This window comes from Bradyrhizobium erythrophlei (assembly GCF_042430365.1).
Taxonomy (GTDB): domain Bacteria; phylum Pseudomonadota; class Alphaproteobacteria; order Rhizobiales; family Xanthobacteraceae; genus Bradyrhizobium; species Bradyrhizobium erythrophlei.
Genome location: NZ_JBHMET010000274.1, coordinates 1 through 57,671, shown reverse-complemented (window position 1 = coordinate 57,671; position 57,671 = coordinate 1). Strand labels below are relative to the sequence as shown.

The following is a 57,671-nucleotide window of genomic DNA, read 5'->3' as shown; positions in this document are numbered from 1 at the left end:
GGTAACGCGTCCTTAATCGCATTAACATTAGGGTTTTGCCGCGTGGTCCGCCCTGGATCGCGGGCCGTCCAGGACAGGCGGGTGTTGCGTACGCGTTGGAGTCTCCCATGGATATCATGACAGGCGTTGGGCTCATTGCCGGCATCATCGTCATCTCGGTGATGATGCTGTTGGGCGGCGACCTGCACATGTTCATCTCCGAACACGCCATGATCATCATCTTCGGCGGTTCGATCGCGGCGACCATGATCCGCTTTCCGCTCGGCGTGATGCTGCACGGCCTGCCGCTCGGCGCGAAATTCGCCTTCACCATGAGCCGGCTGTCGGCGCGCGACCTCGTCGACGAACTCGCCCGCATCGCCGAGATCGCCCGCAAGCAGGGCCCGGTCGGGCTCGAAAAGGTCGAAACCGACGAGCCGTTCCTCGCCAAGGGCATCCGCTACGTCGCCGACGGCTATGACCTCGAATTCATCCGCGACAACATGGAGCGCGACCGCGACAATTTCCTGATGCACCTCGACGAGGGCAGCAAGATCTACCGCGCGATCGGCGACTGCGCGCCGGCGTTCGGCATGATCGGCACGCTGATCGGCATGGTGCAGATGTTCGCCAACATGACCGACCCCTCCAAGCTCGGCCCGTTCATGGCGACCGCGCTGCTCGCGACGCTCTACGGCGCGCTGGTCGCGAACCTGTTCTGCCTGCCGATCGCTGACAAGCTGCACGGCAAGCTGCTCGACGAGGAAACCAACCGCACGCTGATCATCGACGGCATCCTGATGATCCGCGACTCCAAGAGCCCGGCGCTGGTGCGCGAAATGCTGCTGGCCTATCTGCCGGAGAAGCATCGCCAAGAGGAAGGCGAGCCGGTTCCGGCCTGACGGTCAGGGCAGGCGGGCTCGGAGCTTTAGCGGATGGCCAAGAAAAAGCGCGGCGACGCACATACCGGAGGCCACGGCTGGTTCGTGACCTTCGCCGACCTGATGGGCCTGATGATGAGCTTCTTCGTGATGCTCGTCGCGTTCTCCACCATGGACAACAACAAGCTGAAGATCGTCGCCGGCTCGATGCGCGACGCCTTCGGCGTGCAGACCAATGTGCGCTATTCCGGCATCATCGAATCCGACGGCCTGCCGACGCGGCCGAAGCTGAAGAATGTCGAGCACATCTCGCCGGAGGAATCCTCCGCCAATCCGACGCCGGACGAGCAGGAGCGCAGCCAGGTCAACGGTGCACGGCTGAAGATCGACCGCGAATTCGCGCTGGCCTCCGCGTCGCTCCGGCAGGCGCTCCAGGACATGCCGGAACTGACCGAGATGTCCAAGCACATCATGTTCGAGGAGACCAAGGAAGGTCTCAACCTCGAGATCGTCGACCAGGACGGCCGTTCGATGTTCGCCGATGGCTCCAGGGAGCCGTATGAGCGCACCCGCCGGCTGATCCAGAAGCTCGCAGCTCCCTTGAAGGCGACGCCGTTGCGGGTTGCGATCGTCGGACATACTGCCGCAGGCTTCGTGCCGGCGCGCAGCGACTACGGCGCCTTCGACCTGTCGGCGGACCGCGCCAATATGGTGCGGCAGATCCTGGAGCGGGAAGGATTGCCGCCCTCCCATGTCTTCGCGGTGTCGGGCAAGGCCGACGGGCAGCCGCTGTTTCCCGACGATCCGACGCTTCCCGCAAACCGGCGTGTGACCATCACGCTGATGCGCGAAAATCCGCCGCTGCCGCCGGACCTGAAGCCGTAGGCATTGAACTACCATGCTACCGCGATCGTGGTAATGTTGCTCGGTTGACAGGCAACGCGGAAGCGTCGATAGCCGCGCGGATCAAATCAAGCGACAGAGCGTTTCAACCTCGTCATGGCGGTCAGCGTCTCATCCACCGAAGCCCAGGAGGGGCAGGCCACCCAGGAGGGCCGGGCCACCTCAGGCTTTTGGGCCCTGACACTCGGCAGCATCGGCGTGGTGTTCGGCGACATCGGAACCTCGCCGCTCTACGCATTCCGCGAGGCGGTCGGCGGTGCCGCGCACGGCCAGCCGGTCACGCGCATCATGGTGCTCGGCGTGCTCAGCCTGATCCTGTGGGCGCTGTTCACCGTCGTCACCGCAAAATATGTCCTGCTGCTGCTGCGCGCCGACAACAACGGCGAGGGCGGCACGCTCTCGCTGATGGCGCTCGGCCAGCGTGCGATCGGGCGACGAAGCTGGCCGCTGCTCGCGCTCGGCGTGCTCGGCGCCTCGATGTTCATCGGCGATTCCATGATCACGCCGGCGATCTCGGTGCTGTCGGCGGTCGAGGGCCTCAAGCTCGCCACGCCACATTTCGAGCACTATGTGGTGCCGCTGACGATCCTGATCCTGGCCGTGTTGTTCTCGGTGCAGAGCAGCGGCACCGCCCGCGTCGCCTCCGCCTTTGGCCCCGTGATGGTGGTGTGGTTCGCCTCGCTCGCCGCGATGGGCGTCGTGCACATCATGGACGATCCGTCGGTGCTGGCTGCGATCAATCCGTACTATGCGATCCAGTTCCTGCTGACCCACGGCACCATCGGCCTGGTGACGCTGGGCGCGGTGTTCCTCGCCGTGACCGGCGGCGAGGCGCTGTACGCCGATCTCGGGCATTTTGGACGCAAGCCGATCCAATCCGGCTGGCTGTTCTTCGTGCTGCCCTCGCTGCTGCTGAATTATTTTCGGGCAAGGCGCGCTGGTGCTGTCCGATCCTTCCGCGATCGAGAACTCGTTCTACCGCATGGTGCCGGAGGTCTTGCTGCTGCCGCTGGTGGCGCTGGCGACCGCCGCAACCGTGATCGCGAGCCAGGCGGTCATCACCGGCGCCTATTCGCTGATCAGGCAGGCGGTGCAGCTCGGGCTGTTGCCCCGCTTCGAGGTCCGCTACACCTCGGAGACCCACGCCGGCCAGATCTATCTGCCGCGCGTCAACCGGCTGCTCCTGATCGGCGTGCTGCTATTGGTGCTCATGTTCCGCACCTCGAGCGGGCTGGCGTCGGCTTACGGCATCGCGGTGTCGACGACCATGGTTGCCGACGGGATCATGGGCTTCATCGTGATCTGGAAATTGTGGAACTGGCGTGCCGCCAGCGCCGCCGCGCTGATCCTGCCGTTCGTCGTCGTCGACATGACGTTCTTCAGCGCCAATCTCCTGAAGCTGTTCGAGGGCGCCTGGGTGCCGCTGCTGTTCGGCGCGACCATGGCGATCATGATCTGGACCTGGCGGCGCGGCGCGGCGATCCTGGTGACCAAGACCCGCCGGATCGAGGTGCCGCTCACGGACCTGATCAAGAGCCTGGAGAAGCGGCCGCCGCATATCGTCAAGGGCACCGCGGTGTTCCTCACCAGCGATCCGAATTTCGTGCCGACGGCGCTGTTGCACAATCTCAAGCACAACAAGGTGCTGCACGAGCACAACGTGATCCTGACCATCGAGACCGCGCCGACGCCGCGGGTCGACCTGGCCGAGCGCGTGCATGTGGAGAAGATCAGCGACAAGTTCTCGACGGTGCGGCTGCGCTTCGGGTTCATGGAATCGCCGAACGTGCCGAAGGCGCTGGCGGTGGCCCGCAAGGTCGGCTGGCAGTTCGACATCATGGCGACGTCATTCTTCGTGTCGCGCCGCGCGCTGAAGCCGTCGGCGCATTCGGGCATGCCGCCGTGGCAGGATCACCTGTTCATCGCGATGAGCCGCTCCGCCAACGATGCCACCGACTATTTTCAGATTCCGACCGGGCGGGTCGTCGAGGTTGGAACTCAGGTAACAATTTGATTTCGCTGCGGGATTCTGGACTTGAAAAATCGTGACCCATGCGTGATATGCATGGCGGAGGCCTGAATCCGTGCTAACCTATGCGTTAGCGCCGGGAGTATAGGCCTGCGACCCCGCGTTGTGCAGTGCGGCAGAAGATAGAGGCGCAATCTTCCATGTCATCCGAGAGTTCGATCACCGCGGCGGAAACGCCCGCGGCCAATGGACATGGCGAGGCGCATTCCACCGAGGGCTTCAAGGCGCTGATGCTCGGCAGCATCGGTGTCGTCTATGGCGATATCGGCACCAGCCCGCTCTATGCGTTCCGCGAAGCCGTCGTGGCCGCCAGCGGCGGCGAGGGCGGCGTGACGGCGCACGCCGTGCTCGGTGTGCTCAGCCTGATCCTGTGGGCGCTGGTCATCGTCGTCACGCTCAAATACGTCGTGATCCTGCTGCGCGCCGACAACCATGGCGAGGGCGGCACGCTGGCGCTGATGGCGCTTGCGGAGCGCGCGGTGACCAAAGGCGCGGCCGCGATCGTGCTGCTCGGGATCATCAGCGGCGCGTTGTTCTATGGCGACGCGGTCATCACGCCAGCGCTGTCGGTGTTGTCGGCGATCGAGGGCATCAAGCTCGTCACCGCGACATTCGATCCCTACGTCGTTCCGATCACCGTGGTCATCCTGGTGCTGCTGTTCTCGGTGCAGTCGCGCGGCACCGCGCGCGTTGCGGCGTTCTTCGGGCCGGTGATGTGCGCATGGTTCGCGATCATCGCGATCGCGGCGTTGCCGCAGATCGTGCGCCATCCCGAGGTGCTGCAGGCGCTCAATCCGTACCACGCGGTGTCGTTCATGATTCATCACGGCGTGATCGGCTTCGTCACCCTCGGCGCGGTCTTCCTTGCGGTGACCGGCGCAGAGGCGCTCTATGCCGACCTCGGCCATTTCGGCAAACGCCCGATCCAGACCGCGTGGCTGTTCATCGTGCTGCCGTCGCTGGCACTGAACTATCTGGGGCAGGGCGCGCTCGTGATCGCCGACCCCAAGGGAGTCGAGAACCCGTTCTTCCTGATGTTCCCGGACTGGGCGCTGATCCCGATGGTCGCGCTCGCGACGGTGGCGACCGTGATCGCGAGCCAGGCCGTCATCACCGGCGCCTATTCGCTGACGCGCCAGGCGATCCAGCTCGGCCTGCTGCCGCGGTTCGAGATCCGCCACACCTCGGAGGCGCATTCCGGCCAGATCTACATCCCCCGCATCAACCGGATGCTGTTCATCGCGGTCATTCTGCTGGTGCTGCTGTTCCGCTCCTCGAGCGCGCTGGCCTCGGCCTACGGCATCTCCGTGACCGGTACGATGGTGGTGACGGCGATGATGGGCTTTGTCGTGATCTGGAAGGTCTGGAGGTGGTCGCCGATCGCCGCCGCCGCGCTGATCGTGCCGTTCCTGTTCCTCGATCTCACCTTCCTCGCCGCCAACCTTCTGAAGGTGTTCGAGGGCGGTTGGGTGCCTCTCGCACTCGGCGCCGGCGTGATGCTGCTGATGTACACCTGGCGTCGCGGCAGCCGGCTCCTGTTCGAGAAGTCGCGCAAGCTGGAATTCCCGCTTGCCGACCTTGTCGCGATGCTGGAGAAGCGGCCGCCGCAACGGGTGTCCGGCACGGCCGTGTTCCTGACCAGCGATCCCATGAGCGCACCGACCGCGCTGATGCACAGCCTGAAGCACTACAAGGTGCTGCACGAGAAAAACGTCATCCTCACCATCGAGACCGCGCCGACGCCGCGCATCGACCCGTCCGAGCGGGTGCGGATGGAGCAGCTGAGCGAGACCTTCTCCAAGGTCACGCTGAAGTTCGGCTTCATGGAATCGCCGAACGTGCCGAAGACGCTGGCGATCGCGCGCAAGCTCGGCTGGCAGTTCGACATCATGTCGACGTCGTTCTTCCTGTCGCGCCGCGCGCTGAAACCGGCGGCGCATTCCGGCATGCCGCGCTGGCAGGATCTCCTGTTCATTGCGCTGAGCCGCAGTTCGAACGACGCCACCGACTATTTCCAGATCCCGACCGGGCGCGTGGTCGAGGTCGGAACGCAGGTGACGATTTAGTGCCGATGCACGCGTAGCGGAGCCGAGTTGAACGTTGGTACGCCAAGATGCATCCCATCTATCGTCCAGCCCGATCCGACGATGCGCTCCGTCTCTTCGAGATAAGACGGACATCGATCCTCGAACTCGCCTCCAAGGGAATGCCCGCCGGCGAAGCAGCCGCCTGGGCCGCGCGGTTGACCTTGGCCGGAATGGAGCGAAAGCTTCGCGAGTTCGAGGTATGGGTCGCTGAGCTGAATGGTGTCGCGGCCGGCTGGGGCGCTATTCGCGACGGACGACTTGAGGGGCTCTATACCGCCCCGGTATTTGCCGGCCGCGGCGTGGGTTCCGGCCTGCTTGCCTGGCTCGAAGACCTGATGCGTGAGCGCGGTATCAGTGAGCTGTGCGCCGAAGCCAGTTCGAACGCGCGGGAATTCTACCTTCGACGGGGCTACCAGTTCACAGGTTCCCAAAGACCGGATGGCGGCTGGCCGATCGCCAGGGAGCTCCGATAGGTGAAGCCGAGAAGGTCCTTGTTGAGGCTTTGGTGTAAGTTTCGGATGGTGCCTTAAGCTGTTTAGGACGCTTGATTTTCTCCGCGCGAGAGGCGACTTTGCGGCCCGGACGGGCAGGGCGTGACGCGGGCCGGTCGAGTGTCGGGAGGATTTTCCGTGGCGGACCACAAGGTGCAAGATTTGTTTCCGGACGAGGTGTCGAAGGGAATAGCCGAAGGCCGCTATCTCCTGGTCGACGTCCGCGAGCCCAATGAGGTCGCCGTCGAGGCCTATCCCGACGGCGTGGTGGTGCCGTTGTCGACCTTCGACCCGGCGGCGATTCCCGATCCGCAGGGCAGGCAGGTGGTGTTCGCCTGCCGGTCCGGCAAGCGCTCGGTGACGGCTTCGCTGGCGGCGCAGGCGGCGGGCCTGCCTTACGACAAGCATCTGGCCGGCGGCATCATCGGTTGGAAGGCTGCGGGATTGCCCACGAAGACCGGCGGCTGATCCCTGCCATGACCTCCATGAACAAGGTCTTCGCGGACCTTCCGGTCACCATCTTCGAGGCGATGTCGCAGGCCGCGCGCGACAACAACGCCATCAATCTCGGCCAGGGCTTTCCCGACGATCCGGGCCCGGAAGACATCCGCAAGGCCGCGGCCGACGCCTCAGTGAACGGGTACAATCAATACCCGTCGATGATGGGCATTCCCGAGCTCCGGCAAGCGACCGCGTCCCATTACGCTCGTTGGCACGGTCTCAAGCTCGATCCGATGACCGAGGTGATGGTCACCTCGGGTGGCACCGAGGCGCTGACATCCTCGATCCTGGCCGTGGTCGAGCCCGGTGACGAGGTCGTGTGCTTCCAGCCGGTCTACGATTCCTACCTGCCGATCATCCGCCAGGCCGGCGGCATTCCGCGGCTGGTTCGGCTCGAGCCGCCGGGCTGGCGGCTAAACGAGGAGATGCTGCGCAGCGTCTTCAACCACAAGACCAAGGCGGTGCTGTTCAACAATCCGCTCAATCCGTCGGCGGTGGTCTATCCGCGCGAGGACCTCGAATTGCTGGCGCGGTTCTGCCAGGAGTTCGACGTGGTCGCGATCTGCGACGAGGTCTGGGAGCACGTCGTCTTCGACAGCCGCGAGCACATCCCGCTGATCACGATCCCGGGGATGCGCGACCGCACCATCAAGATCGGCAGCGCCGGCAAGATCTTTTCGCTGACCGGGTGGAAGGTCGGCTTCGTCTGCGCCGCGCCGCCGCTGCTGCGGGTTGCGGCCAAGGTGCACCAGTTTCTGACCTTCACCACCGCCCCGAACCTGCAGGCGGCGGTCGCCTACGGCCTCGGCAAGCCCGACGACTATTTCCACACCATGCGCACGGATATGGCGCGGAGCCGCGACCGCCTCACCAAAGGGCTGGAAAGCATAGGCTTCCCGGTGCTGAAGTCGCAGGGCACGTACTTCCTGACCGTCGACCTGTCGCCACTCGGTCTCAACGAGACCGATGCGGAGTTCTGCTGGCGCATCGTCCAGGACTACAAGGTCGCGGCGATCCCGGTGTCGGCATTCTACGAACAGGATGCCGTGACGTCGGTCGTGCGATTTTGTTTCGCCAAGAAGGACGCAACGCTCGACACGGCGCTGGAGCGTCTGTCGGACGCCGTCCACCGCCGCAAGAGGTAAGAGAGAATGCGAAGGCAGAACCGTCGTCACGTCGGCTTCATCAGCGCGATTGCCGCCGTTCTGCTGCTCTCTCCCTCCGCTGGCGCGGAGGAACGCACGGTCAATTTCTACAATTGGTCGAACTATATGGCGCCGGGAGTCCTGGAGGACTTCACCAGGGAGACCGGCATCAAGGTCGTCTACGACACCTTCGATGCCAACGAGACGCTGGAGACGCGGCTGCTCGCCGGCAAGTCCGGCTACGACGTCGTGGTGCCGACCGGTTATTTCCTGCAGCGCCAGATCACCGCAAAAGTGTTCTTGAAGTTCGACAAGGCGAGGCTGCCGAACCTTGCCAATGCATGGCCCGTGGTCGCCAAGGAGCTTGCGACGTACGATCCCGGCAACAATTACGGTGCCAATTACATGTGGGGCACCACCGGCATCGGCTACAACGTCAAGATGGCGCAGCAAATCCTTGGTCCCGATGCCAGGATCGACAGCTGGGACATGGTGTTCAAGCCGGAGAACCTCGCCAAGTTCAGGGATTGCGGGATTCACATGCTGGATTCCGCCGACGACATCCTACCGGCGGCGCTGAGCTATCTCGGCCTCGATCCGAACTCGACCAAGCAGGCCGACCTGGAGAAGGCCGCCGATCTCGTCATCAAGATCAGACCCTATGTGCGCAAATTCCACTCGTCCGAATATCTCAGCGCGCTGGCCTCGGGCGAGATCTGCTTCGTGGTCGGCTGGTCGGGCGACATCATGCAGGCCCGCAGCCGTGCGGCGGAGGCCAAGACCGGTGTCGAGATCGGCTACACGATCCCGAAGGAGGGCGCGCAGATGTTCTTCGACAATCTCGCGATCCCCGCGGATGCCAAGAACGTCGCGGAAGCCTACGAGCTGATCAACTACCTCTACCGCCCCGACGTCGCGGCGAAAAACTCGAACTTCCTGTCCTATGCCAACGGCAATCTGGCGAGCCAGAAGCTGATCGACCCGAAGATTCTCAACGACAGGAATATCTATCCCGACGAGGCGATGCAGAAGAAGCTGTTCGTCATCACCGCGCGCGATCCGGCCACGCAGCGGATCATCAACCGTCTCTGGACGCGGGTGAAGACGGGGAAGTGACATTCTTGCCGCGGTCGCCCGCGGTCATTGCGAGGAGCTCGCGACAAAATTGCAAAGCAATTTTGCGCTGAAGCGTCGAAGCAGCCCATCCCGCACATGCTGAAGCATGGATTGCTTCGCTGCGCTCGCAATGACGGCGCAGCCTGCGGAAGATCCTAACGCCAGCGCCGGTGCAGCCAGAGCCACTGGTCCGGATATTCGCGGACCCAGCCCTCGACGACATCCGTGACCGCCTGCATCGTGCCCTGGATGTCGATCTGTCCGGACGCATCGAACACCGGCTTGACTTCCTCGGAGACTTCGCCACGGAAGCGTCCATCGGGCAGGCGGATGATGCGCGTACCGTGGATCGGGCAATCGAACTGCCGGCGCAGGCGCGCCAGCATCGGGTTGGCGGTGGTCTTGCGGCCGAAGAAGGTGACGGGAACGCCGTTGGTCAGATACTGGTCGACCAGCATCGCGACATGCTGGCCGTTCTGAAGGGCGTGCGCGAGCCGGAGCGGCGCGTCGCGGCCGGCCGGGACCAGCGTTCCCATCTTGACCGCACGGATCCGCTCGATGGCGCGGTCGGCGGACTCGATGTTCGGCCGGCGGAACAGGATCGCCGCATCGAGCCCGTGGGCGACCGCGGCGAGTGCGGGCAATTCCCAATTGCCAAGATGCGCCGCAAAGAACAGCGCCGGCTTGCCGTCGTCGCGCAGCCGGTCGAACAGTTCCTTGCTGCGTGGCGAGAATTCGACGCGACTTGGCTTGTCGGGATGCGCGGGATCATGGTCCCAAATGCGGTCGAGATGGGCGAACTCGGCGCCGAGGCGTCCTAGATTGTGCCAGACCCCTGTGAGGATTTGCTCGATCTCCTCCGGCGACTTTTCCGGAAAGGCGGCCTTGAGGTTCTCGCGGCCGATTCGGTCCTCGCGCAACCGGCGGCCGATGAAATGCGCGGCGCGGCCGAAAAAGTCGGCGGACTTGTCCGGATCGAAATAGCGCGCCGTCCGCAACAGGCCGACCGTCAGCGCGCCGACGGCGGCTTCGGCTATGGGCTTGGCGGCGTCGCGAAGGCGCGCCTTGGTGCGAAGGAGCAGGCGGTTCATCGCACGGTGCGGAGACGCAGGATCACGCAGGTTCGCGCGTCAGGATCAGCGAGGCGTTTTGCCCACCGAAGCCGAACGAGTTCGACATCACAGCCGTGACACGGGCGTCCCGCGCCTTGTTGCCGACAACGTCGAACGGGATGGCCGGATCCGGCACCTCGTAGTTGATGGTCGGCGGAATCCGCTGATGCTCGAGCGTGAGTAGCGAGAAGATCGCTTCGACCGCGCCGGCCGCCGAGATGGTGTGGCCGACCATCGACTTGTTCGACGACACCGGGATGTTTTTGGTGTGTTCGCCAAACACGGCCGAGGTCGCGAGATATTCCATCTTGTCGTTTTCCGGCGTCGAGGTCCCGTGCGCGTTGATGTGATCGATTTGCTCGGGCTCCATTCCGGCGTCGGCGAGCGTCTTGCGCACGCAGCCGATCGCCGGTTTGCCGTCCGGGCTCGAGCGGGTGCGATGGAAGGAATCGGTCAGCTCGCCGCAACCGGCGACGACGCCGAGGATGCGCGCACCGCGGGCCATCGCGGCGTCATAGCTCTCGAGCACCAGCGCGCCGGCGCCTTCAGCCATGACGAAGCCGTCGCGGTTCTTCGAGAACGGCTTGGAGGCACCCTGGGGCGGAGCGTTCTGGGTAGACAGGGCTGACAGCAGCGAGAAGCGCACCATGGCTTCCGGATTGACCGAGCCGTCGGTCGCGATGCACAGCGCGGCATCGGATTCGCCGCGGCGGATCGCTTCGACGCCGAGCTGGATCGCGGTCGCGCCGGAGGCGCAGGCCGTCGACAGCGAGATCGGCGACCCCTTGGTGCCGAAGGTCTCGGCGAGGTGGAGCGCGACCGAGCCGAACGTGAAGCGACGGTGATAGGCCGAGAACCTGCCGCCGCCGCAAGCGGCCAGCACGTCCATCGTATTGAAATCCTTCTTCTCGATGGTGCGGCTGATTTCGAGCCGCTGCGGCCATTCGGTCTCGACCGGGGCGACAGCGAGGAACAGCGGGCCCGGAAAGTCGCCCTTGGCGCCGACGCCGGATTGCCCGAGCGCTTCCTCGGTGGCCATGACCGCAAGCCGCTCGGACAGGCTGGTGGAAGAGAAGGGCTCGACGGTGACGAAATCGATCGCGCCGGCCATCGTCGTCTTCAGACCGTCGATCGGAAAGCGTGTCACCGTCTTGATGCCGGATTCGCCGGCGGTCAGCCGGGCCCAATTGTCCGACTTGCCGGCGCCAAGGGAGGTCACGATCCCCATGCCGGTCACGACAACGATCGGCCTGCCGAATTTATCGCGCGGTGCTGCCATGGTTTCCCCGTCGATGCTGCGCCGGAATTACTTTACGGCCTCGACCAAGGCCATGCCTTCGCCCTGCCAGTGACCGGCCCCCAACACAACAATCTGGGTCGGCGCTTCGGCCTTTTCAACCTCGAACCCGGTCGGATCGTTGGCCGGGTAGAGCGCTCCGCGCGAGATCGATAGCGCGGCGAGCGCGAGCCCGAGCGGAAACTGCGCTTCCATCGTGTGGCCGAAGGTCGTGCCGGTGGCGCGCACCGCAAGCCCGGGATGTTCGCTGAGGAACGCGCGCTCCTCCGTGGTGACCGGCTCGGCACCGGTCGCGCCGGTGATCAGGGCGCCGTCGTCGCCGCCGACACCAAGCTTCGGCCACATCGCGCGCAGCGATTTCGTCACCGCGCCCGGCGCCTTGCGCTGCGCGAGGTCGGCGACGATCCTGGTCAGCTTGGCGAACGGCTTTGCGCCGCGCGCCTCCGCGTGCTCGCGCGACTCCATCACCAGAAACGCGCCGGCGGAGCCGAGCGCGAAGCCCGGTCTGTCCTTGCGCGCCCACACCGGCGCATAGTGGTCCTTCAGGTTGAAGTCGCCGAATTCATAGAGCATCAGCAGATCGCCGCGATCGCCATTATGGGCCGCGCCGACCAGTGCGATGTCGCTCTGTCCGGCCTCGATACGGGCAACCGCGATGCGCGCCGCGTCGATGCTCGAAGCCTCCTCGCCCATGAAGGTGCGCGACGTCCCGCACACGCCGTGGACGATCGCGATATTGCCGGCGAGCAGGTTGGAGAGCTGGGCCAGGAACAGCGTCGGCCGCAGCTCGTTCATCAGCTTTTCGTTGAGGAAGCCGGGCTGCGAATTGGCCTGCGCGTTGGCGTTCATGATCGTCAGGTCGACATTGAGGTCGCGCTCGCCGCCACCGGCCGCGATAATCATGTCCATCCGCGACAGGATTTCCTGATTGCCTTTGACGCCGGCGGAATCCAGTGCAAGGCCCGCGGCATAGGTGCCGATGCGCTGCCAGGCTTCCATCTGGCGCTGGTCGCCCTTCTTCGGGATCTGCGCGTCGAAGCTGACGGGCGCGATCGGATGGACGACGTAGGGCGCAAGCCGCTTCTCATCGGCATTGACGCGCTTTTCGCTCAGCGCCTCCCAATGCGCCTCCAGCCCCTCGCCAAGCGAGGAGAGCAGGCCGATTCCGGTAATCCAGACTTCCTTCGGTTCAGCCATGGGGGAGTGCCTGCAGCGGGAAGCCGATCTTGTTTGCCATCGCGTCCGTGTACACGCGGAAGGCGGGATCGGGTGGAAAGGGAGAAAGACGGAAGGTGATTTCAGCGCTGCACTTCAACTCCTTGCCGACGCGGCCCTTGGCCTTGGTGACGGCAAAGCCGGAGCCTTCGTGCTCGAGTTTCGCCTCGATCGTCAGCAACTGACCGGGACTGACGAAGCCCCGCATCTTGGCTTCCTTCACGATTGCGAGGAACGGCATGCGTTCGAACTTCAACAGGCCGAGCAGCAGCCACCCCGAGCTCTGCGCCATGGCTTCGGTCAGCAAGACCCCGGGCATAATCGGAAAGCCCGGGAAATGTCCCTCGAAGATGGTGTGCGTCGTGGGGACCTGAGCCTCGACCGTAATCGTCTTCGCGTCGAGATTGAGGTCGACGATACGGTCGATCAGTTGGAAAGTATCAAGGTGCATGGTGGGCGATTACGAGCCCGAGCCCGTGCCCGCGTTCTTGGCCGCGACCAGCTCGTCGATGCGGTCGGCGAGGTTCTTCAGCACGAAGTACTGCTCGGTGGTTGCCTTGCCGTCGTTGACCTCCTGGGTCCACTTTTCGAGCGGCATCTTGATTCCAAAGGCCTTGTCGATGGCAAAGGCGATGTCCAGGAAGTCGAGGCTGTCGATTCCCAGATCGTCGATGGCATGGCTCTCCGGCTTGATCGTGTCGCGCGGAATATCGCAGGTCTCCGCGATAATGTTGGCGATCTGCTCGAATGTGGAAGACATCATTAAGCCTTTGATATATTGAAGATATTTCCGTGGCGGCTTGGAGGAGGCTGGCGCGTCGCCCCGGAATGCCCTGTTCCCGCTGCCGGAGTCGTGTGCCCGTATATCGGAGCGGGGCCGTTAGTTCAATGGAGCTTGGCCGGCTGGCCGGGGACGGATTTTAGGCAGGGTTCCGGCACGCCTAACCTCGCGGCATCACCGAAATCTTCGCGCAATCGCGCCGGCCCATCAGCACGCAGTCCTGGGTCTTGCGCAGATCGGCGATGCTCATGGCGAGCCAGATCCCGATCGCGGTCAGCGCGACGGTGAAGGCGAAGGCGGCGATATTGGCGAGCATGCGCTGGCGGAAATCGTCCGGCTCCTCGCGCGGCTTCTCGTAGCGGGAGAGGTCGTTGGCGACAGGCAGCGGGCGGGGCGAACGGGTCGGCTCCTCGCGTTTGCCGGGCGGCTCTGCCGAGGTACGCGGCCGGAATTTGAGCACCACGTGCTCGCCATCCGAGGTGATTGGCCGCTGCGTTTTCACTGCTGTCAGTCCGGTCGCGTCGTCACCATTGTTAGCATGTTCGCTGCGCTCCACACCTAAAATCTTGCTGCGCGCAGAGGTGGTATTCATCCTTCGATCGTCTCGTGGAACCTGCTGTAGTCGATCCGCACGCGTCCGTCCTCGGTGGTGTCCAGGATTTCCGCGTAGTGATGTCCGAAGCGGATATCGGAATGGTCGTACGACTTTCGCGCATGCACAGTTTGCGCTGCAACGACGTCATATCCCGACACCACCACGATCAGCGAAACGTCGATGGCAGCGATGCCGTCGGCGTCGAGCCCGTAGAGCGGGCTGTTCCGGTCGATGACGTGGAAGAGCACCCAGCTCAGCGCCAGTGCCGGGCTTTCGCTGCGTTCGAGCGGCAGCTCGTAGAAGCGCCGATAGTCGGTGCCTTCCCGGCTCACGATGTTCTTGAAGAGCCATAGCCTTGCGGTGGCGTTGCCGATGATGTTGTGCCGCTCATTGGCGAGGCGGATCATCAGTGTCTGCTGGCCCTCGTGATCGGAGATCACTGGGTTGTCGGCGAACAGCAACCGGGCGCTTGGCCGCGAGAAGCGGGCGAAGATCAGCCCGGTCATCAGCGACATCGAGAAGATGCCGGTGAACAGTTCAATGGTCGCGATGAAATGTCCGTAATGGGTCTGCGGATGCATGTCGCCGTAGCCGGCAGTCGAAAGCGTCTCGATGCTGAAATAGAGGTAGTCGATGTAGTGGCCGCCGGGCACGTTGGCGATCGGCTGATCGCCAAGCCAGTAGAACAGCGCGAAGACGGCGTTGAAGGCGAGGAAGACCAATCCTGCGCCGCCAATAAAGGCCGGCCACGACGCCGTCATGCAGCGATGGCTGATATCAGCCCAGAAACTGAGCTCCAGTCCTTCGGCGATGACCTCGCGGTCGCCCAGCCGCACTATGCGGGCCTTTACTGCTCGATCGTTCGCTCTCATCGCGCCTATCTCAACCGGGGCTTTCGCTCGTCTGCGACATCATGTCATAATCGAACTCATTCCGGAGTGCCGGTCAAACGGGAGCAGAGGTCATGGCCCACACGCGCGAACCCTACGTCAAACCGGTCCCCATCATGTCGCTGCGGCCGACCCAGATGACGGTCGGCATGCAGGAGGTGATGGAGAAGCGGAAGCGCTGGCGCGAGAACAAGTCGGACAAGAAGCGCGCGGAGCTGCTCGGCAAGCACATGATCCCGGTGGTCCATGGCCCTGACGAACGCTACTACGTGGTCGATCACCACCACATGGCGCGCGCATTGCACGACGAGGGCGTCAAGGACATCCTGGTCACCGTTATCGGCGATCTCACCATGGTCGAGCGCGACGTGTTCTGGGGCGTGATGGACAACAAGCGCTGGGTCTATCCCTACAACGCCAAGGGCGAGCGCTGCCATTTCAAGGACATTCCGAAGTCGATCAAGGATCTCAAGGACGATCCGTTCCGCAGCCTCGCCGGCGAGATGCGCCGCTCCGGCGGCTTCGCCAAGGACACGACGCCGTTCAGTGAATTCCTGTGGGCGGATTTCCTGCGCCGGCACATTCCGCGCAAGCTGGTCGAGAAGAATTTCGCCAAGGCCATGGAGAAGGGGCTTGCGCTCGGGCGCGGCAAGGGCGCGGTCTATCTGCCCGGCTGGTGCGGGCCGGCGTCGGACGACTGATCAGGCCGGCGGTGCCTGGGGCGGCCCGGTGTCGTGCGGATCATCAGTGCCGCCGAGCGCGCGGTGCAGCCAGTGCTCCGCGGATCGTCCAAACGTCAGAAGCAGGAATGCCAGGGCCAACGCCGTGACGACAATCGGCCAATGTCCGGCGCCGCAGGCGATCCCGATGCAGGCGGCAAAGAAGGCGCATGCGGCGCTGGTCAGGCCGCGCACCCGCAATCGGTCACCTTGCCGGACGATCACGCCGGCGCCGAGGAATCCGATGCCCGTCAGCACGCCCTGGATGACACGGCTGGCTGCGTCGGTGAACTGGCCGGGTTCGGCGAACTGCAGGGTGAGCACCACGACCGTCGCGGTGGACAGGCTGACGAGGCCGAGCGTCTTGAGACCGATCGGCTTGCCGCGCAGATCGCGATCAAGCCCGATCGCGCCGCCGGCGAGCATGGCGACGCCGAGACGCAGGATGATGTCGCCCCAGTCCGTCAATTTGGGCCTCTACTTCGGCAGCCGCCCCAGCATGTAGAACTCGTCGTTCGGACGCATCGCCGTGACGTTCGCCATCCGGTTCGAGAGCGCGAAGAATGCGGCGATTGCGGCGATATCCCAGATATCGTCGTCGCTGAAGCCAAGCGCGGCCAACGCCGCGAAATCGGCCTCCGCGACCTCTTCCGCCGCACGGCTGACCTTCATCGCGAAATCGAGCATCGCACGCTGGCGCGGCGTGATATCGGCCTTGCGGTAATTGACCGCGATCTGGTCGGCGATAACAGGGTTCTTGGCGCGGATGCGCAGGATCGCGCCGTGGGCGATCACGCAATACTGGCACTGGTTGGCGGCGCTGGTCGCCACCACGATCATCTCGCGCTCGGCCTTGGAGAGCGCGCTGTCCTTCTCCATCAGCGCGTCGTGATAGGCGAAGAACGCGCGAAATTCATCGGGACGATAGGCCAGCGACAGGAATACGTTCGGCACGAACCCGGACTTCTCCTGCACCGCGAGGATGCGGGCGCGAATGTCCTCTGGGAGCTTGTCGATGGCGGGCGGCTGAAAGCGTTGTGCGGGCGGCTGCGTCATGATGTGGTTCCGGCATGCCGCAGGAATGCGGCGTCACGCGAAACCATAGAGGATGACGGGGACGGCGCAAGGCGCATCGGCGCCTTGCCGCAATGCCTAGCGCAGCGGCTTCTTCAAGAGCGAGAAGCGGTCCGGATCGAGCCCCATCGAAGGCTGCAGCATCGGGGCTTCCGGCGTCGCCATCGTCCGGGGCGGAGACCGGTCGCTGATGCCGGGGTCGCCGCTGGGGGCGTCGCGATGCGAGGTGGCGCCGCGCCAGCGTTCCAGCACCGCGCTGACGAAGTGCATGTCGTGGCCTGCGGTGACCGACGGCACGGTGGCGATGGTGGCTTCACCGCGCGGCAATTGATGCGGCGGCACCTCCTTGAAGCGCAGCCGGGTCGGCAGCGCCACGCCTTCGCCGAACGCCAGCACCTCGCGGGTGCCGAGCGAGGGCACGAAGGACAACAGGTTGGCGGCGGCGTCGGAGACCGCGGAGCGCAGCAGCGCCTGGTCGCGGTCGTTGGCAAGGCGCATCGTGAACAGCGTGTTGCACTGGGAGATGATGGTGGCGTCGAGCTCGGCCGGGCGCTGGGTGATCAGCCCGAGATAGACGCCGTATTTGCGGCCTTCCTTGGCGATGCGCGACACCGCCTTGCGGGTCGGCCCGAAGCCGATGTTGCGGTCGGCCGAGGCGTAGCGGTGCGCTTCCTCGCAGACGAACAGCATCGGCGAGACGCCGTCGCTCCACAGGCCGAAATCGAACGCCATGCGGCACAGCACCGATACCACGGAGTCGACGACTTCGGCCGGGAAGCCGGCGAGCTGCATGATGGTCATCGGCCGGCCGTTGGCGGGCAGGCGGAACAGATGGCTGATCACTTCCGCCATGGTGTCGCCGCCGACATTGGCGTTGTCGAACATGAAGGCGTAGCGCGGGTCGTTGCGCACCGTGTCGATGCGCGAGATCAGCTTGTGATAGATGATGCGCGAGGAACGATTCTCGAGCTTGCCCATGCGCTCGTCGATCTGCGCGATCAGGTCGACGAGGCGATAGGGCACCGGCGTATCGACGGTGTAGCCGACCTGCTTCGGATCGACGCGCTTCAACCCGAGCCCGACCCGGTCGGAGTTCTGGTACTGGGTGTAGATGCCCTTCGCGATCGGGATCACTTCGGCGAGGATGTCGAGCTCTTCGGGCACGCCGGGACGGCCGGCGAACAGCACGTCGACGATTTCCTCGAAGTTGAACAGCCAGAACGGCAGCTTCAGGTTCCGCGGGTTGAGCACCTGGGCGCGCTCGCCGAAGCAGCGGCCGTATTCATTGTGGACATCGAGCAGGAAGATGCGCAGGTTCGGCCGCGACTTCAGGATCTCGTTGAGCAGCAGCGACACGCCGGTTGATTTACCGACGCCGGTCGAGCCCAGCACCGCGAAGTGTTTGGAGAGCATTTCCTCGACGTCGACATAGGCGGTGACCGACTTATCCTGCTGCAGCGTTCCGACGTTGATCTGGTCCGATCCCGTGGGCGCGTAGACCGTGCGCAGCTCCTGATTGGTGATCAGCTCGACGCTGTCGCCGATGGTCGGATAATGCGTGACGCCGCGCTGGAATTTGGGCCGCTCGCCGCCGAGGATCTCGCCGAGCAGGTCGACGGAGGCGGTCGCCATATAGGTGTCCGACGCGGCGAGGTTCTCGCACGACACCTCGGTGATCATGGCAACGATGACCGAGGTCACGCAGCGGATGCTGACGAAACGGCCGACGGTGGCGCGTACTTCCGAGAGCGGCATCTGGCCGCCTGCCAGCAGCCCGACCCGGGCCTGCGAGCCGCGTACAGAGATCACACGTCCGAAGGATGTCACGGTGTTAGCCTGGCATGTTTTGAGAATTTTCCGATCTTAGTATTCCCGGGCGGGGCTGGAAAATCCGTTAAATCTCCCCGGTTCCGGATCAGCTAAATCCTCGCCATCTCGGTGAGGATTCGTTTTGTAGAGCGGCCATCCGGCGCGTTATCGGGCATTTCCGCGGCGAAACCGTCGCTTTCCGGGACCGACGCAGTTTGTCTTACGGCGCACGCGTTAACGCGGCATTCACCATATCAAGGGAGCGCGCCGCCGGACCGGGCACGGCCGGTAGTCAGCACGCATTTTCGGTTGTTGCGTCGTCGTATCGCGTAACCGATTGCTAACTGCAAGTTGTAACGCCCTTTCCATTTGTGCTGCGTAACGATGCCGCGCCGGGAGAGATCGCGTGAGCACCGAGGACCACCATCCGTCGCTGGACAATGCCGCGCAGGCCGCCGAGGCGCGTAGAACGAAGGGGCTTGCCTTCTGTGCAGGCCTTTTGGTCGGCAGCCTGCTTGGCAGCATGACGGCGGACTGGAGCGTGCGCGAAGGCCTGCTGATGGCGGCGGTCGCGATCCTGGCCGTCATCGTCTTCCTGTTGTTGAAACGGCACCAGGCGTCGAACGAACGGCTCGCCGCCGAGCGTCGTCACCTGATGACCGCAGTGAACAACATTCCGCAGGGCCTTGTGCTCTACGATGCGTCGGCACGTATCATCATCTGCAACGAGCCGTATATCGAGATGTTCGGCCTTTCACCCGATGTTGCCAAGCCCGGCTGCACCATGCAGCGGCTGATCGCGCACCGGCAGGAGACCGGCTCGTTCGATGGCGACGTCGACGTGTTCTGCAATGCCATTATCGGCAATGTGAAGCTCGGCCGGGCAACGCGCCAGCTCACCGAGGCGCCGGGCGGGCGTGCGATCGAGATCGTGAACAAGCCGCTCAAATCGGGCGGTTGGGTCGCGACGATCGAGGATGTCACCAAGCGGACCCGCGCCGACGAGAAGATCGCGCATATGGCGCATTACGATGCGCTGACCGATTTGCCCAACCGCGTGCTGTTCCGCGAGCGGCTGGAGCAGGCGCTGAAGGTGATCCGGCCGGGCGAGCAACTGGCCGTTATGTACATCGACATCGACGAGTTCAAGGCTGTCAACGACGCGCTCGGTCATCAGATCGGCGACGAGCTGCTGAAGGCGATTGCCGACCGCCTGCGCTCCTGCCTCAAGGATACCGACGTCGCCGCGCGGCTCGGCGGCGACGAGTTCGCGGTGATCCAGACCGCGATCCGCAGCAACACCGAAACCATGCAGCTCCTGGCCGCGATCTATCAGGCGATCCGCGAGCCGATGGACTGCTTCGGACATCTGATCAGATCAGATGCGAGCGTCGGCATTGCGCTGGCGCCCGGCGACGGGCTCGACCTCGATGAACTCTTGCGCAACGCCGACCTTGCCCTCTACGGGGCCAAGGGCGACGGCCGCCGCACCTACAGGTTCTTCGAGGCCGGCATGGATGCCCGCGCCAAGGCCCGGCGCAGCCTCGAGCTCGAGCTGCGTCAGGCGATCATCGACGGCGGCTTCGAGCTGCATTATCAGCCGCTGCTCCACCTCGAGGAGGGCACCGTCAGTTGCTGCGAGGCGCTGCTGCGCTGGCGTCATCCGCAGCACGGTATGATCTCGCCCGCCGACTTCATCCCGATCGCGGAGGAAACCGGCCTGATCAACGATCTCGGCCATTGGGTGCTCAACGCCGCCTGCGCCGAGGCGGCCAATTGGCCGGATCACGTTCATGTCGCGGTCAATGTTTCGCCGATCCAGTTCAAGAGTCAGACGCTGGCGCTGAACGTTGCCGCTGCGCTTGCGGCTTCGGGCCTCCCGGCGTCGCGCCTCGAGCTCGAGATCACCGAGGCGGTCCTGATCCGCGACGACGACATCGCGCTCGATATCCTGCACCAGCTGCGTGAACTCGGCGTGCGCATTGCGCTGGACGATTTCGGCACCGGCTATTCCTCGCTGAGTTATCTGCAGCGGTTCCCGTTCGACAAGATCAAGATCGACCGCGCCTTCATCAAGGACCTTGCCGGTGCGGGTGCGTCCTCCACCATCGTCCAGGCCGTGGTGAACATCGCGGCCGCCAGCGACATGACCACCACAGCCGAAGGCGTCGAAACCGAGCAGCAGCGCAACCTGCTGCGCATCCTCGGCTGCACGGAGATGCAGGGATACCTGTTCAGCCGGCCGATCTCCGCGGCCGAGATCCGGCAGCTCCTGTCGTCGCACCGCGAGAAGGCCGCTTCGGTCGCCTGATCGGCGGCGCCGGCAGCCGTCCTTCGTCTGTGATATCGACCTCGTTCAGGCCGCATCACGCCCAGCCGCCCGTCGTGATGTCGCGCGGCTGAGCCTCGGTCCCGCAGACATCGTCCTGCACCGGTGAGCCGATCTCTGCTATGGTCGCGCGCCGGCAAACGTGAAATGGCAGGTCGGCGTCGGAGCGCTGATGTCAGGAAAAATCGTGAAGAGCAGGGTTGCCGACGGCATTTACCTGCTCCGGTTCAGGACCCAGTATGAGTTGGCGGCGACCTTCCTGCGGATTCAGGAGCATTACGAATCCCCTCGATTCCACGGTCGGGTTTTTTCCCTCGAAGAGTACATGGACTGGTACGCGGCCCATTCCGGCAACTTCACCTACTATCAGGACTGGAGCGGGTTCAACGTTCCCTCAACGGCCCTTCAGCCGTTCTTTGACGGCAAGTTCGATCCGCTGAGCGAGAAGGAGAAGCGATTGCTCCGGCTGTTTTCGCGGCTACGCGAACCCTTCTACGTCATTGGCGTGTTCGACGACGGGAAGGGAAGCCGCAGCCTGACGCATGAGATCGCGCACGCACTATACTTCACCAATGCGGCGTACCGCGAGGCCGTTCAAGCGGCCATTCGCCGTTATGACACCTCGGTACTGGCCAGGCAGATAGCCCAGGCGGGTTACGCAAGACACGTCATCCCGGACGAGATGCAGGCCTATATCGTCGCGCCATCGGGAGACCTGGGCGCCGCGCTCGGGCCAATTCAGCCGTTGCGCCGCGAACTGCGCGCGCTTTTCAAACGCCACGCCGGGGGGCTGACGATCCCGAAACTCAGATGAGCCACTTTTTCCTGATGTCTGCAATCGTGTCCGGTTGCCGGAAATAGTTGCAATGCCAAATCTTGTCGGATGTGCCGAAATCGCGGGCCGGGGCGGCCAGGCCGAGGAGCGGCACTCCAAAATCGTCCATCGAGCTCGTGTTGACGACGAGATCGTTGTTGCTATCGTCCTTCGGAAAAATGGCGTTGGTCGTCGTATCCGCGAGGTTCTTTGCGCGGAAATACTCCCAGAACTTCCAACCGGGATCCTTTGCCTCAAAGTTTGACTTCACTGCGTAGTACGCCGGACCGACGACGCAAGGACCGAGCCGAAGGCGGTCGATCTCGTGGTTGTTGGAGACTTTGGACTGGCCGGAAAGGCCGGGAACGAGCGCGACGAGGCCGTCGACGAGCGGCGTCCTTGCCAGCAAGCCGGTCGCTGACACCACGACTTCGACGAGCTTTCCGGTAACCCAGAGGAACGGGTTGGCCGCGCCCGTCAGCTTCAATGTCACTTCGGCAAATGTCCCGATATTCGAGAGCAGACTGAGGGCACCCTGTAACCTGTCAGGCGCCGCCAGCGACGTGCCGTTCAACGGCGATCCCACAAGCACGGCCCGCACCGGCGTGTGTGCGTCGACGTCGAGCGTTTTTCCGAACGCCTCCAGCCACCATCGCACGACAAGACCCCCTCGGCTGTGGGCGATCACGTCGATCTGCCCCGATGCGCGGGCGAAGGCTCGCCCGAGTTCCAATGCATTGAGGACCGGACTGACCGCGAGCGTCGCATGATCGAAGAAAAGGACGCGATCGTACTTTTTGTTTCCGCTCATCGCTTCGACCAGGAACGCGTGACCGTCAGGCGTCGCCTCGAATTCCGTGAGCATGTTGACCGCATTCGAGAACGTGCCATGGACCATCAACAACGTTCGACCGGTGAAGCGCCCCATCGCCTCAGCCACGTCCAATGCGAACGTGCCGTCGGAACGTAGTCTCAACGGTCGCAAGCGGGAGCGAAGCGTGTCATTGATCGCGGGGTTGAGGGCCGTGTCGATCCGGCCCACCGCCTTGACGATCTGATTCGGTTCAATCGCCGGGAAGGTCTTGGTCAGGACCAACGACGGCTCCATCTTTGGATCGTCTTTGTCGGGCACGGTTAGTCCGGCACGCCTGCGCCGACGCCGCTGGCTGAGCCCCATTCCGAGGTCTTTCGGCTCATCTGCCGGTATGTCGTCGCACCAATAGAGCACGCCGTCTTTCTGGACGAGCGAGACGGTCTTGATCGTGGCATCCGTTGTGTTGGAGGCGCGCCGGCGAGCCCGGCGCAATCCGGCTGCCGAATCCTTCCTGTCGTCGAACTCCTTGTACAGGTCCTTGAACAGGTCCCTTTTCTCGTCTGCGGCGTCTATGTGGGCCTGAAACCGCTCGACGTCGTCGCTGGTGTCCTGGGCCATGGACCAAACTCATTGTTCACGAACGATCGGAAGTGGCGTCACCTGCGGGCTGGCCGTCCGTGCGACCTGGATATCCAGCAGGCTGTCGAATTCGTCCCGGCTGCGCAGGTTGGCGCGGCCCTCCTGTACGGCGTCCTTGAAGCTTTTCGCCGCGGTGAGATAGGTGGCCTCGATCATCACCAGGTGCCCCGCGGTGACATAGGTCATGATCTCGGCGTGATTGAGCTTGGTCAGGCGCCAGCCGTATTGGTCGACATAGGGCAGTGCCGCTTGCCGTGCGGCGCGGCTGCCAACGCTCGGAACTGTCCGAGGGATGCTGTTGACGACGACAAAATTGTCGTGCGCGGCCTCCGATCGCCAGTACCCGACAAAGGCGTGTCCGGCGAGCAAGACCAGCACGGGATAGACGCCAATATATTCCAGGCATGATGCGAGCAGCAAGGCGAGGTCGATGCAGGTGCCGGAATTCGACGCGAGGATGTCGCTCGGCGTGCGAAGTCGTTGGGTCTGACTGGAGTAGGCAGGAGGAGGGTTGATGTATTGAATGCGATATTCGTTGACGAGCGCGGTCCAGATCGCCTGAATCTGCTTGTCCACCCCCGATGCATTCTCCTGGTAGCCGTCGAAACCTGCCGCGGGGTCGTCGTTGATGCCAACGAGATATCGCCTGGATGAACGGATGATCTCGAGGACCGCAGGGTCCCTCGGCAAGACGAAGGACGGCAGCCATGGATTGTTTACGGTGTCGTCGAGCCATTCGTCGACGGGTATGAGGGTCACCCGTTTGGTGTCCTCAAACACGGTTTGATCTTCGCAGGTGACCTTGACGTATACGGTCGACTGAACACGTTCGCGGAGCGAGCGCTGAAGGTTCGCCGTCAGCGGAATCGTCACCTGCGTCGCCAATGCGAGCTGCACTTCCTCCAGCACGAGATGGGTGTATCGATACGGATGGCTCTCGACGCCGACACAAAGATCCACCTGCACGGCAATGTTCTTGACCGGCTGGTTCGCCAGTCTGGTCAAGGTGAGCTTGTTGAGCAGCTGCCTGTTGTTGTGCAGGAGCGAGTAGTTGATCTCGCTCTCGACTTCGAGCGCGACATGGATGAGATCGCTGGACGGGGGGCTCATGGCTCGTGAGCGGATCATCGGCGGACTCCAGCTCGTCTCCTTGTGGTCGACACGCCGCCGGCGGGCTCGCCAACCATGCTGCGGCCGAGCCAGATCACGATGCCGGTGCCATGCATGCGATCACCGTCCATCTTGGTCCATGCTTCGAGAAATGCCTTGGGGATCGACCTGCGGTCGCGGCACCACGCCCAATAGAAGGCCTGGAAGAATCGCTCGGCAAATTCGTCGTCTATCTCGTCCAGGAATCCTAGGGCCGCGTAAGCGCCCCGCCTGACGAGCTCTCGCGCCGTGCGCGCCCCGGAGTAATACAGGTTGAGAGTGACGATCTGCGGATGTTTCGCGGGGCCGAGCAGGATACCGGCGAGTTCATCGTAACGGACCGGCAACTCGCCTTGATGATCACCCCGAAGGATCATTCCGTCATGCAGGCGGTCGGATTCGTCGATGACGGTCAGCTTGTCCTTGAACGTGTCATAATATCCCGGAATCAGCCATGCCGCCTGGTGCGTATCGATGCCGGTGACGTGGATGGCGTCGCAGCTGCCGCCGAGCTTTTGCTTCAACTCGGAGAGCGGCTCGCTCCGCACGAACTCCAGCTTCGTACTCCCCCGGACATTGACGGCAGCTGCTATACGCGCCTCCTCGTCATCGAATTCGTAAAGCTGCGCAATGCGACCCGGGGCGCTCTCGAAGAACATGATCTTCTTTGCGCCGCCGTTCTTGGCCGTCGAACCATTCGGGATGCACCGCGTGACCAACAGCGGTTGAAGCCGTCCAACGCTTCGTGTGGCCGCGCTGAGCAGGTACTCCCAGGGCAACTCGGCTGCGGCGGCGATCGCCGTGCTGGCGTCGTCCTGTTCCATCGGTTCATTGCCCAGCTGGACCTCGATGTGCTCGACCGCCGCCAGCTGCGTCAGGTGCTCACGCGCGATACCCAGTGTTGCCAGGTCGTCGACCGCACGGCCGGCGAAATAGTCGCGAAGATCCGAATCACCGGCCCAGCGTGTCCGGACGCGCAGGGTATAGCTCCAATCGCGTGCGAGGCGCTCGATGACGGCTGCAGCGTTATCCTTTGTCGCGAATTCAATGCGATCTTTTTTTCTTTGCGCACGAAGGATTGCCAGTGGAGCGTTTGCTGTTGCTGACGTCGCGCGACGTCGCGCGTGGCCTCGACGTGGTTGCTGCGCCATGTGCTGTCTCGTGGCGAAGGGTGGCCAGCCTGAAATCTGCGCCGGCTTCGATCAATATTTGAGACACGCTAAAGTAGTTGCTCGATCGTGTCAAACCTGGGCGCGATAAGGGCGGCAGGTCCGATGGAACGCACCGCACAAGGGCTGGACCACGCGGGTGAGAGGTTCGCGCTGCAACAGATAGGCAAAAGCTGATTGCCCGGGTTCGGATGACGCTGCCGGCTCTCGCCGCTCTCGGCCGACGCGCGTCGGTTTGTTGTTGACGAGACCTAATCTCTTGTACACTAGTACAAATAGATCCGTTGCCGTGCGGGCTTTCACGCGCCGTCGAAGGCTCGTGCGGGGAGCGTTGCGGCGTCCGGCCGGCGATGTCGCGCGGTGCCGATCTCGCACCACCTGTGCATGGAGACAGCCCGATGCAGCCGGAACCGATCTTCGATCTCGCCCATCTCGGCCACATGGAGTTGCTGACGCCGAAGCCGGACGAGAGCCTGAAATTCTTCGTCGACGTGATGGGCATGACGATCAGCGGCCGCAAGGGCGAATCCGTCTACCTGCGTGGCTGGGACGACTATGAGCGCTATTCGCTCAAGCTCACGGCGTCGAACACATCGGGCATGGAGCATATGGCGCTGCGCGCCCGCAGCCCTCAAGCCCTCGAGCGCCGCGTTGCCGCGCTGAAGGGAAGCGGCTTCGACATCGGTTGGATCGACGGCGACATGGGGCAGGGGCCCGCGTTCCGCTGCCGCGATCCCGACGGCCATGTCATCGAGCTTTACTACGAGACCGAGTGGTATCAGGCACCACCCGAGCTGAAGCCGGCGCTGAAGAACCAGGCGCAGCGCTTTCCCGCGCGCGGCGTCAACGTGCGCCGGCTCGACCACCTCAACTGCCTCGCCGTCGACATCAAGGCCAATCGCCTGTTCTTCGAGAACTATCTGGGGTGCCGGACCACCGAGCAAATCGTGCTCAACGACGGCACGGAAGCCGCGATGTGGATGACGATGTCGAACAAGAGCTACGACTTCGCCTATACAAGCGACCATTACGGCAGAAGCGGCCGCTTCCACCACGTCACCTACGCGATCGATAGCCGCGAAGAGATCCTGCGCGCCGCCGATATCTTTCTGGAGAACGGCGTGTACATCGAGACCGGGCCACACAAGCATGCGATCCAGCAGACCTTCTTCCTCTACGTCTACGAGCCGGGCGGCAACCGCGTCGAGGTTGCCAATGCCGGCGCCCGCCTGATCCTCGCGCCGGACTGGAAGCCGATCGTGTGGACCGAGGAGGAACGTAAGAAGGGCCAGGCGTGGGGATTGAAGACGATCGAGTCGTTTCATACCCACGGCACGCCGCCGGTCGCGGGTTGAATAGGGTTGCGCGGTCTCGCATCCGGCCGCGTCGCCGCGCGCAATGCAGGCGGGCGCGACAGGATGATCAGCGATCCCTAATCGGCGGTGACTGGATCGCCCGCCAACGTCCAGCTGGTGCCGTCGAATTTGGCGATGCGCAGGACCTTGAAGGGCGTGTAGTCGCCGGGCGCCGTGCTGATCGACACGCCCGGAAGCATCAGCGGCATCCGCTCGCCATGAAGCGATGTCGCTTGGCGAATGAGATTCTCCCTGGTCAGCTGGTCGCCGCACTTCTTCAGCACCGTCGTCAGCGCATTCACGTTCATGTAGGCGACCAGGACCGAGTAATCGTCGGGATTGGCTGAAGGCGCGTACTTCTTCAGGAAGGCGTGATAGACCTTCATTTCCTCGTCATCGGCCCAGGCGGGATCGCCGGGCTGCTTGAGGAACAGCGTGGTCACGACGCCCTTGGATGCTTCAAGGCCCGCCGGCTTCAGAACGGTTTCGACCGACGCCGTCGAACCGCCGATGACATGCAGGGGACTCCAATTGAGCTCACGCACCTTGCGGATGGATTGCGCGGCAGCCTTTGCGGAGGACTGCTCGATCAACGTGTCGACGCCCGCGGCCTTGAGTTGAACAATTTGGGAGTCGATGGTCGGATCGGCCAGCTCATAGGACGCTTCGGCAATGATCTGCGATGCCTTTGGCCCAAGGCCGGCACGCAATCCCTTCATATAGTCCCGGCCGAAATCGTCATTCTGGAACAGGATGCCGATCTTGGCGTCCGGCTTGGCGTTCAGGACATAGTGCGCGACGATGCGGCCTTCAGTCTCAAAGTCCGGGTAGAACGGAACGGTCCAGGGGAAGGCTTTTGGGTCGTTGAAGCGGCGCCCGCCGGCCGTGATGAGCAGTTGCGGCACCTGTTTGGCGTTCAGATATTTCTGGACCGCGACGTTTGGGACCGTGCCGATGGTGCCGACCTCGGCCAGCACGCCGACATCCTCGACCAGCTTGCGCGACTGTTCGATCGCCTTTGGCGCACTGTAGGCATTGTCGAGCTGCGTAAAGCTGATCTTTCGCCCATTGATCCCGCCCCGTTCGTTGATCATCTCGAAATAGCCGACGACGGCGCGTCCGGCTCCGGCCCCGAACGCCGAAGCCGGGCCGCTGAGCGGCGTTGACTGTCCGAGCTTGATCTCCGTGTCGCTGGCGCCGGGACCATAGGCCTTCTGTGCGTGGACCGGCGCCGCGGCAAGCGTGGTGGATACGGCAATGATGCTCAGAGCGAGGCTGAGGGGCTTGACCAAGGTGCTTCCTCCCGTTGAATTGTTTTTCAGTTTTTATCGCAGTAGCTCGCGGGCAATGACCATGCGCTGGATCTGGTTGGTGCCCTCGAAGATCTGGGTCAATTTGGCGTCGCGCATCATGCGTTCGACCGGGTAGTCCATTGTGTAGCCGTAGCCGCCGAATATCTGCACGGCATCGGTCGTCACCTTCATGGCCATATCGCTGCCGACGCACTTGGCCATGCTGGCGAGGACGTTCAGACGTTTCCAATCGCCGGCATCGCCGGCGCGGGCACATTCATAGACGAGGGCGCGTGCGGCCTCGATCTGCATCGCCATGTCGGCGAGCATGAACTGCACGCCCTGAAATTCGGAGATCGATTTCTTGAACTGCTTGCGTTCCTTCGCATAGCCGATGCAGGCATCGAGCGCGCCCTGGGCCAATCCAACGGACTGCGCGCCGATCGTGGGACGGTTGAGGTCGAGAGCGCGCATCGACGCTCGAAAGCCCTTGCCTTCCTCTCCGACGAGGTTTTCGACCGGTACCCGAACGTTATCGAAGAAGATCGGCGTGTTCGGCGCGCCGCGAAAGCCCATCTTGCGCTCGTGCCGCCCGAAGGTGATCCCTGGCATCTTCTTCGGCTCGACGATGAAAGCGCTGATGCCGTCCGCGCCCGGGCTATCGCTGGTCCGGGCCATCACCACGACGAAATCCGCGACCACGCCGTAGCTGCACCATTGCTTGCGGCCGTTGAGGACGTAGCAATCGCCATCCCTTGTGGCGCGGGTGTTGATCGCGGTGACATCGGAGCCGGCTTGCGGCTCGGAGATCGCGATCGCGGTCACGACGCCGCCTTTCGCGATGATCGGCAGGTACTTCTTCCGCTGCTCCTCCGAGCCGAAGTGAAGGAGCGGCATGATGAACATGGTGTTGAGCGCGGCGATCGAGGCGCAGGCCGGCGAGATCTTTGAGATCTCCTCGCGCGCGATGCAGGCCAGGGTGAGATTGCCGTTCGGCCCGCCATATTGCTCGGGGACCCAGAGCTGCATCAGCCCCATCTCGCCGAATAGTTTTACGATCTCGAGCGGGAAGCGATCGGTCTCGTCGATCTCGGCGGCAATCGGCGCCACGTGCCTGGCTGCCATCTTTCGCACATTGTCGCGGAACGCGACCTGTTCCTCCGTGAAACTCATCGACACTCCCCGTTGCTTTTTTGTGAGGAAGCCCAAAAAAGGGGCTTCCATTGAATGGGTGATCCATTTAATAATTCACCCCATGTCGACCAAGTCAAGCCCCCATCCTTCGGCCAGTCCCCGGTCCCTCTCGTCCAAGCGACGCGACCGCGCCACTGATCACCGCGCCGCCGGTTCACCGGCTCCGCTGACGTTTCGGCCCATTCACACCCGCCGTGCCTTCGAGGAGATCTGCGCGCGCATTCGTGAGCAGCTCGCGCTCGGCGTTCTCAAGCCCGGCGACAAGCTGCCGGCCGAACGGGATCTCGCGCAGCAGCTCGGCGTGAGCCGCAACGTGCTGCGGGAGGCCCTGCGCAGTCTGGAAATGGCCGGGGTGCTTCGGCTGCAAAAGGGCGTCAAGGGCGGCGCCTTCGTTCAGGCGGGCGACACCAGCCGCATGAACGTTGTGATGCGCGACATGCTGAGCCTCGGTACGATCTCGGTGCGCGAACTGTCGGAAGCGCGGGTCCATGTTCTGGATCTCGGAGTCCGGCTGGCGTGCACCAATGCGCGGCAGTCCGATTTCGACGCGCTGGAGGCCAACGTCGAGCGCACGGACCTCGCCACCCGCGAAGGCCGGCTGCTCGATCGGGTCGAATGTGCCCGGGAATTCTACAAGCTGCTCGCCGAGGCGAGTGGCAACAAGGTGATCGCCATGATCATGGATTCGGTCACCGAGATTCACATGCGGTTTGTCTATGCCAAGGTGGCGTCGAGCGGCGTTGCGATGGCGCGGTTGGTTGAACGACGACGGCAATTCCTGGTGGCGCTGCGCGAACGAAACGTCGCGCTGGCGACCCGGTTGATGCGCAGTCATCTAGGCGCCGTGCAGCGGATGCTGGAGCAGGATCCGGGCGCCATGTCGCTTCAGGTCGCCCTCGCCGAGATGCAGCCCGGCATGAGGCGGTGAGGGATCTGCCGTCCGGCAGGGAACATCGTGCGTGAAGAAGAAAATGAACGGAGGAAAAATTGTCCCGCTATTCCAAGTATGAATGCCTGACGATCGACGTTGCGGAGAAGATCGCGACCGTGACCCTCAACCGCCCGCAGGCGCGCAATGCGATCAATCAGAAGCTGATCCGCGAATTGCGGACGATCTGGGACGATCTGGCCGACGACCACGCCGTCAACGTCGTGGTGTTGACCGGCGCAGGGGAGTTCTTCAGCGTTGGCGGCGACGTCAAGGCGATGTCCGAGCGGCCGGGCGGCGACGTCCTCGAAGAGGGCGAAGTGCATGATCCCATGATCAGCCGGCGCGGCGTCACCCGTCAGCTCGAGCTCGACAAGCCAATCATCGCCGCCATCAATGGCGACGCCATCGGCCTTGCGGCGACCCATGCGCTGTTGTGTGACATCACGGTGATGGCCGAAGATGCGCGGATCGGCGACACCCATGTGTCGCGCGTGGGCCTGGTTGCCGGCGACGGCGGCACGGTGATCTGGCCGCTGCTCGTCGGCATCAACAAGGCGAAAGAGTTCCTCATTCGAGGAACGCTCTTGAAGGGCGGGGAAGCCGAGCGGATCGGCCTGGTCAATCATGTCGTGCCTCGCTCGGAGGTACTGGCAAAGGCGCGCGAAATTGCGGTCGAACTCGCCAACGGACCGACCTGGGCCATTCGCTGGACCAAGCTGTCGATCAACCAAATCGTCAAGGACCGGGTGAACATGCTGCTCGAAGCCTCCATGGCGCTCGAGCAGGTGACGTTCGAGACCGCCGACCACAAGGAGGCGACGATGTCGTTCAAGGAAAAGCGCAAGCCCAGGTTCGGCCAAGGCTAGTTCGGTCATGGACGCGGCAGAGCTCCCAACCGACGACGTCAGGGAGATGCTCCGGGATTCCCTGCGCGGGTTTCTCGGCGAGCAGTGGAACGTGGATTGCGTGCGGCGTGGGCCGTCCCCGCAGGACGTTGCAGCGATATGGACCAAGTTAGCCGGGCAGGGCGTCGCCGCGCTCGGCAGCAACCCCGCTGAAGGCGGGCTTCGCGAGGCCTCGGTCGTGCTCGGCGAACTCGGTCGTGCGGCGTGCCCGGCGCCGATGTGGTCAGCAGCGCTCGCCAATTTCGCGCTGTCGGCTGTGCCGGGCGAAGCTGCGGTCAATCTTGTGAAGGCTCTGGGTGCCGGCTCCGCGCGGGTTGCGTTTTCGTTCGGGGCGGTCGATTCCGATCGCGGCAACGACGCGATCGGGGTCGCGGATCACCGTGCGACCGGATTGCTTCGGTTCGTCGAGGCCGCGGGAAGCTGTACGCATGTGCTCGTCGCAACCGATCCATCCACACTCGTTCTTGTCGCGTTGGATGCTCCAGGCGTTGAGATGACGCCTGTCCGCGCCATGGGCGCGTGGGGCTTTTATGAGGTCCGGCTGAGCTCGGCGCCCGCAACCCTCATTGCACTGGAAGGTGGTGTCCTCGACGATCTCCTGCTCAAGGGGAAGCTGATGTTGATCGCACGGGCGCATGGCGCGGCCCGGCGAGCCTTCGAACTGGCTACGGACTACGCGAAGGAGCGTCGTCAGTTCGGACAGCCGATCGGGAAGTTCCAGGCGATCCAGCACAAGCTCGCGAACGGCATCATCGCCCTCGAGGGCGCGCGCCTGACTATCGATCATGCGGCGAAGCTACACGATTGCGCGGACGCCAATTGGCGCTATTTTGCGAATTGCGCCGTCGTCTTTGCAGGTGATGCCCTGCGGCGCACCTCGCTCGAGACACACCACGCGTTCGGGGCCATCGGATACGCCGATGAGCATGAGGCGCCGCTGCACTTCAAGCGCGTGCACCTGGATACGATCGCGCTGGGCGGCTCGCCACATGCGAGGCGGCAGCTCGCGTCGTACCTACTCGACCCCGACAGTCCGGGCTTGCCTGAATACGATCTCCGCCCGGCCGGTAACGCGCTGCGCGAGGAGGTCCGGGGCTGGCTCGAGCAGAACTGGTCGGGAGAGAGGAAGGCCGAGTTCGACCGCAAGCCGTTCTCCAAGCGGGAGTTCGACGCCGAGTTCGCGCGGGATGTTGGCAAGACCGGCTGGATCGGTCTGGGTTGGCCGAAGCAATTCGACGGTCAGGCGCGCTCGCCGCTGGAGCAGATCGCCTTCATGGAAACGATGGAACGGGGCGAGGCGCCCCGCATCGGCGCGGCGATCCAGGCCAATGCTCTGATGATGTTCGGGACGCCCGAGCAGCAGCGACTATATTTACCAGAGATCCTCCGGGGCGAGGCCATGCACGGCATGGGTTACAGCGAGCCCCAGGCTGGCTCCGACCTCGCGGCCTTGCGCACCAGCGCGGTGCGTGACGGCGATCACTGGGTGATCAACGGCCAGAAGATCTGGACCACGACGTGGTGGGGCAAATACATGTTCCTCGCCGCGCGAACCGACAGGGATGCGAAGCCGCCGCACGCCGGCATCAGCATGTTCATCGTGCCGATGAACGCGGCGGGCATTACGATCCGGCCGGCGACCACAATGTACGACGGCTCCTTCGCCAACATCTTCTACGATAACGTCCGTATTCCCCTGGAGAACATCGTCGGCGAGGTCAATGGTGGATGGAAGGTGCTGACCGGCGCGCTCGCCTTTGAGCGCGGCCTGGTCGGCGGCGGCATCGTCCTGAAGGTCGCACACGCCTTCGAGCAACTGCGCCGGCACGTCATGGCGAAGGACGATACAGGATCGGCGCTCGGCGACGATCCTGTTGTCCGCGACAGGATGGCAACGCTTGCGGCCGACATCGAAGTCGGGCGCCAGTTGATGATGCATTGCGCCGACCTTGCCACCGGCGGCCTGACGCCGCCGGAATATGGCGCGATCAGCAAGGTTTTTTCCGGGGAGCTGATGGAGCGATTTGGCGAGGCGGTGCTCGACATTCTCGGCATGCGCGCGACTTTGTCCGAGCAGATGCCGGGTGCGATCGACAATGGCCGGTTCGAACAGAACCTGCGCCATTCGCTGATGTGGGTCATCAGCATTGGCACCAACGAAATCCAGCGCAGCCTCATCGCGCAACGCGCGCTCGGGCTGCCCAGATAGGAGCGACCGCATGCAGGAGCAGCAAACCACGACCCCGCCGCTCGAGGGCGTGCGTGTGCTCGACTTTTCAATCATGCTGGCGGGGCCTTATTGCGCAAGGTTGCTCGCCGATGTCGGCGCGGAGGTGATCAAGATCGAGCCGCCCGAAGGCGACGACATGCGGTTGCGGACGCCGCTCCGCGACGGCCACAGTGCCTATTTCGGCCAGCTCAATGCCGGAAAGCGCAGCCTGGCGCTCGACCTGAAGAGCCCCGAGGCGATCCAGTTGGTGCGTGAACTGGTGGCCGAGACGGACATTGTTGTCGAGAACTTCCGGCCGGGCGTGATGGATCGGCTGGGCCTCGGCTACGAGACGCTACGGACTATCAATCCGCGCCTGATCTATTGCTCGATCTCGGGCTACGGACAGTCCGGCCCCGCCGCGGAGCGCGCGGCCTATGCCATGATTGTTCATGCCGAGAGCGGCTTCGATCGCTCGTTGATGCGATATGCCGGCGACAGGGATCGGCCGGCGGCCGGCGCGATCTTCGTCGCCGACGTGCTCGGCGGCATCTTCGGGTACTCCGCGATCCAGACCGCGCTGGTCCAGCGGGCGCGGACGGGGGTGGGCCAGCGGATCGACGTTGCATTGATGGATTGCATGCTGAACCTGCTTGTTTACGAATTGCAGGAGGCCCAGTTCCCGATCCGCGCGCCGCGCGCGGCCTACGGCCCGGTGCGTGCGCTGGATGGCGATATCCTCATCGCGCCGATCACGCCGCGAAACTTCGCGGCGCTCTGCGAGGTGACGGGGCAGCGCGAACTCGCCGAAGATGCCCGGTTCAAGACCGTTCCGGGGCGGGGCGCGAACTGGGGCGCGATGATGCAGGTCATTGAGACGTGGACCGAGCAGCACACCGTGCGTGACTGCATGGCGGCGCTCGATCGCGCCGGTGTACCTTGCGCCGAATATCGTGATCCGGGCGCGGCGCTGACCGATCCGCATCTCCTGCAGCGCGGCGCGTTCGCGACCATCGCGGACGAGGCCGGGGAATTCATGGGGGTCAATGCGCCCTGGAAAATGTCGGGTGCGCAGATCTCCATGCAGCGGGACATCCCTGGGATCGGGGCGCACCGCGACGAGGTTCTGTCGCGGGTGCTCGGTCTGTCGGCTGAGACAATCGCCGGCCTCACTCAGGTCGGCGCGTTCGGGCGGACGTCGCCGTGATCTGACCGGAACCCGTTCGGACCTTGCGGCGGCCTCGCCGCGCACCATCTTCGTGCAGGGCACTGTCTGCAGCGGGAGATGAAGGATGGCGGTCCGGGTTGATTTCGCCAGCCAGGCGTTTTTGCGCGATCCCGCTGCCGGTATTGCTGCGCTGAGGGCCCGTGGCCCGCTCGTTGCAACGCGCTTTCCGATCGTCGGAAGGGTCTGGGTCACCACCACCTACGAGACGACGTCGGCGCTGTTGAAGGACAGCGCGACGTTCACTCTGCGCAAGGAGGATGGGGAGGTTGCCGGCCTGCGCTGGTGGATGCCGAGGTCGATCGCCACGGTTGCCAACAACATGCTGACGATGGACGAGCCGGACCATACCCGGCTGCGCAGCATCGTCGACGAGGCGTTCCGCCGCCGCGCCGTGCTCGACATGGCGCCGCATATCCGCGCCATCGCCGATCGGCTGGCCGATGAGCTGTTCGCCGCGGGAAGCCCGGCCGATCTGATGCAGCGCTATGCGCGGATCCTGCCGGTGTCGGTGATCTGCGAGCTGCTTGGATTGCCGATGGCCGACCGGCCAAGGTTCATCGCCTGGGCCGAGTCGATGTCGCGGCTGGCCGGCCCGATCAGCTTTCTGCGCATGATGGGCAGCCTGTCGAAAATGCGGCGATATCTCGAGACGCAGTTGCAGCGTGCGCGCGATGAGGGCGGTGAGGGACTGATCGCGGAGCTGGTCCAGGTCGAAAAGGAGCGCGGCCGCATCACACCGGACGAGATGGTCTCGATGGTGTTCCTGTTGCTCGGCGCCGGCTCGGAAACCACGACGCACCTAATCGGCGGATCGGTGTTCGAGCTGCTCAGGGATCCTGTGCGGCGCGACTGGCTTGAAGCGGACTGGGGCCGCGTCGGTCTCGCGGTCGAGGAATTCCTGCGCTTCGTCGCGCCGGTGCAATTCTCCAAGCCGCGCTATGTCCGGCGCGACGTCGAGATCGGCGGCGTCCATCTGAAGAAGGGCGAGCGCGTCATGGCGATGCTCGCGGCCGCCAATATCGATCCTGATGTGCATGAAGACGCCGAGAGGCTCGATCTCGAACGGCGGCCGAACCGCCACATCTCGTTCGGGACCGGAATCCATTTCTGCCTCGGCCATCAGCTGGCGCGAATCGAGGCGGCTTGCGCGTTGCAGGCGCTGTTCGTGCGCTGGCCCCGCCTTCAGCTTGCGGTGAAGCCTGATCAGATTCGCTGGCGCGGGCGGCCGGGAATCCGCTCGATTGACAAATTACCTGTTGTCGCGGGCAGTTGATGGAGGGCTGCGCGTTGGATCGTTGCAAGACTCCAGGCGATTGGTGTTAGGCTGCGCCGCGACACCAACGTCAGAGAGAAACGTCGATGAGCAAACAGACGACGGACAAGCGCGTGCGAGAGGCGTCTCGCAGGCATTTTCTTCGGGTAGGTGCTGCGTTGGCAGGAGGTTCTGCGGCAGCAGGTCTTGCTGGCACAAAGGCACTCGCCGAGCCCGATAGCAATCTCCCGCCCAACGTGCCCGAATGGATGAAGGTGCCCGGTGATCCCACCGGCGGCCAGCTCTACGGTGCACCCTCGGTCCATGAGAAGGGCGTCGTCAGGAACATCTCGAAGACGCTGCCGCAATATATTTCCGCCGCGAGCCGCACGCCGTTGCAGGAGCTCGATGGGATCATCACGCCGAACGGCCTGTTCTACGAGCGCCATCATGGCGGCGTGCCGACCATCGATCCGGCGCAACACCGGCTGATGCTGCACGGCATGGTCGATCGTCCCTTGGTGTTCACGATGGACGATATCAGGCGTTTCCCGTCGCAATCGCGGATCCATTTTATCGAATGCTCTGGTAATCCGGTCTACACAAAACCCTACGGCAAGACGGCGTCCGATCTCGTCGGGCTCGTAAGCTGCGCCGAGTGGACCGGGGTGCCACTGAAGACGGTGCTGAACGAGGCCGGCCTGCAGGCGGGCGCCAAATGGATCGTCGCCGAGGGGGCGGACGCGGCTGCGCTGACGCGCAGCATCCCGATCGAGAAATGTCTCGACGACGCCATGCTGGTCTACAGCCAGAACGGCGAGCGGCTGCGTCCGCAGCAAGGCTATCCGCTGCGGCTGCTGCTGCCCGGCTTCGAAGGCAATATGAACGTGAAATGGCTGCGCCGGCTCAAGGTCACGGCCGAGCCGGCCTATTCGCGCGAGGAGACCTCGAAATACACCGACCTGATGCCCGACGGCACGGCGCGCGAATTCTCCTTCTACATGGAGGCGAAGTCGATCATCACGCGTCCTTCCGGCGGGCAGAAGCTTGGCGCGCCCGGCTTCCATGAGATCACAGGGCTCGCCTGGAGCGGTCACGGCAAGATCAGGCGCGTCGAGGTGTCGGTCGATGACGGCAGGAGCTGGCAGGCCGCCGACCTGCAGGAGCCGGTGCTGACGCGCGCGCTCACGCGCTTCCGCTTCCCGTGGCAATGGGACGGCAAGCCCGCGGTGATCCAGAGCCGTGCCATCGATGAGACGGATTACGTGCAGCCGACGCTGGCCGAACTGCTGGCGGTGCGCGGGCCCAATCATTTCTACCACAACAGCGCGATCTGGCCCTGGCGCATCGATGGCAATGGCGAGGTGACCAATGGCCAGGCCTGAATGGAGGATCGCGCTCGTCGTCGGCGTGATCGTGGTCGCGGGCGTCGCGCGGGCGGAGGAGCGTTACGGCATCGGGCGGGCGGCGACGCCTGCGGAGATCGCCGGCTGGAACATCGATATCGGCCGCGACGGTTCGAACCTGCCGGCTGGCAGCGGCAGCGTCACCCGCGGCCGCGTCGTGTTCAGCGAACAATGCGCCTCCTGTCACGGCGCCGACGGGCAGGGCGGTCTCGGCGACCGCCTGGTCGGCGGACAGGGCACGCTGGCGACGGCAAAACCGGTCCGCACCGTCGGCAGCTACTGGCCCTACGCCTCGACGCTGTTCGACTACATCCGCCGCGCGATGCCGCAGAACGCGCCGCAGTCGCTGAGCAACGAGGATGTCTACGCGGTGTCCGCCTTTATCCTCAATCTCAACGGCGTCGTTCCCCCCGACGCGGTGCTCGATGCCAAGACGCTTGCCGCGGTCACGATGCCGAACCGCGACGGCTTCGTCACCGACCCGCGGCCCGACGTGCATAACCGCTGAAGGCGGCGCCGAGGACGGTTGTGCTAACCGCCGCGCCGCGGCGGGCCGAGAGGGCGCGACGGGCGAAGTCCATCGCGGGTTTCTCGATCCAGCGGTAGGTCAGCGCGGCAAAGGGCACGACCAGCACCACGGAAAGGACCAGCGCTGCCACGAGCGCCTGGCCGGGCGTGCCGAGCAGCAGCAGCTTGTCGTCATTGAACCAGACGACCAGATCGACATGGACCTTGCGGCCGAGATAGGACGCGGTCATCCGCATCAACTGGAACAGGAAGGTGTGGATCATGTAGATCGAGTACGACCACAGCCCGAGCTGCTGCAGCGGCGCCGAACGCAGCAGCGTCGAGATCACACCCTGGTCGAACGAGAACACATAGATCACGATCGCCGCGAGCAGCGGGAAGAGGTACTGCGACCCGCCCGGCGGCGTGGTGAGGACAAACGCCGCGACCAGGAGCACGCTCCATGTTTCCAGCATGTTCGGCGTCGCGAGCCGGCCGGCGGAATGCCGGCGCAGGTCGTAGACGAGGCAGCCTGCGAAGAAGCTGAACATCGCGCGCAGCATGCCCCAATCCTGCGAGACGAACAGCTGATGCGGCGACCGCACGAACAGCTCCATGCCGGCGGCGAGGCACAGCCCGAGGAAGATCGCGCGCCGCCGCTGCGGGAACAGCAGCACGACGGCGGCGAACAAGAGCGACACGTAGAACTCGACCGCGGCGCTCCACGCCGGCCCGTTCCAGGTCAGGCCCGGATGCAGGTGGAAGGACTGCAGGAACAGGACATTGGTGACGAGCTCCCACGGCGTGTGCCCCTCGCCGAACGGTACCGAGTCCAGCGACAGCGAGGCATCGGCGCGCAGGAAGTCGACCTTGATCACCTCGATGCCGATGAATGCCACCAGCATCACGATGTGCAGCGGCCACAATCGCGCAAAGCGCGCCACCGCAAAGCGGACGCCGTCGGCGCGATCGTTGAGGCGGTGGCCGTAGGCATGGCACAGCACGAAGCCGGACAGCGCGAAGAACATGTCGACGCAGAATTGCAGGTTTGTGAATGCCTGGGTCCCTTTCAGCGCATGGTAAACGGGGATGTGGAACAGTACCACGAGCAGGGCGCAGATCCCGCGCAATGCATCAAGTGCCTCAAATCGACCCGATCCGGGACTTGCCTGTCCTGTCATGGCACGCCTGAATGTCTGGTTGTGTCCAGGTGTTTCTCCGTGTCCCCGGCTCAGCAAGACCAGGGCCAGTCCGGCGCGGGGTCCGATGGCGGGGCATCCCGCGCGCGCCGTGCCGTTGTCGCCGAGGCTGCGGTTCATCGCGGCCTTGTGATTGTCCCAGGTCCCTATGCGCGGAATTTGCCGTCGCCGGATCAATCAATGGTCCAGTCGGGGACGGCGCCGCCGTCTTTGGACACGTTTTCATTGATCGAGAGGAGAGGTCGCATGACCGGGCTTCGGGTCGTTGCAGCTGCGGTGCTGCTGTCGGGAATGCTGTTCACACCTGTTTTTGCCCAGTTTTCCGAGCCGGCGGCGTTCGATTCGCAGAATCCCGGCCGCAGCGCGATCAATGGCGGCGCGTTGACGCCGTGGGGTGCGGAGCAGGCCGCGGCGGAGCGGCAGGGCGGTCCCGCCAATGCCTATGGCGCCGCGCCGGCGGGTGAGGCGTCGGCTTGCGCCCGCTACCATTCCTATGACCCGGCCTCCGGCACCTTCCTCGGCCGCGACGGCCGCCGACATCCCTGCCAGTAGACGGCACCGCTCATAGCGGGGGATAAGCGCCATCGCGCGCCGGCTTCCGCTGCGGCACCCGCGCGGCCCACGTCCGGGATGCGCTATAATCTCACGCGACCATCGGGCCCGGCCTGGGCCCATGGTGGAGGCTCGCGGACCTTGGCCAGCATCTGGGCACGGAAGTCGACGGCCGCCCTGCTGCAGGAGGCGGCGCACGCGGAGGGCGATGCGGAAGCGCCGCCGTTCAAGCGCTCGCTGTCGGCCCTGCAACTGGTCACGCTCGGCATCGGCGGAATTATCGGCGCCGGCATCTTCGTGCTGACCGGGCATGCGGCCGCTGCCAACGCCGGGCCTGCGGTGACGCTCTCCTTCATGCTCGGGGCCATCGCCTGCGCCTTTGCCGGCCTCTGCTACGCCGAGATGTCGTCGACCGTTCCGATTTGCGGCAGCGCCTACACCTATGCCTATGCGACGCTCGGCGAGCTGATCGCCTGGATCATAGGCTGGGACCTGATCCTCGAATATGCGGTGGGCGCGATCGCGGTCTCGGTCGGATGGTCCGGCTATTTCGTCAGCTTCGCGCGCGATTTCGGCCTCAACCTGCCGCAGCAATTCACCTCAGCGCCGCTTGCCTACGACGCCAGCAGCGGCGCATGGACGTCGACGGGCGCGATCGTCAACATCCCCGCAATGGCCGTCATTGTCGTCGTCACCGCGCTGCTCGTGATCGGTATCCGCGAGTCCGCGCGCTTTGCCGGCTTTGTCGTCGCGGTGAAGCTGATCGTGATCGCGCTGTTTCTCGCAAGCGCCGCATCCGCGGTGACGCTCGCCAACTGGGTCACGCCGAGCAATCCGCAGGGCGCGCTGATCCCGCCGAATGCCGGCGTCGGCGTCTATGGCTGGTCCGGCGTGCTGCGCGGCGCGGCAGTCGTGTTCTTCGCCTATATCGGCTTCGACGCGATCTCGACCGCGGCGCAGGAGGCGAAGGCACCGGAGCGCGACATGCCGGTCGGCATCCTCGGCTCGCTCGTCATCTGCGCAGCGCTCTATGTCGCGGTCGGCTTTGTGCTGACCGGCATCGTGCCGTACGACCGGCTGAACGTGCCGGATCCGATCGCGGTCGGCATCGACGCCGTCGGCATCGGCTGGCTCAGTCCGTTCATCAAGCTTGGCATCCTGTTCGGGCTGACCTCGGTGATCCTGGTCATGCTGCTGGCGCAGCCACGGATCTTTCGCGCCATGGCGCATGACGGCCTGCTGCCGGCCTTCGCCGCCAAAATCCACCCGCGCTTTCGTACACCCCATGTCTCGACTATCGTCACCGGCGTGATCGTCACGATGCTCGCCGGCCTGCTGCCGATCGGCCTGGTCGGCGAGCTCGTCTCAATCGGCACGCTGTTCGCGTTTGCCGTGGTCTCGATCGGCACGCTCGTGCTGCGCGTCAGCGATCCTGATTTGCCGCGCCCGTTCCGCGCGCCCGCGATCTGGCTGGTGGCGCCGGCCGCGGCCGCGACCTCGATTGTCCTGATGCTTGGCCTGCCGCAGGACACCTGGATCAGGCTCGCTGTGTGGCTCGTCATCGGGCTCGTGATCTACGCCGTCTACGGCAAACGCCACAGCCGGCTGCGGGCGGGGGGCGGGATGTAGGCCCGGGTCGCGCTTCGCTTGCTCGGGACGACGGGATAGCTCGGATTCAAATGTCAAACAGCTCTCCGTTGTCGTCACCCGCGAATGCGGGTGATCCAGTATTCCAGAGACGTCAGCGCTTGACTCGAGAGGTCGCGGCGTACCGGATGCCCCGCATGCGCGGGGCATGACAATTGGGGGATACGAGGCCGCAATCTCGCGGCGCGATGCGTCCGAGGTTTGCGTCACTTTCCACCCTCCTTGAAGCGCAGAGGGCGCAGGGAAAGCCGGGTGCCGATCGCACCCGCGGGTCCCGTGCAACAAAAAGCACGGGGGTAGGACCACAGGTGTAACCGGAAAACACGCCGGCTTTCCCTGCGCGATGGTTTTACGGCGTATTTCGTGCTCTCCCCGGCGAGACCGGGCTTGTTTGTCACCGTCTTCGCAGGACGTTTCGTGTCTTGCGAGGAGACACCTGCCACTGGGGCGTCAGGACCACACGACTTCGCCGTCCGCTCCGAGCTGCGTTCGTCTTGTGCAGCCATTGCGTCCACCGCATCTCACCACAACACCCGTGACGATCGCGACGCGCCCCTCAATCGGGTGAGACGGGCGAATTCATACACCGATTTTTGGTTCTGAGAAACAGAAATATTTTTCCGGCGAGGGCTTGCGCTGACGGGCAAATCAGTGGCGAGGGCACTTCATCGGGACCCGCATGGCTGAACGAACTTTAGGTTCGCATCACAAGGGAGGCTCGAGGAAGATGGCCAAGCGTACCGCAATCTGTGCCGGAATCGATATCGGCAAACGGAAGCTCGACGTGGCGCTCGTTCTCACCGTGCCGACAATGAACCCATAGCCCGCAAGCGCGCGTCTTGATAGAAACGTGGTTTGAGGGCAACCTGATCTGCGGTGCCCGACGTTCTCGAGGAGTTCCCATGCAAAGCCCAAGGACAAGCGTGCGGTGGATGGCCGCCGCGATCGCATCGATCTCTATCGCCACCGTTGCGCCGAGCTACGCCGCGTCCGTTACGCCGGTCGCCGCCGAAAACGGGATGGTGGTGGCCGCCCAGCATCTTGCCTCCAAGGTCGGCGTCGAGGTGCTGAAGCGGGGCGGCAACGCTGTCGATGCGGCAGTCGCGGTCGGCTATGCGCTTGCGGTGGTCTATCCGGCAGCCGGCAATCTCGGCGGCGGCGGATTCATGACCATCCAGCTCGCCGACGGCCGCAAGACCTTCCTGGATTTCCGCGAGACAGCGCCGAAGGGCGCCACGGCCAACATGTATCTCGACAAGGACGGCAAGGTCATCGAAGGCTTGTCCACCAAGGGGCATCTCGCCGTCGGCGTGCCAGGCACGGTGTCCGGCATGGAATACGCGCGCGAAAAGTACGGCACCATGAAGCGCGCGGACCTGATCGCGCCGGCGCTCCAATTCGCCGAGGAGGGCTTCGTGCTGGATCAGGGCGACGTCGACATGCTGCTGACGACGACCAAGGATTTTCAGGACGATCCGGCGTCCGCCGCCATCTTCCTCAATAATGGCAAGCCGTTCCAGGTCGGAGAGCGGTTGACGCAGCATGAGCTCGCCGAGACGCTCCGCGAGATCAGCAAGCGGGGCACCGACGGCTTCTACAAGGGCTGGGTCGGCACCGCCATCGTGGCGTCGAGCCAGGCCGGCAAGGGCCTGATCACGCAGGAGGACCTGGACAACTACAAGGTCCGCGAGCTCGCGCCCGTGGAATGCGATTATCGCGGCTATCACGTGGTGTCCGCGCCGCCTCCGAGCTCCGGCGGCGTCATCATCTGCGAAATCCTGAACATACTGGATGGCTATCCGCTCAAGGATCTCGGCTACCACTCCGCGCAGGCCGTGCACTACCAGATCGAAGCCATGCGCCATGCCTATGTCGACCGCAACAGCTACCTGGGCGACCCGGACTTCGTGAAGAATCCGCTCGACCGTCTGCTCGACAAGAACTACGCCGCGCAGCTCCGCGCCGTGATCGACCCGGCCAAGGCCGCCGTGTCCAAGGACCTCAAGCCGGGCGTCGCGCCGCACGAGGGCAGCAACACCACCCACTATTCGATCGCCGACAAGAACGGCAACGCGGTATCGGTGACCTACACCCTGAACGACTGGTTCGGCGCCAAGGTGACCGCGGCGAAAACCGGTGTTCTTCTCAACGACGAAATGGACGACTTCACCGCCAAGGTCGGTGTACCGAATCTCTATGGCCTGGTGCAGGGCGAGGCCAACTCGATCGTTCCCGGCAAGCGTCCGCTCTCCTCGATGAGCCCGACCATCGTCACCAAGGACGGCAAGCCGGTCATGGTGGTGGGCACGCCGGGCGGCAGCCGCATCATCACGTCGGTGCTGCTGACGATGATCAACGCCATCGACTACAACATGAACGCGCAGGAAGCCGTGGATATGCCGCGCTTTCACCAGCAATGGCTGCCGGACCTGACCAATCTGGAGGACTACGCGCTGTCGCCGGATACGCGAAAAATATTGGAAGGGATGGGCCACAAGTTCGGTCCACCGCACCCCGCCAATCACCTGGCGGTCATCATCGTCGGCGCGCCGTCGCTTGGCGGCAAGCCGGTTGGCAACAATCGCTTCTACGGGGCGAACGACCCGCGCCGCGGCAGTGGGCTGGCCGCGGGTTACTGATCGCGGGCCACGACGGGCCGCAGCTCGGGCAACGACTCGGGTATCGCCGACAGCAGCAGCGTGGCTCGGGCGCGGACTCATTAACGCGCAACCAGAGCCCGATTGACGCAAGCTGGACGGTGCTTTCGGGACAAAGCAGACATCAACCAGACGACAATCCCTGCTGAATCTGTCGAAAATGACCCCGAGCGGACATCTCGCGCCCCATAGTTGCTGTGTCGGGACGCTATGCGGTATTGCGGAACGTCCAACCGGTCGACCAGCACTTAAATCGGCTGATCTTATGTACGCTTCATGCGGCAGCTTCCTTCCAAGTCGGCGGCGGAGAATTGCGCAGATACCGCCGACCTGGTAGCTAGTCGCAGCTATTCTCTCGGTGCGGGAATGGCAACGTTGTCATCGCCAAAGGGAACTCCGGCGTTCTCTTCAAAGAACGTGGCGTCCTTCTTGAAAAGCTCGCTACCATCGTTTGGTTGGATACGAAGCTCAAAATCTTGATGCCGCATGAAATGGCCGGGAAAGTTGATCGATTCAAACGATCTGGCACTCGCGTTGGCAAGTCCCGGTCTAATGCAGAAGGTTGCATCGTTCCTGAACAAATCCTGATCTTCGAACTTGTTGAGCTTTAGCCTGAAATTTTGATGCCTTATGAAAAAGCCCGGAAAGTTTCGAGACTCAAACGAATGGCAACTGCCAGCGAGCCCCGATACTACTCTGAACGCAGAATCATTGATTGAAAGGGCGTTGGTGGCCGGTTCGACGAACATCAAAAAATTTCTGTGGCGAATGAAGCGATCGGGGAAATTCAAGGATTTAAAGGATTTCTCAGCCGCCCATGCATATTGCGGAATGAGCAGCGATGCTACGAGCAGCAGGCTCAAGAATGTGGGTTTGACCAACTTCGGATCCATGGGATTTGTCTCCTTGTTTGCCAATTGGAAACACAATCTAGCTTACCGCAAAACGAGTTATCGGTATGTGAAGCATCCCACACGTGCATTGCACGCTCGGTCGTGACCCCGTCCGAGTTTGGCCCATCGCGTCATTTGCTGCGCCAGCACAAAGGCGGTCGCTATCGGAGCGAAGCGGACATTGGTCGAAATTTATGAGTGCGCGTCCTAGGTCAGCAAAGCGCCGAGCTCACGGTCGAGAACCACGTTTCTTGTCGTGATCTTCTGCGCATCGAGATCGGCTTTCAGGCTGGCCTTGCTGATGGGGTCGGCGGTCGCCCGGATCACGAAAGCCTTGAGCTCGGCGACCGGATTGCCGATCCGTCCAGTCGGCGTTCCGGCCGCGATGGATTGCGCGGCCACGCGCGCCAATCGTGCGTTCAACTGGGGGTTGGCCCGGTCGGCCTCGAGCAGGGCGCTTGCGTCATACGCGACGAGAGCAGACCGCAGGTCCTCGAACTTTCCGGAGGCAAGCGCTGCGTCGAGCGTGTCGGTCAAAACCTTGGGATCGGAGCCGACAGGCGCTCCGGCGAGCATGCCAAGGGTCTGAACGAATGCCGACGTGAGATATAGACGCGTGATCAGATAGACGCCGAGGAAGGCCAGCGCGAAGAAATAAATGACGATGACGGGGATGATGGCGTCGTTGGCTGTTGCGCCGCCCTGGAGCAATCCCTTGCCAAGACCTCCGATCCAGGCCGCGAGGTCCTTGATCTGCACGAGCGTTGCACCAATCAGAAGGGTCGTCAGCCAATCCGAAATGCGTTCCAGGTTGGTGTTGGCGGCCATAATGGCATTTGATGCTGCGCCGGCGCCGCCCTGCGACGTCGCCGTCGCCACCGCGGCCCGGCCCGCAGGATCGAGCGTGCGCGGAATGCCGAAGACGAAGCCGAGAAGTGCCCCGGCTGACGCGGAGGCCGCAGCGACCAGAAGATCGGCGCCGAAGAACGCGGTGAAGCGGACTTCGGCGGCTGTTCGTGCCCCATCCGCCCAAAGGGCCATCGCGGCCAAACCCGCGATACCGAACGCAACGACGGTCCAGCCGATCCGGAAGCTGGACGCGAAGATCTTCCGCTCCTCGGACGTGTATCCGAGATCGGAGTCATCGCGCTTGCCTAGCATTCTCCCGAACCAACTCATCGCGGGCGCTCTCCAAAGCCGCAGTTGCTCTGACGCCGCGCATCAGGATACATGCACCACCACAGAGAGATCGATAAAAAAATACACGCAATGTGAGGTGCGCCATACTTGATGCGACGCTTGCACCTCTAAGCTGAGTATCGTGCGCAGCGATCCGTAAGGATGCTTGTCCTAGTCGATACGAACGAACGCCGCGTTTGACGCGTCGTCAGCTTTTCCCGTTCTAGCAACGTGGAATTTGTGCTACAACCATAAATGACAATTGGAATATAGTACATTTTTAAATTTATTTGGAGTGCGGACATGGCGACGAGCAAGACAGCTCAGCTGACCGACTTCACAATGGACATTCTCGGTCGCTACATGTGCAACGGCTTCGATGAAGCGATGCACAGCACCGACAAGAACGCCCAGCGGCTCGACGGCAGTCCGCAAAGCGACGCCAGGCCATTCAATGCGATCATCATCGGAGGCGGAAGCTTCGGCGGGGTCCTAGCGCAGCATCTGCTGTATGCGGACGAGACCAACAGCTATCGGATTCTGGTGCTGGAGGCCGGACGCAATTCGTTGCCCGAGCACTTTCAGAATCTGCCCTTGCAGTCGCAACCGATGGAGATGTGGGGGCTGCCTTGGGACTCCGACCCGAAAGACAAATTCCCGGGGCTGGCCTACGCGGTCGGTGGCCGCTCGCTGTTTTTCGGCGGGTGGTCGCCTCGGCTGCTCGACGAGGAGATGGACGGCAAGTGGCCTCCGAACGTCGTCGCCCAACTCAAGGCGCAGTATTTTGACGAAGCCGCGCGACAGATCGGGACCGACGTCACCAACGACTTCATGCATGGTGAATTGCATGCCGCGCTAAGGGCAACGCTCGCGGCCGGGATCATGAACGGGAAGGTCCGTCATGCCATTCCGCTGAACCAGCTGCCGCTGCATCTGAGCGGGGTCGGGCCGAATCCGCCTGATGAGCTCAAGCTTGAAGCCCCGCTCGCGGTGCAGGGAAGCGCGCCACGGCCGGGCTTCTTTCCGATGAACAAATTCAGCTCGGCGCCGCTGCTGATGGAGGCATCCCGTGTCGCGCAGACGCGATCGGGCGGCGACGACGTCAAGAAGCGGCTAATGATCGTGCCCGACGTCCACGTCACGCGCCTCGTGACCACGCAAAGGAACGGCACGACGGCGGTCACGGCCGTGCTCCTCATGCAGTTCGGAATGGAGCAGGCTGTGCCCGTGCCCGATGACGGCGTGGTGGTCATTGCCCTTGGCACGATCGAGAGTACGCGCCTTGCACTCACCTCGTTTCCGAATCTTCCCAATACGAATTTGATGGGACAGAACCTCATCGCCCATCTTCGCTCGAACCTGACGATCCGGATTCCGCGGAGCGCCTTGCCGGCCGGGTTGCCGCAGGCACTGGCTTCGTCGGCTCTCTTCGTCAAAGGCCGGTTTCAGCACGCGCCGAACGACTTCAGCTATTTCCATCTACAGATCACCGCATCGGGGTTGGACAAACCGACGACGGACTCTGAAGCCGAACTGTTCAAAAAGGTACCAGAGGTCGATCAGCTGGACGCCCTGCGCCAGACCAATGACGACAATGTCGTCATCACCATTCGCGGTATCGGGGAAATGAGCACGCTCAACCCGGCGAGCAACATCACGCTTTCGCAGCATCTCGACGAGTTCGGACTGCGCGCTTCCGTACAGATCAACCGGACGCAGCGCGATGAAGATCTCTGGAACGCGATGGATGAGGCTGCCGATGATGTGGCGAAAGTGTTTGCCAACGGCGTCCCCTACGAGGTGTTTGATCCGCCACAGGGCACACCCAAGCAAATCTTCACGCTGCCCCCGACTGATGCGGCCTCAACCAAATTGCCCTTCGGTAGCCGGCGCGATGCGATGGGCACAACCCATCATGAAGCCGGGCCGCTCTGGATGGGTACGCTCTCCGGCAACTCGGTGACGAACGAAGATTGCAGATTTCATCATGTCTCGAACGCATTTGTGGCCGGTCCCGCGACGTTTCCCGCCCTCGGTTCGCCAAACCCGATGCTGACCGGCACCGCGCTCGCGCGCCGTTTGGGCGACTTTCTCAAGCGACCGTTGCCGCAGCCCGATCCTGGTTTCCAGTTGCTGTTTGACGGCCGGTCGACGGCGAAATGGAAGATGTCGACCATCGCCAACCAGCCGGGCAGGGACGATCCTGGCCGATTTCATCTGATCGACGCCGGGCTGGAGTCCGCGCCGGGCACGGACCTTGGTTTGCTCTACACCAGGATCGATTTCGTCAATTACGTGCTCAGGCTGGAGTGGCTGGCTTCGCGAGACGACGATAACTCAGGCGTCTTCCTGCGGTTTCCGGATCCGGCGTCTCCGGACATCCACTACGACAACAGGGCCTTCATCGGTGTGGATTTCGGATTCGAGGTGCAGATCGATGCGCTTGGCCGGGGCAGCCCGCCGCCGGGCCAGAACGTCGACAAGAAATTCCGCACCACCGGCGCGATCTACAACATTGCCAATCAGACGCTTGACGAGACGGTCGTGGCCAATGGTGCCGGGCGGTGGAACAGCTTCGAGATTCTCGTCAGGGATAACCGTTTCACCGTCTTCCTGAATGGCAAACAGAAGACGGATTTCGTCAACCCGGACCCGACACGCGGCAAGGCCGATGCCGGATCGCGTTTCATTGGGTTGCAGACCCACACCGGGCGGGTGCTGTTTCGCAAGATCGAAATTCAGGGGTTGCCGTAGACCGTTGGGCGAACGCTGTCACGGCCTCGCGTTCAGGGGACATCAGGTTCACCGAAGCGAAGCACGGAGCGTTGGCAGTGCGTGTTCTTCACCTCACGACGGAATTTCCGCCCGTCATATATGGGGGACTGGGGACCGCGACGGGTGGGTTGGTCAAGGCGTTGGCGAAGAGCGGCGTCGAAACCGCGGTTCTCCTGTTCGGGCCGACCTCGGGATCCAGTTACGGTCAATTCAGGCCGCTCGCATCCGCGGTTGCGAGGAAGCGAAGACGGCGCGCCTATGGAGTGACGATATTCGAGGTTTCGTGGTTTCTTGATCCGGCAACGATTGCAGCCATTGCCGCGAAGTGGCGCCCCGACATCCTTCATCTCCATTCATTCTGGATATGGCCGATTGCCGAGCACCTGCGCCGGGTTCTGGGTGTTCCGCTGGTCTACACAGTGCATTCCCTGGATCGCGCCGAATACGAAATCGGCGCGGGACCACCGCAATGCATCGGCCAATGGGATGTTCAGCAGGCTGTGATCTATGGCGCCGATCGCGTGGTCAGCCTCACAAACAGCGAGCGCGACCTTCTCGAGGAATATTGTCCCGGTGTCGACCAGAGGATCCGGGTCGTCGGCAATGGCATCGAGGATGTCGAGCCGGTTCGGAGAGCAAAGCGCGGCGACCGCGACGCGCCGGTGGTTCTGTTCTCAGGACGTTTTGTGGATCGAAAGGGAATCTGGGAGCTGATCAAGGCGATCGAAATCGTCCTGAACGAGGCGCCTCAGGTAAAATTTGTGCTCGCTGGCGGACACCGTGGGTGTCCCGGTTCGCAGATGGAGGCGTGGCTGCTTCCGGAACGTCTCCACCGTTTCCGCCCCAATATCCAATTCACCGGCTGGCTCACGCCTGGTCAGCTGAACGCGTGGTATCGTGCCGCCGATATACTGGTGGTGCCGAGCTGGTACGAGCCGTTCGGCATGGTCGTGCTGGAGGGCATGATCAATGGGTTGGCGGTGGCCGCTTCAGCGATCGGAGGTCCGGCCGAAATCCTCGACCACGGAAAAACGGGGCTTCTCTTTCCTGCGCGTGACGCAGATGCGCTTGCGTTGGCAATCCTCGAATTGTCGCGGGATCGCAATTTGCGGGTTCGTTTGGCCGCGGCGGGCGCTGCCGCCGTCCGCGAAGCATGGTTATGGCCCAAAGTCGTCGAGAAAATGCTTTTGGTTTATGACGACGCCATTTCGAACCAGGCCGGGCATCGCGTGGCGCCGGCTACGGCCTGGTGCAGGGAGAGGCCAACTCAATCGTCCTGGGCAAGCGTCCGCTCTCCTCGATGAGTCCGACCATCGTCACCAAGGGCGGCAAGCCAGTCATGGTGGTGGGCACGCCGGGCGGCAGCCGCATCATCACGTCGGTGCTGCTGACGATGATCAACGCCATCGACTACAACATGAACGCGCAGGAAGCCGTGGATATGCCGCGCTTTCACCAGCAATGGCTGCCGGACCTGACCAATCTGGAGGACTACGCGCTGTCGCCGGATACGCGAAAAATATTGGAAGGGATGGGCCACAAGTTCGGTCCACCGCACCCCGCCAATCACCTGGCGGTCATCATCGTCGGCGCGCCGTCGCTTGGCGGCAAGCCGGTTGGCAACAATCGCTTCTACGGGGCGAACGACCCGCGCCGCGGCAGTGGGCTGGCCGCGGGCTACTGAGCGAGTCATCCAGCAAGTAGCCGCGTCGCATGCGTCGCACATGGATCGCCCGGCGGTCGGGCGCGGCGCCCGAACGGGACGCTCGGCCGCCGGTCAGAACTTCATCGTCATGCCCGCATAGATTGTCTGCTCGGTGCAGCTCTTGTTGCTCGTGCCGTCGGCAAAGAAGCAGACACTGTTAGTGGGGTTGCCGCCGTCGAACCCGAACTTGTTCTGCCAGTAGCGGTACGCCACGAAGGCCTCGACGAAGTGCGCGTATTTTTCTCCCCACAGCGCCTTGCTGGCGTCAAAGCTCAGGCGGATCGGTTCAGCGTTGATTTCCGTCCTGGTGTTCCAGCTTGGCGGAAGGCTGTAGGGGCCATAGGCACCGTTGCCCTTGGGCCCGTAGATGCCGACGTGTCCGCTGATGGAGAAGTAGCGCAGGCTCTCGGGCAGGAAATCAAGCTCGCTGCCGTAGTCGACCTCCAGCGCCCAGGTCGGATTGTAGTGCAGGTTGCCGTCGATCGTCCCAGTATAGCCGGCGGGCATGACGCCGACATAAGGCGGCCTGCCGTATATTCCGACGCCAAGGGGGCTGTTGCCGGCATTGTTCGGATACGCATAAACCGAGTGATTCCATTCCTGATAGTAGAGCGGGGCGACGGTCAGGTAGCTCTTGAACGGCAAATCGAACGCGAACTGCAGGCCGGCGACGATGGCCTCCTTGGCCGGGGCCGAGTAACTCAGCGTCGTTCGTCCGTCGCCGCCGATTTCAAACGAGACGTTTCGCAGCGGCCCGGCTCTGAAGGCCGTGGTGTTGAAGACTTCGTTGAGTCCGATGGTGCTGCGCAGCGCGGCGTTGATCTCCATCGTGCCGGAGCAGGGCGCGCTGACGCCAAATGCCGGATGGCTGTAGACCGCGGAACAGGGCGAGGCCGGATCCCGATGATCGGACTTCAACAACTCGGCATAGAAGCGGTTCGTGCCGTAGGCCCAGCTATCGGTGTGGGTGAAGGCGTAGACCTGCTTTTCGGTCTTCGCAGTCTCACCGGGAGAGGTCGCGCTTGGCAGCACGCCATACGTAAACCTGTTGTCGACACTCGTGAAGAACGGCGTGCCGAAGGGCGACAGGGCCGGTGTCCCCGGCACGGCCGCGCCGAGTTTCGCGGTCACACCGTAGTAGATACCGTTGCTGGAGCAGCTGCCGTTGTAGGCATTCTTGGTCACGCAGGACGTGTCATAGGCCTCGGCATAGCCGCTGATGTTTCTGTCGTATCGCCACGCCGCCCAGACGTCCACGAGGTGCGCATAGCTCGGTCCCCAGAACAGTTTGCCCGCGTCGAGCGTCAAGCGGACCGGTTCGAGGGCGTAGGCGGTGGTTCGGTTGCTGAGCGGGCTTCTGGGATAGGGGCCGTAGCCGCCGTTTCCGTCCGGACCACGGATCGATGCGCGGCCGCTGATCGAGAAATATTGCAGGTTCTCGGGCAGGAAACCGAGATCCATATAGTAATTGAAATCGAGCCCCCACGTCGGAGAGAAGTGCATCACGCCATCGGGAAGGCCGGGATAGGGAGGTGGCATGGAAAGAGCGCCGCCGAAGCTCGCGGGATGTAGCTGCGCACCGTGCTGCATCCTCTGGAAGTACATCGGACTGATGTTGAAATAGCCCTTGTACGGCAAGCTGAAGGCGAACTGCAAACCGGCAAGGACATCGTAGTTGCTGGACGCGGTGAAGATGTTCGCGACCGAAGCGTCTCCCCCGACGAGGAACGAGATATTGGTCAGCGGGCCGGCTGAAAATAGATGGGTATCGAACAGTTCGTTCCACCCGAATGTGCTGCGGATCGACGCTAGCTCCGCCACTCCGCCGGCGCATTGTCCGGTCGGAGCGAGCACCGCCCCGAGGCACGGCGCGGTGGGCGCCCGGTGGTCGTATTTCGACATCAACAGCGAGAAGCTGTTGGTGCCGTAAGCCCAGGCGTCGAAATGAGTGAAGGCCAGCGTCGAACTCTGGGCGTTCGCGGCGTAACCGGGAACACCTCCCGAAAACTGCGAGAAGGTGATGCGGTTGTCGTTGATCAGGAAGAACGGCTTGTCGGGGGGCGCCGCTTTCTTCAAGGCTTTCTTCGGTGCATTGCGAATGTTGTCGGCCGCTTGATCCGCTGCCTGCGCCGCGGCAAGCATGCACAACAGCCCGGCGATTGCGCCAGGAAACACCCTCGTCCTTATCATCACGCCCCCCAATGTTGTCGTTGACCGGTCTCTCCGTCCGGGTCGTCAAATGCGCCAGAGCGTTTTCGAGCGAAGTGGGTACCGGTTCGCGTGAAGAAAACGCGTGAAAACAAGAATCTCGAGCTTCGGTTCTGATTCCATCAGAACCGAAAATGCTAGGTCCGAACCTCCTGGATCGCAGGCAGCCGCCACCGGCCTTCCAGCATTTCGTTGCGCGGAAGGTAGCAGCGCATGATCAGGCTGAACGGACCGCTTTTCGGCGCGGGTAGCCAGTTCGCAGTTCGATCGCCGCCCGGATCGGTGCGGCCGATCCAGAGTGTGATCGAGCCGTCCGCGTTGTGCCGGAGGCCCTTCGTGCGATCGCCGATGGCGTAGCGCCGCAGCGGATTCTCGGCGAGGAACAACTGGTTGTCGTCGGCCGCCTCGTACATCGTCAGTGACCAGAAGCCGCTCAACGGCAGCCTCGCCGGCAGATGAAGCTGGTAGTCGGCCGCGCCGTCGAAGAACCCGTTCTCCAGATTTCCCGCGGCCCGCATATACATGGCTTCGGCCACCGGCAGCGCGCCGATGCCCCACAAGGCCACGGCGGCGCGATAGCGATAGTCCTGGTCGAAATTGCCCAGACACGCGCGCGGATAGCTCCAGCCGTCGATGAATATCGGCCGTCTTCCGTTGGACAGCAGTGCCGCTCGCGCCCTGGCGAGGCCATCGGCAACGGCTTCGGCCTCCGCCGCCGTCGGCGCCGTCAAGCCAACGACGGCCGCGATTCGACGCAGCACCGCGACGTCCGTTGCCGGAGGCGGATCCGACGCCATCAAGCTGCGCACGCTGGCGAAGAATTCCGGCGCGGCCGCATTGCGCTCCGCGTGCTCGTCGAGCGCGCCTCCGGGCGCACCTTCAAGTCTGAAGCCGTCTTGAACCCGGTGGGTGGCATCAAGATCGGCAGGGCCATCGACCAGCGTTCTGATGAGGAGCCATGCATGCGGCGTGGCCATGCGCACCACGTCGGCGCCGGAGCTGGTCTGGCCCGGCCCGGCGATCGTGAACGTGCCTCCCGCGTTTCCAATCGTGCGGGTGCCGAGGACCGCGTTGTTGTTGGTGTACATGTCCATGAGCGCGGCGGAGAAATAGCGGTCGCCCGTCGCAGGAATCGTCAGGCGCGCAGCCCCCTTGGTCAGATCGAGCCATGCAATCGAATACAGGGTGTCGTTGTTCGGCGTCGTCACCCAGCGGTGGGTGTGGTCGAGCAGGGCTCTTTGATGGGAAAGACTGTTCGGCTGCTTTGTGCGACGACGCAACGCCGCCATCTCGATCAACGGCAACGCGTAGACAAAGGCTTCCCCGGCGGCCTCGGCAAGGCTGATGTCCGGCGCGGCGGGCCGAGATGTCGATGCACCATTGGATGTGGATCTCGGAGGCAACTTGCTGTGGCTCATGTCACTTACTCCAAACCGGGTATCGATGCGCACACGCCGTCGTGCCGTTGGCCGGGCTCAATCATGACAGTGCGACGGCAAGGCTCAGGGCGGGCTCGGGAACCGTCTGATAACGGCCAAGCGACAGGAACAACGCAATGGAAATGATCTGCAGGGCCGACAACAGCAGCAACGGCACAATCACGCTGTGGCTCAAGGTCGAAAGCCAGACGAACGCGACCGGGCCGATGGCGGCACCAACGCAGAAGGCAAACAGCAGCCAGCTGAAGACCTTGGAGACGGAGTGCGTGCCGAAGTAACGCCCGGCCAGGTAAGGCATGAGGTCAGCTTCACCGCCGATCGCAAAGCCCATGAGAATCGAGGCGAGGGCCATGGACGCAACCCCGCTCGCAGCTGCATTGGTCAGCATCGAAAGCGCCATGAGCAGCACGGTCAGGATGCCGACGATGCGCGCGTGCAGCCGGTCGAGCAGATATCCGACGACAATTCGCCCGAACAACGCGGCGACCGCGCCGATCGCCTGAATCCAGGCAACATCGGCAGCGGTGACGTCTCCGCGCCTGGTGAGGATGTACATGATGTTTGGCGCGATCGCGTAGAACGACATTCCGATCACGGCAAAGCACACCGCGAGCTTCCAGAAGATCGGGGAGCGGATGATCTGCGCGGCACCCAGGCCGATCTCTGGTGCCTGCGTCTCGATCATTTGCCGCCGGCCGCCGTCATCCGGCGCTGGGCTGCCGGCGGGCGGACTGTCCTTCACCAGCCACGCCACGAGCGGCAGGCAGACGACGACCTCGAATGCGGCAAATGCGAGCAGGGCCGTCGACCAGCCGTATCTTGTGATGATCCAATGGGCGGCCAACGGCACGACAAAGCTTCCACCGGCCTGTGCGCTCGCGGCCAGACCAAGGGCCAGACCGCGCTTCTGATCGAACCATCGGGAGATCGCCCTCGCATAGGACACGACATTCGTTCCCGCTCCGACAAAGCCGAACAATGCGGCCGCGAGATAGAACTGCGGCAACGAACTTCCGACCTGGCTCAGAATGGCGAGGGATATGGCGAACAGGGCGATGCTGGTGACCGCGAATCTGCGCGATCCCAAACGATCGAGCGGCCAGGCGCAAAACAGATAGGCGACCATCGTCGCTGACAGCACGATGGTCGCGGCCTGGGCCAACTCGGTCTGGTTCCAGCCGTAGTCACGAGCCATTGCGCTGGTCAGCAGCGCGAAGCCCGCCGTAAAGATCGGCGCTGCGCCGAAAGAAATGCCGACCCCCGAGCCGATCACGACTCTCCAGTTCGGGCTTATGACCTGACGCGCCATGCTGCCCCGCTTCAAGCGCAAACGTTGAAGGCTGAACGCTGGATCGACAGGTCGACGCGATGGATGCGATCGGAAACCACTGCCGGCGGGCCGATATGCGATGTTCGATTGCCGCTGAACGACACGTTGATCCTCCCGAAATATTTTTGCATATCTTTATGCAGTTATAATTTTGCCGTTTGGGCGATGTCAAGCCGCCGGCGACGTGTCGGGCGTTACCTCGCCAGTCGATGCACCGTGACCCAGGAATCGAGCAGGATGTCGCGACGCTGCGCAAACAGTCCACCCCAGACGCTGCGGTTCGGTTGAGCCTGGTGCGTCGGTTTGGGCTTCCAGTAACGGCTCTCGTCCCACGCGGCGAGGCTGGGATAGTGGACGATCATCAGCACCACCGCCTCCCCATTCGCGTTTGCCTGGCGGTCGCGCCAGAAGCCTGCGATGCGCATCCCGGTGTCGGCTTCCGACGATCGCCACGCCGCGACGCTCAACTCCGTCAGGGCCTGGACCTGGCTCGGCGCGACGACGAACCAGCGGTGGGTGTAGATGCCGTCGGCGGAGCACGGCGCCTGTCCGCGCGCCAGCGTGTCGAACACGCGGCTGCGGACGTCGAGGATCTGCGCGTTCCTGTAAGAATGCGGCGCTGGCTCGCCAGTCCAGTTGGTCGCGACGGTAATGACGTTGCTCGAAACGCCGATCATCGGCAGGAAGATGCCGAGCACGTGGGCATTGGGAGGAGGGCCGTCGGCCTTGATCGCGTTGGCGATGTCCTCGCCGCGATTGCGTTCGACAGCGAGCTCGTCGAACCGCAGCACGCGATAGTTCATGTCTGGCAATGGCTGCTCCCTTGTCGTCCGGCTTCGGACATCGTTCGTCGTGCCGAGGGACGGGCGGCGGCTATCGTCACCGCCCGAAGGGCACGTCCGTCCGCCCGCATTATTATTACATAAATCTATGCAATAATAATGCGGGCGGCGTCAAGCGCCGGGAGGTCGTGAACAGGTGGGGGAGCGTTATGCCGTAGCGGGCCGTGGCCGACCGGGCGCGACGTCGCTTGCGTGAGGCTCACAAAAAATCGCGCTGAATGGCAGCCTGCGAATATTGTCTCTCGCCCGATTTTGCTAAGAGAGATCAAACCTTGAAGGATTACGGTTGCATGGTTTCACGCTCGCCACGCGCTGATTCCCCTGCCGAGCCCGTCGACGGCCGGCGACAGCGCGCCCAGATTACCCGAGGCAATATCATCGCCGCGTGTATCGCTCTTCAGAATGAAGGCACGTTGAGGCCCTCGTCGCAGCAGATCGCCGAACGCGCCGGCGTTTCGATGCGGACGTTCTTCCTGCATTTCCCGGAAAAGGGGCAGCTCACGCGCGCGGTGCTCGAGGAGTTGACGCCGGAGCCGATCGAGCCTCCGCCTTCGAAACCCATCTTGCAGGGCGCAATCGAGACCCGCATCACGCAGTTCATCGATATGCGAACCGAGACGCTCGAGAAAATGACGCCGCATCGTCGGGCCTCCAACGCGATGATCGAGACCTCGCCGCTGTTGCAAAAACATCGTCTCCGGGTGCGCAAGGGCTTTCGCGACGTGGTCGACCGGTGGTTTGCCGCTGAGCTCGACCAGCTGCCGGCGGAAGCGCGGCGGAAATGGCTCGTCGCGATCGCCACCCTTGTCGATTGGGAGATGTGGCAGTCGCTTCGCACCTATCCGGGCCGAAGCACTCCTGAAGCGAAGGATTGCCTCAGGCTGCTGTTGGTCGCGGCCTTGCGACAGGTGGAAACGGAGTGCCCGAGATAGACGTTGGAGGCCGTGGTCCTGCTAGCAGCCGCGGACGTGGCTTCGCCGAAGTGATTCGAGGCGGGGCCGGGCTCGTTTCAGGCGACGGCCGTCGACCTGCCGCCATCCTGTTGCGCGTCCGTGAGGAGCAGCCGCCTGCGAATCGCGTCTTCGATCAGCGCCAGGCTCTGCCTCGCTTCACGTGCCTCGGCTTCGGCGGCCTGGGCGCGAAATTCGATCGCCTCCAATTGCTCCTGCTGGGCTTCGATGCGCCTTCGCGCTTCGTCCAGAGCCCTGGCCGCGTCTCGCAGCTTGCGCTCGGTGGCGTTGATGATGTCGAGCTGGGCCTGCTCGGCGGCCTCGGCGCGGGCTTCGTTCGCACGAGCCCTGTCTTCGATGCTGCGGAACAAATCCGCGGCCTGACCGACCAGGTCGAGCGCTTCAGTGCCCATATTGGGGGCAGGGGAATCGCATGTGGGCGTCTGCAAGTAGTTGCCAAATCGGAAGAAAGGGATTC

At 63.5% G+C, this 57,671-nt stretch carries 47 protein-coding genes and 2 pseudogenes; 26 read left to right on the top strand and 23 right to left on the bottom strand.

What is annotated here, in order from left to right; translation table 11 throughout:
• Positions 1–107: 107 nt before the first annotated feature.
• From ACFFWD_RS42235 to ACFFWD_RS42200, 8 genes and pseudogenes are all read left to right on the top strand, one after another.
• Positions 108–881, top strand: coding sequence for a motility protein A (locus ACFFWD_RS42235; RefSeq protein ID WP_376975329.1), 774 nt, complete (start codon positions 108–110; stop codon positions 879–881).
• Between the two features lie 33 nt (positions 882–914).
• Positions 915–1,745 carry a flagellar motor protein MotB gene (locus ACFFWD_RS42230; RefSeq protein ID WP_376975328.1) on the top strand — a complete coding sequence of 277 codons (831 nt, stop codon included), beginning with the start codon at positions 915–917 and terminating at the stop codon, positions 1,743–1,745.
• Between the two features lie 114 nt (positions 1,746–1,859).
• Positions 1,860–3,777, top strand: a pseudogene (locus ACFFWD_RS42225) (potassium transporter Kup).
• Between the two features lie 155 nt (positions 3,778–3,932).
• The gene (locus ACFFWD_RS42220) at positions 3,933–5,858 is read left to right on the top strand and encodes a potassium transporter Kup (protein ID WP_376975326.1); all 1,926 of its coding nucleotides are present in this window, start codon (positions 3,933–3,935) and stop codon (positions 5,856–5,858) included.
• Between the two features lie 47 nt (positions 5,859–5,905).
• Positions 5,906–6,352 carry a GNAT family N-acetyltransferase gene (locus ACFFWD_RS42215; RefSeq protein ID WP_376975325.1) on the top strand — a complete coding sequence of 149 codons (447 nt, stop codon included), beginning with the start codon at positions 5,906–5,908 and terminating at the stop codon, positions 6,350–6,352.
• Positions 6,353–6,508: 156 nt separating this feature from the next.
• Positions 6,509–6,838: a rhodanese-like domain-containing protein gene (locus ACFFWD_RS42210; protein ID WP_376975323.1), complete on the top strand. Its 330-nt coding sequence runs from the start codon at positions 6,509–6,511 to the stop codon at positions 6,836–6,838.
• Between the two features lie 8 nt (positions 6,839–6,846).
• The gene (locus tag ACFFWD_RS42205; RefSeq protein ID WP_376975322.1) at positions 6,847–8,016 is read left to right on the top strand and encodes an aminotransferase; all 1,170 of its coding nucleotides are present in this window, start codon (positions 6,847–6,849) and stop codon (positions 8,014–8,016) included.
• Positions 8,017–8,022: 6 nt separating this feature from the next.
• Complete coding sequence (locus ACFFWD_RS42200; RefSeq protein ID WP_376975321.1) at positions 8,023–9,132, top strand: polyamine ABC transporter substrate-binding protein; 1,110 nt, start codon at positions 8,023–8,025, stop codon at positions 9,130–9,132.
• Between the two features lie 155 nt (positions 9,133–9,287).
• On the opposite strand, the gene ACFFWD_RS42195 is transcribed toward ACFFWD_RS42200, so the two are convergent.
• From ACFFWD_RS42195 to ACFFWD_RS42165, 7 genes are all read right to left on the bottom strand, one after another.
• Positions 9,288–10,223 carry a lipid A biosynthesis lauroyl acyltransferase gene (locus tag ACFFWD_RS42195; RefSeq protein ID WP_376975320.1) on the bottom strand — a complete coding sequence of 312 codons (936 nt, stop codon included), beginning with the start codon at positions 10,221–10,223 and terminating at the stop codon, positions 9,288–9,290.
• Between the two features lie 22 nt (positions 10,224–10,245).
• Positions 10,246–11,523: a beta-ketoacyl-ACP synthase gene (locus ACFFWD_RS42190; RefSeq protein WP_376975319.1), complete on the bottom strand. Its 1,278-nt coding sequence runs from the start codon at positions 11,521–11,523 to the stop codon at positions 10,246–10,248.
• A 27-nt stretch (positions 11,524–11,550) separates the two neighbouring features.
• Entirely contained in the window at positions 11,551–12,738 is a 1,188-nt protein-coding gene (locus tag ACFFWD_RS42185) for a beta-ketoacyl-ACP synthase (RefSeq protein WP_376975317.1), read from the bottom strand.
• Positions 12,731–13,207, bottom strand: coding sequence for a 3-hydroxyacyl-ACP dehydratase FabZ family protein (locus tag ACFFWD_RS42180; protein WP_376975316.1), 477 nt, complete (start codon positions 13,205–13,207; stop codon positions 12,731–12,733). The genes ACFFWD_RS42185 and ACFFWD_RS42180 overlap by 8 nt, the downstream gene beginning before the upstream one ends.
• A gap of 9 nt (positions 13,208–13,216) precedes the next feature.
• Positions 13,217–13,516, bottom strand: coding sequence for an acyl carrier protein (locus ACFFWD_RS42175; RefSeq protein ID WP_028334296.1), 300 nt, complete (start codon positions 13,514–13,516; stop codon positions 13,217–13,219).
• A gap of 181 nt (positions 13,517–13,697) precedes the next feature.
• Positions 13,698–14,039, bottom strand: coding sequence for a hypothetical protein (locus ACFFWD_RS42170; protein WP_376975964.1), 342 nt, complete (start codon positions 14,037–14,039; stop codon positions 13,698–13,700).
• Positions 14,040–14,125: 86 nt separating this feature from the next.
• Positions 14,126–15,004, bottom strand: a complete 879-nt coding sequence (locus ACFFWD_RS42165) for an ion channel (RefSeq protein ID WP_376975315.1) — start codon at positions 15,002–15,004, stop codon at positions 14,126–14,128.
• Positions 15,005–15,096: 92 nt separating this feature from the next.
• On the opposite strand from ACFFWD_RS42165, the gene ACFFWD_RS42160 reads away from it, so the two are divergent.
• Positions 15,097–15,723: a ParB-like protein gene (locus ACFFWD_RS42160; protein WP_376975314.1), complete on the top strand. Its 627-nt coding sequence runs from the start codon at positions 15,097–15,099 to the stop codon at positions 15,721–15,723.
• Here ACFFWD_RS42160 and ACFFWD_RS42155 read toward each other — a convergent pair whose 3' ends face one another.
• From ACFFWD_RS42155 to ACFFWD_RS42145, 3 genes are all read right to left on the bottom strand, one after another.
• Positions 15,724–16,209: an MgtC/SapB family protein gene (locus tag ACFFWD_RS42155; protein ID WP_376975313.1), complete on the bottom strand. Its 486-nt coding sequence runs from the start codon at positions 16,207–16,209 to the stop codon at positions 15,724–15,726.
• A 9-nt stretch (positions 16,210–16,218) separates the two neighbouring features.
• Entirely contained in the window at positions 16,219–16,797 is a 579-nt protein-coding gene (locus tag ACFFWD_RS42150) for a peroxidase-related enzyme (protein ID WP_376975312.1), read from the bottom strand.
• Between the two features lie 96 nt (positions 16,798–16,893).
• The gene (locus ACFFWD_RS42145; protein ID WP_376975311.1) at positions 16,894–18,642 is read right to left on the bottom strand and encodes an ATP-binding protein; all 1,749 of its coding nucleotides are present in this window, start codon (positions 18,640–18,642) and stop codon (positions 16,894–16,896) included.
• A gap of 514 nt (positions 18,643–19,156) precedes the next feature.
• Between ACFFWD_RS42145 and ACFFWD_RS42140 the strand changes: the two are divergent.
• Positions 19,157–20,935: pseudogene (locus ACFFWD_RS42140) on the top strand (putative bifunctional diguanylate cyclase/phosphodiesterase); the annotation flags it as partial.
• Positions 20,936–21,125: 190 nt separating this feature from the next.
• A complete protein-coding gene (locus ACFFWD_RS42135; protein WP_376975309.1) occupies positions 21,126–21,767 on the top strand; it encodes an ABC transporter ATP-binding protein in 642 nt (213 codons plus the stop codon).
• Here the strand turns inward: ACFFWD_RS42135 and ACFFWD_RS42130 are convergent.
• The 3 genes from ACFFWD_RS42130 to ACFFWD_RS42120 are packed head-to-tail and all read right to left on the bottom strand — an operon-like array spanning position 21,760 to position 25,520.
• Entirely contained in the window at positions 21,760–23,199 is a 1,440-nt protein-coding gene (locus ACFFWD_RS42130; protein ID WP_376975307.1) for an esterase/lipase family protein, read from the bottom strand. The two genes, ACFFWD_RS42135 and ACFFWD_RS42130, sit on opposite strands and share 8 nt — an antisense overlap.
• A gap of 9 nt (positions 23,200–23,208) precedes the next feature.
• On the bottom strand, positions 23,209–24,348 hold the full coding sequence (locus tag ACFFWD_RS42125) for a hypothetical protein (protein ID WP_376975306.1): 1,140 nt from the start codon (positions 24,346–24,348) through the stop codon (positions 23,209–23,211).
• Positions 24,345–25,520, bottom strand: coding sequence for a hypothetical protein (locus ACFFWD_RS42120; protein ID WP_376975305.1), 1,176 nt, complete (start codon positions 25,518–25,520; stop codon positions 24,345–24,347). The genes ACFFWD_RS42125 and ACFFWD_RS42120 overlap by 4 nt, the downstream gene beginning before the upstream one ends.
• 416 nt (positions 25,521–25,936) lie before the next feature.
• Between ACFFWD_RS42120 and ACFFWD_RS42115 the strand changes: the two genes are divergently transcribed.
• Positions 25,937–26,893: a catechol 2,3-dioxygenase gene (locus tag ACFFWD_RS42115; RefSeq protein WP_376975304.1), complete on the top strand. Its 957-nt coding sequence runs from the start codon at positions 25,937–25,939 to the stop codon at positions 26,891–26,893.
• 77 nt (positions 26,894–26,970) lie between these two features.
• Here ACFFWD_RS42115 and ACFFWD_RS42110 read toward each other — a convergent pair whose 3' ends face one another.
• Entirely contained in the window at positions 26,971–28,185 is a 1,215-nt protein-coding gene (locus tag ACFFWD_RS42110; protein WP_376975303.1) for an ABC transporter substrate-binding protein, read from the bottom strand.
• Positions 28,186–28,218: 33 nt separating this feature from the next.
• Positions 28,219–29,358 carry an acyl-CoA dehydrogenase family protein gene (locus ACFFWD_RS42105; protein WP_376975302.1) on the bottom strand — a complete coding sequence of 380 codons (1,140 nt, stop codon included), beginning with the start codon at positions 29,356–29,358 and terminating at the stop codon, positions 28,219–28,221.
• Here ACFFWD_RS42105 and ACFFWD_RS42100 point away from each other — a divergent pair.
• The 7 genes from ACFFWD_RS42100 (at position 29,348) to ACFFWD_RS42070 (ending at position 37,818) form a co-directional block, all read left to right on the top strand.
• Positions 29,348–30,307 (top strand): FadR/GntR family transcriptional regulator, encoded by a 960-nt coding sequence (locus ACFFWD_RS42100; protein ID WP_376975301.1) that lies wholly within the window; start codon positions 29,348–29,350, stop codon positions 30,305–30,307. The genes ACFFWD_RS42105 and ACFFWD_RS42100 overlap by 11 nt on opposite strands.
• Positions 30,308–30,366: 59 nt before the next feature.
• A complete protein-coding gene (locus ACFFWD_RS42095; RefSeq protein ID WP_376975300.1) occupies positions 30,367–31,176 on the top strand; it encodes an enoyl-CoA hydratase/isomerase family protein in 810 nt (269 codons plus the stop codon).
• A gap of 46 nt (positions 31,177–31,222) precedes the next feature.
• On the top strand, positions 31,223–33,424 hold the full coding sequence (locus ACFFWD_RS42090) for an acyl-CoA dehydrogenase family protein (protein WP_376975299.1): 2,202 nt from the start codon (positions 31,223–31,225) through the stop codon (positions 33,422–33,424).
• Positions 33,425–33,434: 10 nt separating this feature from the next.
• Positions 33,435–34,631 carry a CaiB/BaiF CoA transferase family protein gene (locus tag ACFFWD_RS42085; RefSeq protein ID WP_376975297.1) on the top strand — a complete coding sequence of 399 codons (1,197 nt, stop codon included), beginning with the start codon at positions 33,435–33,437 and terminating at the stop codon, positions 34,629–34,631.
• An 85-nt stretch (positions 34,632–34,716) separates the two neighbouring features.
• On the top strand, positions 34,717–35,925 hold the full coding sequence (locus tag ACFFWD_RS42080; protein WP_376975295.1) for a cytochrome P450 family protein: 1,209 nt from the start codon (positions 34,717–34,719) through the stop codon (positions 35,923–35,925).
• Between the two features lie 86 nt (positions 35,926–36,011).
• A complete protein-coding gene (gene soxC, locus ACFFWD_RS42075) occupies positions 36,012–37,289 on the top strand; it encodes a sulfite dehydrogenase (protein WP_376975294.1) in 1,278 nt (425 codons plus the stop codon).
• Positions 37,276–37,818, top strand: coding sequence for a c-type cytochrome (locus tag ACFFWD_RS42070; RefSeq protein WP_376975293.1), 543 nt, complete (start codon positions 37,276–37,278; stop codon positions 37,816–37,818). The genes soxC and ACFFWD_RS42070 overlap by 14 nt, the downstream gene beginning before the upstream one ends.
• Here the strand turns inward: ACFFWD_RS42070 and ACFFWD_RS42065 are convergent.
• The gene (locus ACFFWD_RS42065; protein WP_376975292.1) at positions 37,784–38,998 is read right to left on the bottom strand and encodes an acyltransferase family protein; all 1,215 of its coding nucleotides are present in this window, start codon (positions 38,996–38,998) and stop codon (positions 37,784–37,786) included. The two genes, ACFFWD_RS42070 and ACFFWD_RS42065, sit on opposite strands and share 35 nt — an antisense overlap.
• A 264-nt stretch (positions 38,999–39,262) precedes the next feature.
• Here ACFFWD_RS42065 and ACFFWD_RS42060 point away from each other — a divergent pair, with 264 nt between their 5' ends.
• The 3 genes from ACFFWD_RS42060 to ggt all read left to right on the top strand — a co-directional run bounded on the left by ACFFWD_RS42060 (position 39,263) and on the right by ggt (position 43,854).
• Positions 39,263–39,568 (top strand): BA14K family protein, encoded by a 306-nt coding sequence (locus ACFFWD_RS42060; protein ID WP_376975291.1) that lies wholly within the window; start codon positions 39,263–39,265, stop codon positions 39,566–39,568.
• A gap of 141 nt (positions 39,569–39,709) precedes the next feature.
• A complete protein-coding gene (locus tag ACFFWD_RS42055) occupies positions 39,710–41,197 on the top strand; it encodes an amino acid permease (RefSeq protein WP_376975290.1) in 1,488 nt (495 codons plus the stop codon).
• Positions 41,198–42,117: 920 nt separating this feature from the next.
• A complete protein-coding gene (ggt, locus tag ACFFWD_RS42050; protein WP_376975289.1) occupies positions 42,118–43,854 on the top strand; it encodes a gamma-glutamyltransferase in 1,737 nt (578 codons plus the stop codon).
• 365 nt (positions 43,855–44,219) lie between these two features.
• On the opposite strand, the gene ACFFWD_RS42045 is transcribed toward ggt, so the two are convergent.
• The gene (locus tag ACFFWD_RS42045; RefSeq protein WP_376975288.1) at positions 44,220–44,765 is read right to left on the bottom strand and encodes an AbfB domain-containing protein; all 546 of its coding nucleotides are present in this window, start codon (positions 44,763–44,765) and stop codon (positions 44,220–44,222) included.
• 207 nt (positions 44,766–44,972) lie between these two features.
• Positions 44,973–45,944 (bottom strand): hypothetical protein, encoded by a 972-nt coding sequence (locus tag ACFFWD_RS42040; protein ID WP_376975286.1) that lies wholly within the window; start codon positions 45,942–45,944, stop codon positions 44,973–44,975.
• A gap of 303 nt (positions 45,945–46,247) precedes the next feature.
• On the opposite strand from ACFFWD_RS42040, the gene ACFFWD_RS42035 reads away from it, so the two are divergent.
• The 3 genes from ACFFWD_RS42035 (at position 46,248) to ACFFWD_RS42025 (ending at position 50,403) form a co-directional block, all read left to right on the top strand.
• Positions 46,248–48,698 carry a 3-keto-alpha-glucoside-1,2-lyase-like domain-containing protein gene (locus ACFFWD_RS42035; protein ID WP_376975285.1) on the top strand — a complete coding sequence of 817 codons (2,451 nt, stop codon included), beginning with the start codon at positions 46,248–46,250 and terminating at the stop codon, positions 48,696–48,698.
• A 77-nt stretch (positions 48,699–48,775) separates the two neighbouring features.
• Positions 48,776–50,023 (top strand): glycosyltransferase family 4 protein, encoded by a 1,248-nt coding sequence (locus ACFFWD_RS42030; protein WP_376975284.1) that lies wholly within the window; start codon positions 48,776–48,778, stop codon positions 50,021–50,023.
• A complete protein-coding gene (locus ACFFWD_RS42025; protein ID WP_376975282.1) occupies positions 49,969–50,403 on the top strand; it encodes a gamma-glutamyltransferase in 435 nt (144 codons plus the stop codon). Before ACFFWD_RS42030 ends, ACFFWD_RS42025 begins: the two co-directional genes overlap by 55 nt.
• Positions 50,404–50,496: 93 nt before the next feature.
• Here the strand turns inward: ACFFWD_RS42025 and ACFFWD_RS42020 are convergent, their stop codons facing one another.
• The 4 genes from ACFFWD_RS42020 to ACFFWD_RS42005 form a co-directional block, all read right to left on the bottom strand.
• Entirely contained in the window at positions 50,497–52,614 is a 2,118-nt protein-coding gene (locus ACFFWD_RS42020; protein WP_376975281.1) for a hypothetical protein, read from the bottom strand.
• Between the two features lie 155 nt (positions 52,615–52,769).
• The gene (locus ACFFWD_RS42015; RefSeq protein WP_376975280.1) at positions 52,770–54,083 is read right to left on the bottom strand and encodes a DUF1254 domain-containing protein; all 1,314 of its coding nucleotides are present in this window, start codon (positions 54,081–54,083) and stop codon (positions 52,770–52,772) included.
• Positions 54,084–54,111: 28 nt separating this feature from the next.
• Positions 54,112–55,380, bottom strand: a complete 1,269-nt coding sequence (locus ACFFWD_RS42010; RefSeq protein WP_376975279.1) for an MFS transporter — start codon at positions 55,378–55,380, stop codon at positions 54,112–54,114.
• A 215-nt stretch (positions 55,381–55,595) separates the two neighbouring features.
• Positions 55,596–56,213: a hypothetical protein gene (locus ACFFWD_RS42005; protein WP_376975278.1), complete on the bottom strand. Its 618-nt coding sequence runs from the start codon at positions 56,211–56,213 to the stop codon at positions 55,596–55,598.
• 248 nt (positions 56,214–56,461) lie between these two features.
• Between ACFFWD_RS42005 and ACFFWD_RS42000 the strand changes: the two genes are divergently transcribed.
• Positions 56,462–57,175, top strand: coding sequence for a TetR/AcrR family transcriptional regulator (locus tag ACFFWD_RS42000; RefSeq protein WP_376975277.1), 714 nt, complete (start codon positions 56,462–56,464; stop codon positions 57,173–57,175).
• 77 nt (positions 57,176–57,252) lie between these two features.
• On the opposite strand, the gene ACFFWD_RS41995 is transcribed toward ACFFWD_RS42000, so the two are convergent.
• A partial coding sequence (locus tag ACFFWD_RS41995) for a hypothetical protein (RefSeq protein WP_376975276.1) occupies positions 57,253–57,671 on the bottom strand: 419 nt, incomplete at its 5' end.

Coding starts and splice junctions, on each gene's coding strand:
- ACFFWD_RS42235 (WP_376975329.1), top strand. CDS start 108: ATGGATATCATGACAGGCGTTGGGCTCATTGCCGGCATCATCGTCATC.
- ACFFWD_RS42230 (WP_376975328.1), top strand. CDS start 915: ATGGCCAAGAAAAAGCGCGGCGACGCACATACCGGAGGCCACGGCTGG.
- ACFFWD_RS42220 (WP_376975326.1), top strand. CDS start 3,933: ATGTCATCCGAGAGTTCGATCACCGCGGCGGAAACGCCCGCGGCCAAT.
- ACFFWD_RS42215 (WP_376975325.1), top strand. CDS start 5,906: ATGCATCCCATCTATCGTCCAGCCCGATCCGACGATGCGCTCCGTCTC.
- ACFFWD_RS42205 (WP_376975322.1), top strand. CDS start 6,847: ATGACCTCCATGAACAAGGTCTTCGCGGACCTTCCGGTCACCATCTTC.
- ACFFWD_RS42200 (WP_376975321.1), top strand. CDS start 8,023: ATGCGAAGGCAGAACCGTCGTCACGTCGGCTTCATCAGCGCGATTGCC.
- ACFFWD_RS42195 (WP_376975320.1), bottom strand. CDS start 10,223: ATGAACCGCCTGCTCCTTCGCACCAAGGCGCGCCTTCGCGACGCCGCC.
- ACFFWD_RS42190 (WP_376975319.1), bottom strand. CDS start 11,523: ATGGCAGCACCGCGCGATAAATTCGGCAGGCCGATCGTTGTCGTGACC.
- ACFFWD_RS42185 (WP_376975317.1), bottom strand. CDS start 12,738: ATGGCTGAACCGAAGGAAGTCTGGATTACCGGAATCGGCCTGCTCTCC.
- ACFFWD_RS42180 (WP_376975316.1), bottom strand. CDS start 13,207: ATGCACCTTGATACTTTCCAACTGATCGACCGTATCGTCGACCTCAAT.
- ACFFWD_RS42175 (WP_028334296.1), bottom strand. CDS start 13,516: ATGTCTTCCACATTCGAGCAGATCGCCAACATTATCGCGGAGACCTGC.
- ACFFWD_RS42165 (WP_376975315.1), bottom strand. CDS start 15,004: ATGAGAGCGAACGATCGAGCAGTAAAGGCCCGCATAGTGCGGCTGGGC.
- ACFFWD_RS42160 (WP_376975314.1), top strand. CDS start 15,097: ATGGCCCACACGCGCGAACCCTACGTCAAACCGGTCCCCATCATGTCG.
- ACFFWD_RS42150 (WP_376975312.1), bottom strand. CDS start 16,797: ATGACGCAGCCGCCCGCACAACGCTTTCAGCCGCCCGCCATCGACAAG.
- ACFFWD_RS42135 (WP_376975309.1), top strand. CDS start 21,126: ATGTCAGGAAAAATCGTGAAGAGCAGGGTTGCCGACGGCATTTACCTG.
- ACFFWD_RS42130 (WP_376975307.1), bottom strand. CDS start 23,199: ATGGCCCAGGACACCAGCGACGACGTCGAGCGGTTTCAGGCCCACATA.
- ACFFWD_RS42125 (WP_376975306.1), bottom strand. CDS start 24,348: ATGATCCGCTCACGAGCCATGAGCCCCCCGTCCAGCGATCTCATCCAT.
- ACFFWD_RS42120 (WP_376975305.1), bottom strand. CDS start 25,520: ATGGCGCAGCAACCACGTCGAGGCCACGCGCGACGTCGCGCGACGTCA.
- ACFFWD_RS42115 (WP_376975304.1), top strand. CDS start 25,937: ATGCAGCCGGAACCGATCTTCGATCTCGCCCATCTCGGCCACATGGAG.
- ACFFWD_RS42105 (WP_376975302.1), bottom strand. CDS start 29,358: ATGAGTTTCACGGAGGAACAGGTCGCGTTCCGCGACAATGTGCGAAAG.
- ACFFWD_RS42090 (WP_376975299.1), top strand. CDS start 31,223: ATGCTCCGGGATTCCCTGCGCGGGTTTCTCGGCGAGCAGTGGAACGTG.
- ACFFWD_RS42085 (WP_376975297.1), top strand. CDS start 33,435: ATGCAGGAGCAGCAAACCACGACCCCGCCGCTCGAGGGCGTGCGTGTG.
- ACFFWD_RS42080 (WP_376975295.1), top strand. CDS start 34,717: ATGGCGGTCCGGGTTGATTTCGCCAGCCAGGCGTTTTTGCGCGATCCC.
- soxC (WP_376975294.1), top strand. CDS start 36,012: ATGAGCAAACAGACGACGGACAAGCGCGTGCGAGAGGCGTCTCGCAGG.
- ACFFWD_RS42070 (WP_376975293.1), top strand. CDS start 37,276: ATGGCCAGGCCTGAATGGAGGATCGCGCTCGTCGTCGGCGTGATCGTG.
- ACFFWD_RS42065 (WP_376975292.1), bottom strand. CDS start 38,998: ATGACAGGACAGGCAAGTCCCGGATCGGGTCGATTTGAGGCACTTGAT.
- ACFFWD_RS42060 (WP_376975291.1), top strand. CDS start 39,263: ATGACCGGGCTTCGGGTCGTTGCAGCTGCGGTGCTGCTGTCGGGAATG.
- ggt (WP_376975289.1), top strand. CDS start 42,118: ATGCAAAGCCCAAGGACAAGCGTGCGGTGGATGGCCGCCGCGATCGCA.
- ACFFWD_RS42045 (WP_376975288.1), bottom strand. CDS start 44,765: ATGGATCCGAAGTTGGTCAAACCCACATTCTTGAGCCTGCTGCTCGTA.
- ACFFWD_RS42040 (WP_376975286.1), bottom strand. CDS start 45,944: ATGAGTTGGTTCGGGAGAATGCTAGGCAAGCGCGATGACTCCGATCTC.
- ACFFWD_RS42035 (WP_376975285.1), top strand. CDS start 46,248: ATGGCGACGAGCAAGACAGCTCAGCTGACCGACTTCACAATGGACATT.
- ACFFWD_RS42020 (WP_376975281.1), bottom strand. CDS start 52,614: ATGATAAGGACGAGGGTGTTTCCTGGCGCAATCGCCGGGCTGTTGTGC.
- ACFFWD_RS42010 (WP_376975279.1), bottom strand. CDS start 55,380: ATGGCGCGTCAGGTCATAAGCCCGAACTGGAGAGTCGTGATCGGCTCG.
- ACFFWD_RS42000 (WP_376975277.1), top strand. CDS start 56,462: ATGGCAGCCTGCGAATATTGTCTCTCGCCCGATTTTGCTAAGAGAGAT.